Annotated in this window: 55 protein-coding genes (2 of these 55 cut by a window edge); 22 read left to right on the forward strand and 33 right to left on the reverse strand. The window is 59.9% G+C overall.

The window, feature by feature from the left end; all coding sequences use genetic code 11:
* The 9 genes from AEYBE204_RS21725 to purH all read right to left on the reverse strand — a co-directional run.
* A protein-coding gene (locus AEYBE204_RS21725; RefSeq protein ID WP_023460467.1) for an MFS transporter crosses the window boundary here: on the reverse strand, positions 1-1,466 show its 5' portion. Its footprint begins 220 nt before the window's first position; 1,466 of the gene's 1,686 nt are visible here — the first part of the coding sequence; the start codon lies at positions 1,464-1,466; its stop codon lies off the left edge, out of view.
* Between the two features lie 61 nt (positions 1,467-1,527).
* Positions 1,528-3,069: a response regulator gene (locus AEYBE204_RS21730; protein ID WP_023460468.1), complete on the reverse strand. Its 1,542-nt coding sequence runs from the start codon at positions 3,067-3,069 to the stop codon at positions 1,528-1,530.
* A 70-nt stretch (positions 3,070-3,139) separates the two neighbouring features.
* Positions 3,140-4,714, reverse strand: a complete 1,575-nt coding sequence (locus tag AEYBE204_RS21735) for a YifB family Mg chelatase-like AAA ATPase (RefSeq protein WP_023460469.1) — start codon at positions 4,712-4,714, stop codon at positions 3,140-3,142.
* Positions 4,715-4,917: 203 nt separating this feature from the next.
* The gene (gshB, locus tag AEYBE204_RS21740) at positions 4,918-5,874 is read right to left on the reverse strand and encodes a glutathione synthase (RefSeq protein ID WP_023460470.1); all 957 of its coding nucleotides are present in this window, start codon (positions 5,872-5,874) and stop codon (positions 4,918-4,920) included.
* Between the two features lie 63 nt (positions 5,875-5,937).
* Positions 5,938-6,306, reverse strand: a complete 369-nt coding sequence (locus AEYBE204_RS21745) for a YraN family protein (protein WP_023460471.1) — start codon at positions 6,304-6,306, stop codon at positions 5,938-5,940.
* Positions 6,303-7,157, reverse strand: a complete 855-nt coding sequence (gene rsmI, locus AEYBE204_RS21750) for a 16S rRNA (cytidine(1402)-2'-O)-methyltransferase (protein ID WP_023460472.1) — start codon at positions 7,155-7,157, stop codon at positions 6,303-6,305. The genes AEYBE204_RS21745 and rsmI overlap by 4 nt, the downstream gene beginning before the upstream one ends.
* A gap of 30 nt (positions 7,158-7,187) precedes the next feature.
* The gene (locus AEYBE204_RS21755) at positions 7,188-7,790 is read right to left on the reverse strand and encodes a hypothetical protein (RefSeq protein WP_023460473.1); all 603 of its coding nucleotides are present in this window, start codon (positions 7,788-7,790) and stop codon (positions 7,188-7,190) included.
* Between the two features lie 46 nt (positions 7,791-7,836).
* On the reverse strand, positions 7,837-8,964 hold the full coding sequence (gene hemW / locus AEYBE204_RS21760) for a radical SAM family heme chaperone HemW (protein WP_023460474.1): 1,128 nt from the start codon (positions 8,962-8,964) through the stop codon (positions 7,837-7,839).
* 20 nt (positions 8,965-8,984) lie between these two features.
* Complete coding sequence (gene purH / locus AEYBE204_RS21765) at positions 8,985-10,589, reverse strand: bifunctional phosphoribosylaminoimidazolecarboxamide formyltransferase/IMP cyclohydrolase (RefSeq protein ID WP_023460475.1); 1,605 nt, start codon at positions 10,587-10,589, stop codon at positions 8,985-8,987.
* A gap of 177 nt (positions 10,590-10,766) precedes the next feature.
* On the opposite strand from purH, the gene AEYBE204_RS21770 reads away from it, so the two are divergent.
* From AEYBE204_RS21770 to AEYBE204_RS21780, 3 genes are all read left to right on the forward strand, one after another.
* Complete coding sequence (locus tag AEYBE204_RS21770) at positions 10,767-11,441, forward strand: LysE family translocator (RefSeq protein ID WP_023460476.1); 675 nt, start codon at positions 10,767-10,769, stop codon at positions 11,439-11,441.
* A 79-nt stretch (positions 11,442-11,520) separates the two neighbouring features.
* The gene (locus tag AEYBE204_RS21775) at positions 11,521-14,010 is read left to right on the forward strand and encodes a DNA translocase FtsK 4TM domain-containing protein (RefSeq protein ID WP_023460477.1); all 2,490 of its coding nucleotides are present in this window, start codon (positions 11,521-11,523) and stop codon (positions 14,008-14,010) included.
* A 188-nt stretch (positions 14,011-14,198) separates the two neighbouring features.
* Positions 14,199-14,567, forward strand: a complete 369-nt coding sequence (locus AEYBE204_RS21780; RefSeq protein ID WP_023460478.1) for a RidA family protein — start codon at positions 14,199-14,201, stop codon at positions 14,565-14,567.
* Positions 14,568-14,572: 5 nt separating this feature from the next.
* Here AEYBE204_RS21780 and AEYBE204_RS21785 read toward each other — a convergent pair whose 3' ends face one another.
* The 4 genes from AEYBE204_RS21785 to leuS are packed head-to-tail and all read right to left on the reverse strand — an operon-like array spanning position 14,573 to position 19,223.
* Complete coding sequence (locus AEYBE204_RS21785) at positions 14,573-15,076, reverse strand: hypothetical protein (protein WP_023460479.1); 504 nt, start codon at positions 15,074-15,076, stop codon at positions 14,573-14,575.
* Between the two features lie 4 nt (positions 15,077-15,080).
* The gene (holA, locus tag AEYBE204_RS21790; RefSeq protein ID WP_023460480.1) at positions 15,081-16,133 is read right to left on the reverse strand and encodes a DNA polymerase III subunit delta; all 1,053 of its coding nucleotides are present in this window, start codon (positions 16,131-16,133) and stop codon (positions 15,081-15,083) included.
* Positions 16,134-16,646, reverse strand: coding sequence for a hypothetical protein (locus tag AEYBE204_RS21795; protein ID WP_023460481.1), 513 nt, complete (start codon positions 16,644-16,646; stop codon positions 16,134-16,136).
* 6 nt (positions 16,647-16,652) lie between these two features.
* Positions 16,653-19,223, reverse strand: a complete 2,571-nt coding sequence (gene leuS, locus AEYBE204_RS21800) for a leucine--tRNA ligase (protein WP_023460482.1) — start codon at positions 19,221-19,223, stop codon at positions 16,653-16,655.
* Between the two features lie 194 nt (positions 19,224-19,417).
* Here leuS and AEYBE204_RS21805 point away from each other — a divergent pair, with 194 nt between their 5' ends.
* Positions 19,418-19,867 (forward strand): hypothetical protein, encoded by a 450-nt coding sequence (locus AEYBE204_RS21805; RefSeq protein ID WP_023460483.1) that lies wholly within the window; start codon positions 19,418-19,420, stop codon positions 19,865-19,867.
* Positions 19,868-19,931: 64 nt separating this feature from the next.
* On the opposite strand, the gene AEYBE204_RS21810 is transcribed toward AEYBE204_RS21805, so the two are convergent.
* On the reverse strand, positions 19,932-20,423 hold the full coding sequence (locus AEYBE204_RS21810) for a DUF3576 domain-containing protein (RefSeq protein WP_023460484.1): 492 nt from the start codon (positions 20,421-20,423) through the stop codon (positions 19,932-19,934).
* A gap of 495 nt (positions 20,424-20,918) precedes the next feature.
* Between AEYBE204_RS21810 and AEYBE204_RS21815 the strand changes: the two genes are divergently transcribed.
* A complete protein-coding gene (locus tag AEYBE204_RS21815; RefSeq protein WP_023460485.1) occupies positions 20,919-21,299 on the forward strand; it encodes an NtrZ family periplasmic regulatory protein in 381 nt (126 codons plus the stop codon).
* An 18-nt stretch (positions 21,300-21,317) separates the two neighbouring features.
* Here AEYBE204_RS21815 and AEYBE204_RS21820 read toward each other — a convergent pair whose 3' ends face one another.
* On the reverse strand, positions 21,318-21,944 hold the full coding sequence (locus AEYBE204_RS21820; RefSeq protein ID WP_023460486.1) for a thiamine phosphate synthase: 627 nt from the start codon (positions 21,942-21,944) through the stop codon (positions 21,318-21,320).
* Between AEYBE204_RS21820 and AEYBE204_RS0119725 the strand changes: the two genes are divergently transcribed.
* Positions 21,938-22,609: a YggS family pyridoxal phosphate-dependent enzyme gene (locus AEYBE204_RS0119725; RefSeq protein WP_031229529.1), complete on the forward strand. Its 672-nt coding sequence runs from the start codon at positions 21,938-21,940 to the stop codon at positions 22,607-22,609. The two genes, AEYBE204_RS21820 and AEYBE204_RS0119725, sit on opposite strands and share 7 nt — an antisense overlap.
* A 32-nt stretch (positions 22,610-22,641) precedes the next feature.
* Here the strand turns inward: AEYBE204_RS0119725 and AEYBE204_RS0119730 are convergent, their stop codons facing one another.
* Positions 22,642-23,151: a L,D-transpeptidase gene (locus AEYBE204_RS0119730; protein WP_031229531.1), complete on the reverse strand. Its 510-nt coding sequence runs from the start codon at positions 23,149-23,151 to the stop codon at positions 22,642-22,644.
* Positions 23,152-23,255: 104 nt separating this feature from the next.
* Between AEYBE204_RS0119730 and AEYBE204_RS21825 the strand changes: the two genes are divergently transcribed.
* From AEYBE204_RS21825 to AEYBE204_RS21835, 3 genes are all read left to right on the forward strand, one after another.
* Positions 23,256-23,942: a response regulator transcription factor gene (locus tag AEYBE204_RS21825; RefSeq protein ID WP_023460489.1), complete on the forward strand. Its 687-nt coding sequence runs from the start codon at positions 23,256-23,258 to the stop codon at positions 23,940-23,942.
* A 95-nt stretch (positions 23,943-24,037) separates the two neighbouring features.
* The gene (locus AEYBE204_RS21830; protein WP_155908178.1) at positions 24,038-24,328 is read left to right on the forward strand and encodes a hypothetical protein; all 291 of its coding nucleotides are present in this window, start codon (positions 24,038-24,040) and stop codon (positions 24,326-24,328) included.
* Positions 24,325-24,729, forward strand: a complete 405-nt coding sequence (locus AEYBE204_RS21835) for a hypothetical protein (protein ID WP_023460491.1) — start codon at positions 24,325-24,327, stop codon at positions 24,727-24,729. The genes AEYBE204_RS21830 and AEYBE204_RS21835 overlap by 4 nt, the downstream gene beginning before the upstream one ends.
* On the opposite strand, the gene AEYBE204_RS21840 is transcribed toward AEYBE204_RS21835, so the two are convergent.
* The 13 genes from AEYBE204_RS21840 to hemE form a co-directional block, all read right to left on the reverse strand.
* On the reverse strand, positions 24,720-25,187 hold the full coding sequence (locus AEYBE204_RS21840) for a hypothetical protein (protein ID WP_023460492.1): 468 nt from the start codon (positions 25,185-25,187) through the stop codon (positions 24,720-24,722). The genes AEYBE204_RS21835 and AEYBE204_RS21840 overlap by 10 nt on opposite strands.
* A gap of 48 nt (positions 25,188-25,235) precedes the next feature.
* Complete coding sequence (gene xth, locus AEYBE204_RS21845) at positions 25,236-26,039, reverse strand: exodeoxyribonuclease III (RefSeq protein ID WP_023460493.1); 804 nt, start codon at positions 26,037-26,039, stop codon at positions 25,236-25,238.
* A 242-nt stretch (positions 26,040-26,281) separates the two neighbouring features.
* The gene (locus AEYBE204_RS21850; RefSeq protein WP_023460494.1) at positions 26,282-26,944 is read right to left on the reverse strand and encodes an outer-membrane lipoprotein carrier protein LolA; all 663 of its coding nucleotides are present in this window, start codon (positions 26,942-26,944) and stop codon (positions 26,282-26,284) included.
* 130 nt (positions 26,945-27,074) lie between these two features.
* Positions 27,075-27,959, reverse strand: coding sequence for a ParB/RepB/Spo0J family partition protein (locus tag AEYBE204_RS21855; protein WP_023460495.1), 885 nt, complete (start codon positions 27,957-27,959; stop codon positions 27,075-27,077).
* A gap of 152 nt (positions 27,960-28,111) precedes the next feature.
* On the reverse strand, positions 28,112-28,939 hold the full coding sequence (locus tag AEYBE204_RS21860) for a ParA family protein (RefSeq protein WP_023460496.1): 828 nt from the start codon (positions 28,937-28,939) through the stop codon (positions 28,112-28,114).
* Positions 28,929-29,600 (reverse strand): 16S rRNA (guanine(527)-N(7))-methyltransferase RsmG, encoded by a 672-nt coding sequence (gene rsmG / locus AEYBE204_RS21865; RefSeq protein ID WP_235068017.1) that lies wholly within the window; start codon positions 29,598-29,600, stop codon positions 28,929-28,931. Before rsmG ends, AEYBE204_RS21860 begins: the two co-directional genes overlap by 11 nt.
* Positions 29,601-29,602: 2 nt before the next feature.
* On the reverse strand, positions 29,603-31,465 hold the full coding sequence (gene mnmG / locus AEYBE204_RS21870; protein WP_023460498.1) for a tRNA uridine-5-carboxymethylaminomethyl(34) synthesis enzyme MnmG: 1,863 nt from the start codon (positions 31,463-31,465) through the stop codon (positions 29,603-29,605).
* A 122-nt stretch (positions 31,466-31,587) separates the two neighbouring features.
* The gene (gene mnmE, locus AEYBE204_RS21875) at positions 31,588-32,919 is read right to left on the reverse strand and encodes a tRNA uridine-5-carboxymethylaminomethyl(34) synthesis GTPase MnmE (protein WP_035441503.1); all 1,332 of its coding nucleotides are present in this window, start codon (positions 32,917-32,919) and stop codon (positions 31,588-31,590) included.
* Between the two features lie 15 nt (positions 32,920-32,934).
* Complete coding sequence (locus AEYBE204_RS21880) at positions 32,935-33,189, reverse strand: DUF6489 family protein (protein WP_023460500.1); 255 nt, start codon at positions 33,187-33,189, stop codon at positions 32,935-32,937.
* Positions 33,190-33,423: 234 nt separating this feature from the next.
* Positions 33,424-34,791, reverse strand: coding sequence for a transcription termination factor Rho (rho, locus tag AEYBE204_RS21885; protein WP_023460501.1), 1,368 nt, complete (start codon positions 34,789-34,791; stop codon positions 33,424-33,426).
* A 388-nt stretch (positions 34,792-35,179) separates the two neighbouring features.
* Positions 35,180-35,635, reverse strand: a complete 456-nt coding sequence (locus AEYBE204_RS21890; protein ID WP_023460502.1) for a CopD family protein — start codon at positions 35,633-35,635, stop codon at positions 35,180-35,182.
* On the reverse strand, positions 35,635-36,657 hold the full coding sequence (gene hemH / locus AEYBE204_RS21895) for a ferrochelatase (RefSeq protein WP_023460503.1): 1,023 nt from the start codon (positions 36,655-36,657) through the stop codon (positions 35,635-35,637). Before hemH ends, AEYBE204_RS21890 begins: the two co-directional genes overlap by 1 nt.
* The gene (gene hemE, locus AEYBE204_RS21900; RefSeq protein ID WP_031229536.1) at positions 36,658-37,683 is read right to left on the reverse strand and encodes a uroporphyrinogen decarboxylase; all 1,026 of its coding nucleotides are present in this window, start codon (positions 37,681-37,683) and stop codon (positions 36,658-36,660) included.
* A gap of 474 nt (positions 37,684-38,157) precedes the next feature.
* On the opposite strand from hemE, the gene AEYBE204_RS21905 reads away from it, so the two are divergent.
* The 5 genes from AEYBE204_RS21905 (at position 38,158) to dnaQ (ending at position 41,972) form a co-directional block, all read left to right on the forward strand.
* Positions 38,158-39,015 carry a pyruvate, water dikinase regulatory protein gene (locus AEYBE204_RS21905; protein WP_023460505.1) on the forward strand — a complete coding sequence of 286 codons (858 nt, stop codon included), beginning with the start codon at positions 38,158-38,160 and terminating at the stop codon, positions 39,013-39,015.
* Positions 39,016-39,213: 198 nt separating this feature from the next.
* Complete coding sequence (locus tag AEYBE204_RS21910) at positions 39,214-39,813, forward strand: Maf family protein (protein ID WP_031229538.1); 600 nt, start codon at positions 39,214-39,216, stop codon at positions 39,811-39,813.
* A complete protein-coding gene (locus tag AEYBE204_RS21915; protein ID WP_023460507.1) occupies positions 39,810-40,655 on the forward strand; it encodes a shikimate dehydrogenase in 846 nt (281 codons plus the stop codon). The genes AEYBE204_RS21910 and AEYBE204_RS21915 overlap by 4 nt, the downstream gene beginning before the upstream one ends.
* Positions 40,652-41,293, forward strand: coding sequence for a dephospho-CoA kinase (gene coaE / locus AEYBE204_RS21920; protein ID WP_023460508.1), 642 nt, complete (start codon positions 40,652-40,654; stop codon positions 41,291-41,293). Before AEYBE204_RS21915 ends, coaE begins: the two co-directional genes overlap by 4 nt.
* The gene (gene dnaQ / locus AEYBE204_RS21925; RefSeq protein WP_023460509.1) at positions 41,271-41,972 is read left to right on the forward strand and encodes a DNA polymerase III subunit epsilon; all 702 of its coding nucleotides are present in this window, start codon (positions 41,271-41,273) and stop codon (positions 41,970-41,972) included. Before coaE ends, dnaQ begins: the two co-directional genes overlap by 23 nt.
* A 249-nt stretch (positions 41,973-42,221) precedes the next feature.
* On the opposite strand, the gene secB is transcribed toward dnaQ, so the two are convergent.
* A complete protein-coding gene (secB, locus tag AEYBE204_RS21930; protein ID WP_023460510.1) occupies positions 42,222-42,725 on the reverse strand; it encodes a protein-export chaperone SecB in 504 nt (167 codons plus the stop codon).
* A 186-nt stretch (positions 42,726-42,911) separates the two neighbouring features.
* Here secB and AEYBE204_RS21935 point away from each other — a divergent pair, with 186 nt between their 5' ends.
* Both AEYBE204_RS21935 and AEYBE204_RS21940 read left to right on the forward strand, forming a co-directional pair.
* Positions 42,912-43,556, forward strand: coding sequence for a Tim44/TimA family putative adaptor protein (locus AEYBE204_RS21935; RefSeq protein ID WP_023460511.1), 645 nt, complete (start codon positions 42,912-42,914; stop codon positions 43,554-43,556).
* A 15-nt stretch (positions 43,557-43,571) separates the two neighbouring features.
* Complete coding sequence (locus tag AEYBE204_RS21940; protein ID WP_031229541.1) at positions 43,572-44,720, forward strand: MltA domain-containing protein; 1,149 nt, start codon at positions 43,572-43,574, stop codon at positions 44,718-44,720.
* 195 nt (positions 44,721-44,915) lie between these two features.
* Here AEYBE204_RS21940 and AEYBE204_RS21945 read toward each other — a convergent pair whose 3' ends face one another.
* Together AEYBE204_RS21945 and AEYBE204_RS21950 are read right to left on the reverse strand one after the other, a co-directional pair.
* Positions 44,916-45,326 (reverse strand): MAPEG family protein, encoded by a 411-nt coding sequence (locus AEYBE204_RS21945; RefSeq protein ID WP_023460513.1) that lies wholly within the window; start codon positions 45,324-45,326, stop codon positions 44,916-44,918.
* A complete protein-coding gene (locus tag AEYBE204_RS21950) occupies positions 45,323-46,819 on the reverse strand; it encodes a helicase HerA-like domain-containing protein (protein WP_023460514.1) in 1,497 nt (498 codons plus the stop codon). The genes AEYBE204_RS21945 and AEYBE204_RS21950 overlap by 4 nt, the downstream gene beginning before the upstream one ends.
* A gap of 427 nt (positions 46,820-47,246) precedes the next feature.
* Between AEYBE204_RS21950 and AEYBE204_RS21955 the strand changes: the two genes are divergently transcribed.
* The 6 genes from AEYBE204_RS21955 to AEYBE204_RS21985 all read left to right on the forward strand — a co-directional run bounded on the left by AEYBE204_RS21955 (position 47,247) and on the right by AEYBE204_RS21985 (position 55,117).
* Positions 47,247-52,031, forward strand: coding sequence for an NAD-glutamate dehydrogenase (locus AEYBE204_RS21955; RefSeq protein ID WP_023460515.1), 4,785 nt, complete (start codon positions 47,247-47,249; stop codon positions 52,029-52,031).
* A 58-nt stretch (positions 52,032-52,089) separates the two neighbouring features.
* Positions 52,090-52,554, forward strand: a complete 465-nt coding sequence (locus tag AEYBE204_RS21960) for a universal stress protein (protein ID WP_369751789.1) — start codon at positions 52,090-52,092, stop codon at positions 52,552-52,554.
* Between the two features lie 375 nt (positions 52,555-52,929).
* Complete coding sequence (locus AEYBE204_RS21970) at positions 52,930-53,496, forward strand: NifU family protein (protein ID WP_023460518.1); 567 nt, start codon at positions 52,930-52,932, stop codon at positions 53,494-53,496.
* 2 nt (positions 53,497-53,498) lie between these two features.
* Positions 53,499-54,173 carry a tRNA (adenosine(37)-N6)-threonylcarbamoyltransferase complex dimerization subunit type 1 TsaB gene (tsaB, locus tag AEYBE204_RS21975; protein WP_023460519.1) on the forward strand — a complete coding sequence of 225 codons (675 nt, stop codon included), beginning with the start codon at positions 53,499-53,501 and terminating at the stop codon, positions 54,171-54,173.
* 20 nt (positions 54,174-54,193) lie between these two features.
* A complete protein-coding gene (locus AEYBE204_RS21980; RefSeq protein WP_023460520.1) occupies positions 54,194-54,637 on the forward strand; it encodes a GNAT family N-acetyltransferase in 444 nt (147 codons plus the stop codon).
* Positions 54,638-54,703: 66 nt separating this feature from the next.
* Positions 54,704-55,117 (forward strand): Fur family transcriptional regulator, encoded by a 414-nt coding sequence (locus AEYBE204_RS21985; protein ID WP_023460521.1) that lies wholly within the window; start codon positions 54,704-54,706, stop codon positions 55,115-55,117.
* Here AEYBE204_RS21985 and AEYBE204_RS21990 read toward each other — a convergent pair whose 3' ends face one another.
* Positions 55,118-55,892: the 3' portion of a polysaccharide deacetylase family protein gene (locus AEYBE204_RS21990; protein WP_023460522.1), read on the reverse strand. The gene runs 149 nt beyond the window's last position; the window shows 775 of its 924 coding nt (coding positions 150-924); its start codon lies beyond the right edge, outside the window; its stop codon occupies positions 55,118-55,120.

Here is a 55,892-nt window from a genome sequence, read left to right on the forward strand (position 1 = left end):
GCCCCCTTGGCCGCGCTTTCGACGATACGGCCCGACTGCGAGGCCAGAAGCTTGCCCGGCAAGGCATAGAGCGACGACAGAAGCGCGTATTGCGGGGCGGCAAAGCCTTCGGAAATCATCGACGACATATAGGCGATCAACACCGTCCCCGCGAAACCGCCGGAAATATTGTCGATAGCCAGCGTCAACGAGAAGGCCGGGATACTGTCGCCCTGCGTTGCCAGCCAGGCATAGGCGAGGTTTGAGCCCGCGCAGATGACCGCGCCGGTGATCAGGCTAAACTTCATGCCGAAGCGCGTCATGCTCAGACCCCCGGCGGTAACGCCGATAATCGTCATGACGACGCCGAAAATCTTGCGCACCTCGCCGATCACCGCCAGATCGAAGCCGAGATCGACATAGAAAGCACCGTTGATATTCAACAGGAAATCGGCAAGGCGATAGACGCAGATCGTCGCCAGAATGAGTACGGCCAGATTTTCGTAGCGCTTGAAGAAATCGACGATGGGCTCGACGAAGGTTTGCCGCAGATAGGCCCCCGGACGCGTCGGCACGTTCGGCATCGGCACGCAGGCGAGGAACATCAGGCCCAGCCCGACGCTGACGGCAGGCAATTGAACGAAGATGCCGGTTTGTTTCGAGGTCCATACGGATTTGACCGCGTCGAAGGCTTCGGGGCTGGGGAAGGTAAACTGGAACAGATTGATATTACCGGTCAGGCCCGCCCCCATCAGTGAGGCGGCGATGACCATCAGCAGGATGCGCCCGCCCCATTCGAGGCCTTCGGTCACCGGGTGCGGCGGCAGATCGCCGTACTGAATGACGCGGATAGTGTGGACGCCTTCCTTGGCCAGCAGAGTGCCGATCAGGCCGAGTCCCATCAGGGCGGCCATCAGGGCGTAGGCGAAACCCCAACCGAGCGTTTCGGCGAGGATCAACGGCACGATCCCGGCGATGAACGGGGCGACGCGTGCCCCCCAGGCATAGGCGGTGGCCATGACGCCCTGACCGTCCTGATCGGCGCTTTCGATCCGCCACGCATCGACCACGATGTCCTGCGTCGCGCCAACAAAGCCGAGCATGACAGCGATGGCCGCCATAAGGGCCAGATTTTCCTGAGGATTGAGGCCCGAAATCAGCCACAGGCCGAGCATAACGAGGCTTTGCGTCAGCAACATCCAGCCGCGGCGATGGCCAAGCAACCGTGTCAGGATCGGCAGGGGCACGCGGTCGACCAGCGGGGCCCAGACGAATTTCAGGCTATAGGCGAAGGTGGCGAGCGAGAAGAAAGCGATGACTTCCAGCGACAGGCCGACCGTGCGCAACCACACCGACAGGGTGTCGAAAATCAGGGTCAGGGTCAGGCCGCACGAAAAGCCGAGGCAGATCATGGCCAACACCTTGCGCTGAAAGAAGGGGCGCACGGCTTGCCACAGGGTTTTCTTGGCGGGTGGCGTGTCAGTCATGAAAATCCCCGAAGATCGCAGTTCGGGCGATCATCGGGGTAGTTAACTGATTTGGCAAGGTTTAAGCGGCAGCCTGCTGTCCGCACCATTGCGACAGGCGATGGCGCAACGCCGCCAGTTCGATCGGCTTGGTCAGGAAGTCGTTCATCCCGGCGGCCAGACAGGCGCGGCGGTCTTCTTCGTAGGCATTGGCCGTCAGGGCGATAATCGGCGTCAGATGGCCGTCGGCGCGCAACTGTTTCGTCGTGCCGATGCCGTCGAGACCCGGCAGGCCGAGGTCCATGAAGACAACGTCGAAACGACGATCGGCCATGATGTGCAGGGCCTCTTCGCCCGACGCGGCACGCTCGACACGGCAACCTTCGCGTTGCAGGAGTATCTGCGCCAGCAGCGCATTAACCGGATTGTCCTCGACCAGCAAGGCCGTGACGTTCTGACCCGACGCCGTGAGGATACGTTCGTCTTCCGGGGTTGCCGGACGTGCTTCGGCGGCGACGGGTTTCAGCGACAGGGTTTCGATACGCTCTTTCAACGACGACCGGCGCAGAGGCTTGATCAGATACCCCGCCCAACCCTTGTCCCGCCAGGCGCTGATCTCGTCGCGCTCTTCCGGCGCCAGCAGGATCAGGCTGCGGTTGTTTGGTGCCGGTACAGGTTCGGATAGCGCCTGACGATCGGCCAGTACGACGGTGCGGGCGCGCTTGCCGGCTTCCTTGAGCGTGCGGACCGAGCGCATTGTGGCCTGAAAGCTGTCGAGATGACTTTGCGCGCTGTCGGCCAGGATAGGATTGGCGGTGACGATGACCGTATCGGCGGGCGTGGTGACCGCGACGGGTTTGCGCAGGGTATAGGGAATCTGGAATTCGACGGTAAACAGCGACCCTGTGCCGATCTCGGAATCGAGCGTCAGGGTGGCGTTCATCGCCTCGACCAGCTTCTTGACGACGACCAGCCCCAAACCGGCTCCGCCATACTGCCCCGACGCATGCGACGGATCGACCTGACCGAATTCTTCGAAAATACGCGCGCGCGCCTCTTCGGGAATGCCTTCGCCGGTATCGCGAACGCCGAAACGGATGTGACCTTTGTCGGTCAGCGACACATCGATCAGGACGCCACCGGATTGCGTAAATTTGATGGCATTGCCGGCCAGATTAAACAGAATTTGGCGCAGACGACCTTCGTCGATCTGGATCGACTCCAGCTGCGCATCCAGCTTCCACGCGATTTCGATACCCCCGGCATGAGCACGGGGCGACAGGAGTTCTGCGACGCCTTGCAGCAGGGGTTCCAATTCGACGCGGTGGGTTTCCAGACCGATGTGACCGGCTTCGATGCGCGCATAGTCGAGCAGATCATTGACCAGGGTCAAAAGATGTTCACCGGAATCGCGCGCCGTTTGCAGATAGGATTGCTGTTCGCCGCTCAACTGGGTGCGGTTGAGCAGGGACAACATGCCCAGCACGCCATTAAGCGGCGTGCGGATTTCATGGCTCATCAGCTTGAAGAAATCTTCACGCGCTTTCAGCTTGGCCGCTGCGTCACGGGCATCGGCCTCGGTGAGTAAGGCGGGAGGGGAAGATGTCGCTTGGCCGTGACGCATGAAGATATTCTTTTCGCAATTACCTTTTTTCAGGCTGTGATCACTGTAGGCGAAAAACCTTAACGACGGCTCAAAGCGATTCGTTTTGCGGCGAAAATCGCGGCACCTCGGCATCCATCGGCGAGGTCCGGCGGTAGACCAGCGCCTCGGCGATATGGCGGCGCAGGATTGGCGTTTCTTCACCGCTCAAGCTGCCCTCTAAATCCGCGATGGTCCGCGCCAGCCGCACACAGCGCGTCCAGCCACGCGCGGACAGGTTCGAGCGTTGCGCCGCTTGAGTCAATAGCGCTTTGGCGGCGGTGTCGAGCGGTGCGATCTGCTCCAGTCCCGAGCCCGACGCGGTGGCGTTAAGCGCCTGCTCACTGGTCAGGCCCAGCCGCCGGGCGCGTTCTGTCTGGATTTGCCGCGCCGCCAGAACGCGCGCGGCAACCTCGGCGGACCCTTCGGCAGGCGGCGGCAGACCCATATCGGCGGCGGTCACCGCCGGTACGTCGATTTGCAGGTCGATGCGGTCCATCATCGGTCCCGACACCCGGCTCTGATAGTCGCGCAGGCATTTCGGCGCCTTGCCGCACGCACCCTTACCTACACCACCATAGCCACAGCGGCAGGGGTTCATGGCGGCGACCAGTTGTACCCGCGCCGGATAGCGGATGTGGTGATTGGCGCGGGCGACCACGACCTCGCCCGTTTCCAGCGGCGCGCGCAGCGAATCAAGGGCCTGTGCAGAATATTCAGGTAGCTCATCGAGGAATAGCACGCCATTATGCGCCAGAGATACCTCACCCGGCTTGGCACGCAAGCCGCCTCCTGTCAGCGCCGCCATCGACGCCGAATGGTGCGGCGCGCGGAAGGGCCGGTCGCGCGTCAGATTGCCTTTTTCGAGCAACCCCGCCATCGACCAGACCTGAGAGGTTTCCAGCAGTTCCGCCGAGGTCAGCGGCGGCAATATACCGGGCAAACGTTGCGCCATCATCGACTTGCCTGAGCCCGGCGGGCCGACGAAGAGCAGGTTGTGTCCGCCCGCCGCGGCGATTTCCAGCGCCCGTTTGGCGGCCTCCTGCCCCTTGACCTCGCGCAGATCGGGTGTGGCCTGACCGGCCACAACCTCGCCAGGTAAGGGCGGCGACAGAACCGCGTGACCCTTGAAATGATTAATAATGTCGATCAGGGATCGCGGTGCCAGAATCGGCACATCCCCGGCCCACGCGGCTTCGCGGCCGTTTTCTTCCGGACAGATCAGGCCCATGCCGAAACTTGATGCTGCCAATGCGGCGGGAAGCGCCCCGGCCATTGCACCGATACGCCCGTCGAGTTTCAGTTCCCCCGCGCAGACATAGGCGTCGAGCGCATCCTGCGGTAAAACGCCCATCACGACCATCAGCGCCAGGGCGATCGGCAGATCGTAATGCGAGCCTTCCTTTGGCAGGTCGGCGGGGGCCAGATTGACGACGATGCGCTTACCCGGCAGACTTAACCCCATACCGGCAAAAGCCCCGCGTACGCGTTCGCGGCTTTCGGCGACGGCCTTATCCCCCAGCCCAACGACGACGAAAGCGACATTGCCGGAGGTCAGTTGCACCTCGGCTTCGACGCGGTGCGCCTTCGCCCCTTCGAACGCAATCGTCGTGACCCGTGCCGGCATAAACCCCTCCCCAAATCACGACCATCAACCATCGCAGGTACAGTCGAGTTGATTACACCACCTTATATTGATTTCTTATCCACACCCTACGGAATGAAAAAAGACAAATCAAGAACAAAATTGGAACAAAAAGGGTAATTTTTGTTGTGCGGGTTTATAATACCGTTAGCGCGTGCAAAACGTCGGAAAATATCTCAGCGTTTTCAAACCTGACCTGTGGATAACCGGCGATCTACAGCGTCCCATAGGGCGTCTCCGGCGTCGATTCCATCAAACGCTTTTAGTTGCACCGCACCCGTTGGCGACGTGACATTGATCTCGGTCAGGTAGTCACCAATGACATCCAGCCCCACGAACATCAGGCCGCGCGCCTTGAGTTCAGGGCCAACGCGGGCGCAGATTTCCAGATCGCGCGGCGTCAGCGTCGTTTGCACCGCCGTACCGCCGACGCGCAAGTTCGAGCGCACGGCGTCCTTTTCCGGCACGCGATTGATGGCACCAACCACCTCGCCGTCGACAAGGATGATGCGCTTATCGCCTGCCGACACCGCCGGGATAAATTTTTGCAACACTAGGGGTTCACGCCCGATGGCGGCGTGCAGTTCGATCAGGGCGTCGAGATTGCGATCGTCGGCCTTAAGTTTGATGATGCCGCCGCCTGCCGCGCCGTGCAGCGGCTTGAGGATCGTGTCGCCGTGCTTTGCCTGAAACTCACGCAAAGCGACCGGGTCGGCGCTGATCAGGGTCGGCGGTTGCAGACCCTGAAAATGCTGAGCGAACAGCTTTTCGGGGCAGTCGCGGACGCTCTTAGGGTCGTTGACCACCAGCGTTTTCGGGTGGATCATCTCCAGCAGATAGGTCGCGGTGATATAGGCGATGTCGAAGGGTGGGTCCTGACGCATCAGGACGACGTCGACATCGGTACCGAGGTCGAGGGTCTCGTAGTCCCCGGCGGTGACATGGTCACCCTTGATGGGACGCAAGGTAACCTTGCGCGCGCGCGCCTTGACCTGACCATCTTCGAGCGACAGATGCTGCGGCTCATAGACCCACAGTTCGTGGCCCCGGTTTTGCGCCGCCATCATCAGCAGGAAGGTCGTGTCCCCGGCGATATTGATCTTTTCGATGGGGTCCATCTGGACGGCGACGCGCAGGGTCATAGGGTGTCTCTCTGTTGTTAGCTTCTATGTAAACCGACAGTGCGTGAGAGCAAGAGGCCGCGCTTAAATACCTTCGGAAAAAGCGTCGCGGACGTGTTTGATGCCCTGCGGGGTAATCGCATAGAGATCGACGTGCAGGTGGTATTTGCGCAAAGCCGGTTTGCGGTCCTGAAGTTTCAGCCCCGCCTGCCACAGGCGGTGTTGCTGCACCGGTCCGACGGCGGTCAGGGCCTCCAGCAGGGTGCGCCGTTGCTTGACCTCGATAACGCACAGGCGCTTGCCCTTGACCGCCAGAATGTCGATTTCGCTTTCAGGCGTTTTCAGGCGGAAACCGAGGATGCGGTGACCGGTCAGCATCAGGTGGCCGAGCGCGATATATTCGCTCAGATGCCCGCGTCTGTGCGCCTTCTGCCCCCGCTCGACGCGTTTCATTTTTTCAGGTCAAGCGCGCGTTTATAGATGACCTTGCGCGGCAGGTCGAAGCGCTGGGCGAGCGTCGCGGCGGCCTCCGACGGGGCCAAGGTTTTCAGCGCATCGAGGATGGCCGCATCAAGGTCGTCTTCGGAGGTTTCTACGGCCTCCGCAGGGCCGATCAGGACGACGATCTCGCCCTTGGGCTCATGCAGTTCCTCGCGCGTGACGAGGTCGCTGAGACGCCCGCGCACGCAGGTCTCGTACAGCTTGGTCAGTTCGCGGCAGATGGCGGCATCGCGGTCGCCGATGGTGGCCAGCAGGTCGGTCAGGCTATCGTGCAGACGCGGGCCGGTCTCGAAAAACACCACCGTCGAGGCAAGGGTCTTGAAGTCGGCGAAGAAGGTTTTGCGGGCGGCGGATTTGTTCGGCGAAAACCCGGCGAACATGAAACGGTCGGTGGGCAATCCGGCCAGACAGAGCGCGGCCATGACGGCGGACGCGCCGGGGATGGGATGGACGCGCGCGCCGACACCCAGCGCCATATTGACCAGCCGGAAGCCGGGGTCGGAAATCAGCGGCGTTCCGGCGTCCGACACCTGCGCCACGACTTCGCCGGTATGCAGGCGCGCGAGGATTTCGGGGATGACTTGCGGGCCGGAATGATCGTCGTAGCGGATCAGCTTTTTCTTGAGATCGTAGGCCGCCAGCAGCTTCCCCGTCACCCGCGTGTCCTCGCACAGAACCACATCGGCGGCGCGCAGCACATCGAGCGCGCGGAGCGTAATGTCGCGCAGATTGCCGATCGGCGTGGCGATGATATAGAGCCCGCCTTCGACAGGACGGGGCGGCGGCGCAAAGAAATCGGTCATGAGTCCTTATTGGCGCACGACGCTGGGAAGTCAAATAATCCCGACGCAGGTGCGGGCGACCTGACGTTTCTGGGCGTCGGTCAGTTTCACACCCTTGACCTTCCAGCCGAGCAGGCCTTCGCGGGCGACGACCAGCCAGGTATCGCCACTAATATTGTACTGACGGGCGTTGAAGCTGCCATAGCGGATGCGCGGATCGGGCTTCCAGTCGGTCTTGACGGGCGTGGGCTTGAGGTGGCGGATCAGGGTCGCGAAGCCTTCCGGCTCTCCGGCAGCTTGCGCACAGAGATGCAGGTCCGGGCCTTTCAGCGGCGGGGCATCGGGTTCGCGCTTCTTGCGGATGATCAGGGCCGCGCCCTTATCGAAGATGCGGTTCAACAGGCCGCGTTTGCGCTCCGGATCGGCGGGGGCAGCAGCGGGAGCGACTTCGAACGGCTCGATGTCCTTGTACAGGCTGTTGGTAATGGCGATGCCGTCGATCAGGCCCTCCATGCGGTTGAGATCGCTTTTTCCGGCATAGGTCAAGGTCTCGATGGCCACGCTCTGGGCGCGATAGACGTCATAACAGACCACGCCGCCGACCACGGCCAGCAGGATAGCCGAAACGATCAGATACTTACGCCATTTTTGCATGGATTACCCCTTGAGTGCGCGACCCTAACCGGCAATTCGGCAGAAATTATGACAAAAGTTCAAGCAGAAGACGGTCGAGGACCACGCGGCCCTTGTCGGTGGCGCGTAGACGGTCGTTGCGGATGTCGAGGAAACCGTCGGTGATCAGGTCATCGCGTTTGATCAGCAGCAGGTTTTGGATGCGCACCAGCCGTACCCCGTCGATCAAGCGCAGGCCGAGCATCAGGGCCTCTTCGGCGGACCCGTCTGACGACAGACGCTCGCGGTCGATGCCGGTACCGTGCTCGCCGACGCGCGCGATATAGGTGCGCAGATCGCTTTCGGCGACGGTGGCGTGGCGGACACCGTCAAGAGTCAGACGTCCGTGCGCGCCGGGGCCGACACCGATATAGTCGACACCTTCCCAGATGTTTACATTGTGCGCCGACCGGGCAGCAAGACCCTTGGCGTGGTTCGACACCTCATAGGCCTCGAAACCCAGATCGTTGAGGACCGATTGCGTCGTGTAATAAAACGCCTCACCTAGTTCCGGGGCGGGCAGGCTCAGCTTGCCGCGCCGCGCCGCGCGCCCGAACGGCGTATCGGGTTCGAGACTCAGTTGGTAGGGCGAAATATGCTCGACACCCAAAGCCGCCGCACGTTTCAATTCCGCTGCCCAGTCGTCGGGCGTCTGTCCCGGCAAGGCATAGATCAGGTCGAGCGACACACGATCGAACACCGACAGGGCGGTGTCTAAACCCAGCAGGGCTTCGCGCGCCGAATGGTTGCGCCCGAGGAATTTCAGCGCTGCGTCATCGAGCGACTGGATACCGATCGACAGGCGGTTGATACCGGCAGTGCGGAAAGCTTCGTAACGCGAAATCTCGGCGTCAGTGGGATTGGCCTCCAGCGTAATTTCAACAGGGCCGGACGGCGGGAAGAGTTGCCGCGCCTCATCGATCAGCGTCGCGATCCATTCAGGCCGCATCAGGGACGGGGTGCCGCCGCCGAAAAAGACCGAGGCCAGTTCACGCGGCCCCAGCCACGATGCTTGCGTGCGTAGCTCGGTGAGGATCGCCTCGAACAGGGCGGTTTGTGTCGCGATCTGCCCTCTGTCCCGCGTGACGTTGAAGTCGCAATAGGGGCAGATGCGCGCGCAATAGGGCCAGTGGATATAGAGGGCGACCGGGGTCATAGGTGGGTCGCCCTTTATGTTTAGTGACGGAAGACGCGCACGCCGGTGAAGGCCATGGTCAGGCCCGCCTCGTCGGCAGCCGCGATGACGTCGGCATCCTTGATCGAACCGCCCGGCTGGATGACCGCGGTCGCCCCCGCCGCCGCGGCTTCAAGCAGACCGTCGGGGAAGGGGAAGAAGGCTTCCGACGCACAGGCAGAACCCTTGGCCAGAGACTCGCTCAGACCCAGCTTTTCGGCGGCTTCCTGCGCGCGCAGAGCGGCGATGCGGGCCGAGTCGCGACGGTTCATCTGACCGGCGCCGATGCCGGCGGTGCGGCCTTCCTTGGCATAGACGATGGCGTTCGACTTGACGTGTTTGGCGACGGTGAAGGCGAACAGCATGTCCTGAATCTCGGTCGGGGTCGGTTGACGCTTCGTCACGATCTTGAGGTCCGGCGCGAGGATACGTGCAGTGTCGCGCGACTGGATCAGCAGGCCTCCGGCGACCGAACGGAAGACCTGACCGCCGCTCAACGGATCGGGCAGGGAGCCGGTGACCAGCAGGCGCAGGTTCTTCTTGGCTTTGATGACCTCGACTGCGTCGTCGTCCACGGCCGGGGCGACGATGACCTCGGTGAAGACCTCGACGATCTTTTCGGCGGTCGCACGATCAAGCTTGCGGTTCAGCGCCACGATGCCGCCGAAGGCCGACACGTCGTCGCATTCCAGCGCGCGCTTATAGGCCGTCAGCAGGTCCGGACCGACGGCGACGCCGCACGGATTGGCGTGCTTGACGATGACGCAGGCCGGTTCGTCGAATTCGGCGACCAGCTCGATGGCGGCATCGGTGTCGGCGACATTGTTATAACTCAGTTCCTTGCCCTGAAGCTGGGTCGCGGTGGCGACACCCGGGCGGTCTTCGCCGGTCTTATAGAAGGCGGCGGACTGGTGCGGGTTTTCGCCGTAGCGCATGGTTTGCAGGCGCGTCCCGGCGATGGTCTTGCGCTCGGCGTAGGTGTCGCCAAGCTGTTCGGCAAACCACGACGACACGGCGCTGTCATAGGCGGCGGTACGGGCAAAGGCGCGGGCGGCGAGCGATTTACGCAGAGACAGACCGGTCTTTCCCTCGGTGGTGATCGCGGCGATGACCTCGTCGATCCCCGCCTTGTCGACGCAGACGGCGACATAGGGGTGGTTCTTGGCCGACGAACGGATCATGGCTGGACCGCCGATATCGATATTCTCGATAGCCGCTTCGAAGCCACCACCGGAGGCGACGGTCTTCTCAAACGGATAGAGGTCGATCCACACGATGTCGATAGGGGCGATGTCGTGCTCGGTCAGAGCCTTGGCGTGTTCCGGCGCGTCGCGATAGGCGAGCAGGCCGCCGTGCACCTTGGGGTGCAGGGTCTTGACGCGACCATCCATCATTTCAGGGAACTGCGTCAGGTCCGACACGTCCTTGACCGCGATCCCCGCATTGGCGATCGCCGCGCGTGTCCCGCCGGTCGAGACGATTTCGACCCCGGCGGCAGCGAGGGCCTGAGCCACCTCGATCAGGCCGGTCTTGTCCGACAGCGAGATCAGGGCGCGTTTCGGCGTGACGAAATCGGGAGCGGGCGGGAAATCGGGCGCGGCGGGCATGGGCAGTCCATTCGGGAGGTTGGGGAAATATGCGCGCGGTGTACACAACGAAGGCGCAAAAGGGAACCCACAAAGCTTGATACTGGTTACAGCACCCAGATAACGGTTCATGAGGCCTGGGCGACAGACAAGCTGAGCGTCACTCGACAAGTTTCCATTTTTACGAAATAAGACGACATGTTTAGCGCCTTGCCCGTCGACCCGTCCAAATACTCCGCCTTTCTGGCGGCGATGCTGCTCATGGCCATCACGCCGGGACCGGCCAATCTGTTCTGCATCTCGACGGGCCTGAAACGCTCGGTGCCGCGCGTTCTGATGGGCGTGTTCGGTATCAATAGCGCGACCCTGATCTGGTTCGTCATGGCCGCGTTCGGGCTACATATCCTGATCACCACCGTCCCGGTCATTTTCCACCTGATGACCTTCGGCGGCGCGATCTATCTTCTGTGGATCGCCTATAAAACGATCCGCGCGCGCAAGTCGCACAATGCCCATGAACTCGATGTTCCGATAACGGATCAAATGCCGCAAAGCCTCTGGGCGACGTGGAAAGACGGTTTCATGGTGCAGTTCCTGAATCCGAAAGTCACGCTGTTCTTCACCGCCGTCCTGCCGCCCTTTCTCGATCTGAGCCGCCCGATGACGACTCAGATGCCGGTCTTCGCCGCCACGGCCATCGGCATGGATGTCATCGCCATGACCACCTACGGCCTGAGCGGGCTGGCCCTGACGCGTCTGCTCAGCCAAGGCCGCAATCGCGAATATTTCGAGCTGTTCGTGGGGTGTCTGCTGGGCCTGATTGCGCTGCTGATCCTTGGCCACGGCATCGCGGATTTGCTGAAATCGGCTTGATAATTCCAGTCATGGTAAACCGCTCTTAACCCTTTTGGCGGCATAAAGCGGGGTCAACCTTCACAGGCCTGTTTGTCGCATGAGCACCGTTACCGCCCTCGTCTGGAATCATCTCGAAACCAACTTCCTCATGATCTGGCGGTCGGTGCCGATGGCGCGTCTGCGCGGCGCACTGGTCTGCCTGATCGGTCTGGCTTCATTGCTGGCCTTCGCCTCCTACAACGCCGCCGACGCCAGCTGGAACACGGCGACCGATGCCCCGGTGCAGAACCTGCTCGGCGGGTTCGGTGCGATCCTCGCCGACCTCGGTCTGCAATCTCTGGGTCTGGCGGCCTGGCCGATGGCGGCGCTGATGACGTGGTTCGGCCTGACGCGCCTGATGCAGCTCGATCCCGACGAAGGCCGCCGCGCGCTTCGCATCCATAGCCTGTTCGCCGCCCTGTTCGTGCTGATGCTGGCGGCGGCGCTGGCGCCGCTGCATACAGGCGACGCGACTTCGCCGTCGATCGGCGGCTTCTGGGGCACCGGTGTACATGGCATCCTGAACGCCCTGTTCGACTTCATGCGCCTACCCGCCGGTGATGTCATCGCCAGCCTGATCTTCGGCGCCGCCGCCCTGTGGTGCTTCAATCAAGCCCTGCGCCTGAAGGCCGATAGCTATGTCCGCGCCGCTGGGTTCATTCTGGGCGGCTTCAGGGGCGCGATCAACGCCACGGGTATCAGCGAAAAGGTCTCCGACGCCGTTGCGCGCGCCGAGGCCAAGCCGAAGGGCGCCCGTAAAAGCGTCAAGACGCCCAAGCCCTTTATCGACGAAGCGGCCTACGACGCCGAACCGGCTGCCGAGCCACAGGTCAATCTGCGCACGCCGGTCGGCGAAGAGCCCGACTACGACTACGACGCACCGCCGTTCGATATAGACGACCTCGATCCCGACGCGCCGATGCTGAGCCCGGCTCCGAAATCGGCCACACCAGAGCCGAAAATCCGCATGGAAGCGCCGCGCACGCCCAAGCCTTCGGCCCGCGAGCAGGATGAGCGTCAGTCGAGCTTCGAGTTCCTCAAGCCCGGCAATTTCCGCTTGCCGGAACTGTCGATCCTGTCGAAGCCCAAGCCGCGCGCCACCAGCTTCGACGAAGCCGCCCTGCGTCAGAACGCCCGCATGCTGGAAAGCGTGCTGGCCGAATTCGGCGTCAAGGGCGTCATCGATCAGATCCGCCCCGGCCCGGTCGTCACCCTCTACGAACTGGCCCCCGCCGCGGGTGTGAAGGGCGCGCGCGTCGTCGCTCTGGCCGACGATATCGCCCGCAACATGTCGGCGCGCTCGTGCCGCGTCTCGATCGTTCAGGGCCGCAACGCCATCGGCATCGAACTGCCCAACGCCGTGCGCGAAACCGTTTACCTGCGCGACATGCTGGCCTCGGCCGAGTTCGAAAAGGCCGGACACATGCTGCCTATGGTGCTGGGCGAAAACATCGGCGGCGAGCCCTACGTCACCGACCTCGCCAAGATGCCCCACCTGCTGATCGCGGGCACCACCGGCTCGGGTAAGTCGGTCGGCGTCAACGCCATGATCCTTTCGATCCTCTACCGCCTCGATCCGGAACAGTGCAAGTTCATCATGATCGACCCCAAGATGCTGGAACTCAGCGTCTATGACGGCATCCCGCACCTGATCGCCCCCGTCGTCACCGACCCGAAAAAGGCCGTCGTGGCGCTCAAATGGACCGTCAAGGAGATGGAAGACCGCTACCGCCGTATGTCGAAGATCGGCGTGCGCAACGTGGCCTCCTTCAATGAACGCGCCAAGGCGACCGCCGCCGAAGGCAAGAACTTCATCCGCAAGGTCCAGACCGGCTTCGACGAGGTCGGCCAGCCGATCTTCGAGATCGAGGAAATGGTCCCCGAACCCATGCCCTATATCGTCGTCATCATCGACGAGGTCGCCGACCTGATGATGGTCGCGGGCAAGGACATCGAAGGCGCGGTTCAGCGTCTGGCTCAGATGGCCCGTGCCGCCGGTATCCACCTGATCATGGCCACACAGCGCCCGTCGGTCGACGTCATCACCGGCACCATCAAGGCCAATTTCCCGACCCGGATTTCCTTCCAGGTCACCTCGAAAATCGACTCCCGTACCATCCTCGGCGAACAGGGCGCGGAACAGCTGCTGGGCCAGGGCGACATGCTCTATATGGCGGGCGGCGGACGCATCACCCGTCTGCACGGCCCCTTCGTCGCCGACGGTGAGGTCGAGGCCGTGGCCGAATATCTGCGCTCGCAAGGGTCGCCGCAATATCTCGACGACATCACCGCCGGTGGCGACGATGACGGCGGCGACAGCGATGGCGGCGGCATGGGCGAAGGCGGCTCCGGCGACGACCTCTACGACAAGGCCGTCTACTTCGTCACCTTCGACCGCAAGGCCTCGACCTCCTACATCCAGCGCAAGCTTCAGATCGGCTATAACCGGGCGGCAAGCTTGATGGAGAAGATGGAACTGGAAGGCGTCGTCGGCCCGGCTAACCACGTCGGCAAACGCGATATCCTCGCCCCGCCCCCGCCGCATTAAGCGTTAAAAGAGGCTCCGCCGGGCAGGGTCATAGACCCTGCACCCGTTACTTGGAGCATGTGGTGAGGCCTGCTTCCTTATACCTCCCTGCACGCAGCGCGGGGAGGGGGACCGCGCCCGGAGGGCGTGGTGGTGGGGTGCCCTTCTTAAGCTGGACATAAGCTCAAGCTTCCAACCATACTGTCCTTATGACCGAACCCGTTTTCCTCGCCTATCCCTTCGACGCCGCCTTTTCTGAGGCGGTGCAAATTGGCACCACCATCTATCTGTCAGGCCATATCGGCGATGACGACGACGGCAATCTGGCCGATGGGTTCGATGCCGAAGTCCAGCAGATGATGACCAATGTCTCGGCCTCTCTGGCCCGGTTCGAGCGCGACCTGACGGCGCTTGTTTCGGTTAGGGTCATGCTCACCGACATGGCGAATCTTGAGCGCTTCAACGTCCTGTTTGCTGGTTATTTCGCCGACGCGCCCCTGCCCGTCTGTTCGGTGTTTGCCGTGACGCAACTGGCGCTCGATGCGTCCATCGAAATCGAGTGCATCGCTACGCTATAAAGCGCTCAGCGCCCCCGCCGTTTAAGATAGCGCTTGTAGATCCGGTCTCTTTGCCACCCTCGGACAGAGTCCCCATCATCCGGGCCGCCGCCGTCATCGTGGTACTGACCGTCCCAGGATTCGGGCTTCAAACTGTGTTGAAACGGCCATACGCCCCGTCGGGTGCGGCCGCATATCGGGCACCATTTCCGGTGAGGCTGTGTGAAAGGGTTACGGCCTGCCTGAATCATAAACCGGCACCTTGGGCATTTGAAGCCAATGGCAATGCCGAGCAGGATTACCGCCAGAGCCGTCGAACCCGCTATGCTGAGACTGTTGGGATCGCCCATCCCCGCGCATATGGCCGCGCCGCCTATCAGAATGGCTGAGGTCAGCCACAGCGAATTGACGAACAACGACAGGAAAGCCGTCATGAAAACGGCAAAGGCGAGGGTTGAATTCGTGTAAGACGTCAGACTGGTAAGCAGGAAGATAATACCCGGCACAGCAAAGACGGCGGGATAATACATCGCCTCAGAGCCCCAGCCGTTTAGCCCGTCCGGCGATGCTCATATAGAGCCGCTCGGCGATCAGCAAATCCGGCATGCCGGTCGACTTGCACGCCTTATCCGTGTCGATCAGTTCCTTCGACAATGGGTCGATATGGAAATCCGACCAGTTGCGCGCCTGACGCAGGAACTCCGCCTCCTGTTTCCAGAACACCCCGGCGGCACGGGTGGCCTGCTTGGCGTCGATGCCCTTGGCGACCTGCGCCTGAATGAGCCTTAGCTTGATCAGGTGGGCATTGAGCGCCCGCACCGCATCGACCCCGGTTTCACCCTCGGCAAAGGCGCGTCGCAGACCGGCCTGCGCCAGCCCCATCTTCGCGCCAAAGGCCTGCAAGGCCGCATCGAACAGAGAGGCTTCCGGCTCGACCCCGAGAAAATCCTGCAATTCCTTCGCATCAAGCGTCTTTTTCGACCCCGGTCCGATGAACAGGCACAGGCGCTCGATCTCCTGCCGCGCCACACCGCGTTCGCGGGGTAACCGGGCCGCGAAAATATCCATCGCGTCGGGCGTCAGGGCGACTTCGTTTTTCGCCAGCGTCTCCCGCGCCATGCGCACCACATCGCCGGTCTCGTCCTCGTAGCAGGCAATCGACGCCACGGCCTTGTCGGCATCGGCCAGCTTGCGCGTGGCGGAATCACCGCCCAGCCCCCCGGCCTCGATCAGGAAAAAGGCGTCGCGGTTGAACTCCCCCGCCGCGTGGGCCTTGAGCGCCGCCGCGACCTGCTTGTCGAGCGCTGCCTTTTCCGAGAAGAATTTCAGTCGCACCAGCCGCCGGCCACCCATCAGGGACTGCGCCGTCAGTTCGTCCTCAAGCCGCGCCGCGTCAATATCGATGTCGGTATCGGTAAGGATCGAGACGTTGAACGGGTCTTTGATGTCCGGCACGATTTGTCGCGCCAGAGCTTCGCCGCGCTCGATGACCTGACCACGATCCTTGCCGTAGATCAGGCAGGCGATCACGTCGCGCGGCGGCGCTTTGAGAAAGCCCTCGATTTCAGGGCGTTTGACGAGCTTCATTTACTTCGCAAGGGCCGTGGTTTGGCCGTGGAAATAGAGCGTGATGTCGCTGCGCAGCCGGTCGCTGATGCTGGTCGCGGCACGCTGCTGACCGTCCTTTTGCGAAATGACGCTGCCATAGGGGGATTTCGATGTGGCGTCATAGGTCGTAGTATCGACGAAATTGCCCTTGGTCAGGACGGCGCGTGTCTGCACATCGACCAACTCGTAGGTGACCATATTCGAGATTTCCGAACGGATCGCCGTATCGTTGGCGCCGATCCCGACGTCGTACCGGCTTTCGACCAGCTTGACATCCAGACGGTAAGGCTTGGTCGCCGACGACGCGGTGTCGAAGCTGGCCACGAGGTTTTGCCGCACGAAATAACCGGTGCGTGAATCCGTCGTATTGACCTCGATCCCGGCAAGCGTCGCGCCCAGCCCCTTCTGCGCATAGACCGGCGTGAAGCCACACCCGCTCAAAGAGAGGGGCGCAGCCAGAAGGCAGACGGCGAGGAGGGCTTTGCGGATCATGAGCGGTTACCCTACGACGAAGTTAAGGATGCGATTTGGGACAACGATCACCTTGCGCACGGTGACGCCCTCAAGATGTCGTTTAACGCTCTCGTCTGCAAGCGCCATTTCGCGGATTTCGTCCTCCGAAGCACCCAGCTTGACCGAAAGTTCGCCGCGTTTCTTGCCATTGACCTGCACCGGCAGGATATAGACGTCGTCGGTGGCAAGCTGAGGGTCGAATTGCGGCCAGGCCGCATCGGCGATCAGGCCGTCATGACCCAGTCGCGTCCAGCCTTCTTCGGCCAGATGCGGCGTAATCGGCGCGATCAGTCCGGCGAGGATGGTCAGGGCTTCGCGGCGCGCCGCCGTGCCGGTCTTCTGCACGTCCGAAGCGCGCAGGACGTTGACGAACTCGTACAGCTTGGCGATCGCCGCGTTGAAACGGAAGCCCTCGAAGCCTTCGGTGACGGCCTTCGACGCCTTGTGCGCTGCCTTGCGCAGGTCCAGCGCAGCGGCCTCGTCGCCCGCGATCTCTTCATCGGGCAGGCTATCGAACTCGGTCCACACGCGCGAGGTAAAGCGCCACGAGCCTTCGACGCCGCCGGTGGTCCATTGCACATCGCGTTCCGGCGGCGAGTCCGACAGGACGAACAGGCGGGCCGCATCGACACCATAGGTGTCGAAGATATCTTCGGGCGCGACGACGTTCTTCTTCGATTTCGACATCTTTTCGATGTCGCCGATTTTCAGGTGCTCGCCGGTCGACAGGCGCTTGGCCAGACGGCGGCTGTTGTCGAAAATGATATCGACATCCGACGGATCGACCCACTCACCGGCTTCGGTCTTATAGGTTTCATGCGTCAGCATGCCCTGCGTGAACAGGCCCGCAAAGGGCTCTTTCACGTCGAGATAGCCGCAGGTGTTCAGCGCCCGCGTGATGAAGCGCGAATAGAGCAGGTGCAGGATGGCGTGTTCGATGCCGCCGATATACTGATCGACCGGCAGCCAGTAATCGGCATCGGCCTTGCGAATCGCCTCATTGGCGTCCGGCGCGGTGAAGCGGGCGAAGTACCACGACGAATCCACGAAGGTGTCGAGTGTGTCGGTTTCGCGGCGCGCGTCTTTCTGGCAATGCGGGCACTTGACGTGCTTCCACGTCGGGTGACGGTCGAGCGGATTGCCCGGCACATCGAAGGTCACGTCGTCCGGCAACACCACCGGCAATTGCGCATCCGGCACCGGCACGACGCCGCAGTCTTCGCAGTGGATGACCGGGATCGGGCAGCCCCAGTAGCGCTGACGCGACACGCCCCAGTCGCGCAGACGGTAAATGGTTGCGCCTTCGCCGAGACCCATGCCTTCGATTTTCGCGATGGCCTGCTCCTTGGCGGCTTCGATATCGAGCCCGTCGAGGAAGTCCGAATTGAAGATCGTGCCGGGACCGGTATAGGCCTCGGTCCCGACGGTGAACACTTCCGGATCGGCGTCGGCAGGCAACACGACCTCGGTCACCGGCAGATCGTATTTGCGGGCGAAGTCGAGATCGCGCTGATCGTGCGCCGGGCAGCCGAAAATGGCGCCGGTGCCGTAACCCATCAGGACGAAATTGGCGATCCAGACATCGAGCGTCTCACCGTCCTTGAACGGATGCGCCACCTTCACGCCGGTGTTAAAGCCGAGCTTCTCACCCGTGTCGATTTCTTCCTGCGTCGTACCGCCTTTTTTCACCGTGTCGATGAAGGCATCGAGTTCCGGCGACGCAGGCAGAGCCTTGACCAGCGGGTGATCGGCGGCAACCGCGACGAAGCCCGCCCCGAACAGGGTGTCAGGCCGCGTCGTGTAGACCTCAAGCCCGTCGAAACCGGCGGGCGCATTATCCGCAAACTTGAAGCTGAACTTCAGGCCCTTCGAGCGACCAATCCAGTTGGCCTGCATCAGGCGCACCTTGTCCGGCCAGCGGTCGAGCGTCTCCAGACCCTCGATCAGCTCGTCGGCATATTGCGTGATCTTGAGGAACCATTGCGTCAGATTGCGCTTCTCGACCACGGCGCCGGAACGCCAGCCTTTACCGTCGATGACCTGTTCGTTGGCCAGCACGGTATTATCGACCGGGTCCCAGTTGACCTGCGACTCCTTGCGATAGACCAGATCGTGCTTCAGCAGGTCGAGGAACCACTTCTGCTGCTTGCCATAATAGGCGGCATCACAGGTAGCGAATTCGCGCGTCCAGTCGATCGAGAGGCCCAGACGCTGAAGCTGCGTCTTCATGTTGGCGATATTGTCGTAGGTCCAGCCCTTGGGGTGGATGCCACGCTCCATCGCCGCGTTCTCCGCCGGCATACCGAAGGCGTCCCAGCCCATCGGGTGCAGAACGTTGAAGCCGCGCGCCCGCTTGAACCGCGCCACCAGATCGCCCATGGCGTAGTTGCGCACGTGACCCATGTGAATCCGGCCCGACGGATAGGGAAACATTTCAAGCACATAGTACTTGTCTTTGCCCTGGGCCTCAGCCGCGCCTTTCGTCAGGAAGACCTGAGCGTCGTCCCAGCGGGCGCGTTGTTTCGGTTCGGACTCTTTGGGATTGTAGCGTGACATCGGTAAGCCATGAAGGGCGGCATCTCGCCGCGAAAAAATATGGCTCCCCGAATAGACAAAAAGAGCGTTCAGGTCAAAGCATGGTGTCGTTGACACGCGAATTTACACTGTTGTCCCTTTGTACAAAGGATTGACGCTGTACGGGCTCTATATAAAGCTGAATTCCAGCAAGGGTGGATAAGGGGGATATGCCAATGCACAAAGTCAGGATCTATACCTTTTCAGGTGTGCTTCAGGCCATAGCGGGTCTGCTATTGCTCAATTTCGGCATATTGTTTCATGCTTACGATCAATGGAAACAGGTGGCTGGATTTCCGACCTTGCCTCTGGCAATCTTTTTAGCGGCCTTATCATTTTATCTGATCAGCAAAGAGGCTGTCTTTAAAGAGTTTTCTTTAGGCGAAAATCATAAACACAGATCGATGATCCGAACCCTAAACGTCTTAATCGTCGTGTGTATATTTTTATTCATCACAAGCCTGTTTTTGGTTTTTATTATAGATGTGATTTACAAAGATAAGGCGTTTGCTTTTATTTTAAATATTTTCCTAATGTCTATTTTTACATTGAGCACAATAATTAGTCTTTTTCTGGAAATTTGGCGGGGCAAAATGTTTCAATCATCTGAAAAGATGTTTGTTTAATTACAAAGAAAAAAGGCTCCCGATATGTATCGGGAGCCTTTGACGTTATGGCCTGTTAGAGGCCTTACTTGACGTTCGACAGGCGCAACTGACGGGCACGCGTCAGGATGGCGTTTTCGATGTCGATCTGGGTCTGGGCCGAAACCGTGGCGTCCACCCACTGACCGCCGGTATTGGTCTGCTTGTACAGCGACACGTTCAGGGCATCGGCGCGCAGGCGGGTATCGAGGATATAGATGGTCGCCTTGAAACGCTCGTCCGGCTTTTCCGGGTTGGCGTACCAGTCGGTGATGATGATGCCGCCCCACGGATCGGCCGAGGCCAGAGGCATGAACGAAATGGTGTCGAGCGACGCGCGCCACAGATAGGCGTTGACGCCGATGGTCGCGTCGGCGGTTTCCGACGCCGGCTTCTTGCCGCCAAGACCCAGAAAACCCTTGCTTTCGGCGCTGGCGTCGAGGGTGCTTTCTTTCTTGCCGAAACTGGTGCAACCCATCAGGCTCAGGGACATTGCCGCGGCGGCCACGACCAGAACCGCCTTTTTCGTCATCGTCATAGTATCGTCCACTCCGCAAGTGTCTCTTGGCCAAAAGGCTCTATTAACCGCTCTATAGCATAGGCAAGCGGGGGTATGACAAGAGCTTCCTTGTCCGGGCATAGCCCCAAGCCCCCAAAAATGGCCCGTTGCGGCGCAAACTGGCATTCAATTGAGACGCTTATGCGGCAAACGGGAGAACGTCGCGTAATATCGAGCGTGACCATTTCAACACATGTTTTGGGGGAATCTGACTCATCCGTCTAAAAACGATCAATTATATTGATTTCATTCACCATCCCTCTTAATCGGGAAATAACACATATACGCCAAAATAGAGGTGTAGGGTGTGGCTGGGTTAAACCTTATGGGGACTCTGAACGGTTACATAAAACCGTCATCATTCCTATATAAGGCAAAATCCGAAACAGGTTCAGGGTTTGGCGCGCACATATACGCGCCTTTGGTTGACAAAACACGATGACACGGTTGGTCGCAGGTTTGGTATCGTTGACAGTGCTGGCAGTCGCCGCAAGCACTGCGCCGGCCTTCGCGCTCAATCAGCAAACCGTGAAGGGCAAGACGAGCGAGGCCACCGCCCCCGTCAGTCTCACGGGCGTTACCGTCGACGCTTCGTCCAACGCCAAGCAACAATCCAAGGTCTATCAGTGGTCGCTCAAGGGTCGCTGGGGTCTGAAACTGGGTGTCAACGAAGACGAAGCCCGCCCCAGTGGCTGGAACGACGTCGATGCGGGCGCCTTCTACAAGATCACCCCGTCGGTTCGCGTCGGCGGTTCGGTCGGTTTCGGCGAGAAGACCAAGGCGCTGCAACCGCGTGACCCGGCTCTTGAAAAAGACCAGCCGCGCGTCCGTCTGGAAACAACGTTTAAGTTCTAAGCCTGACAGGCTTTTTTCCTACAAATGAAACGCCTCAATCGCTCCAAAGCCCGCAAGGCCGGAGTGCATCAGCGATTCCGCATTATCCGCACCGATCCCGCCCAGGCCCAGAACCGGTACAGGGCTAAGGTCGCAAAAGCGCTGGATGCCCTTGAGGCCAATCGGTGACACGCCCTGAGCCGAGGGACTTGCGCTCGGGAATATCGGCGACACAAACACCCCATCCAGATCCGCTATATCCGATGCGTCCAGCGTCTCGCATCCGTGACAGGCCGCCGTCAGCAACCATTCGGGATGCGCCTTGCGTAGGTCCGCTGCCCGCCACAGGCTCTGTTCGCGCAGATGCACCCCATCGGCGACGATCTCTTCGGCCAGGGCTTCGTCTTCACCGATCAGCAGTTTCAACCCGTTGTCTTCGCTCAGTGTTTTCAATACCCGCGCATGCGCACCCGCATGACGGTCGCCGAAATGGCGATAGATAATCCCTGCACCCTCCGGCAGATGAGCGACAATCTCTTCGGGATGCGGCGTCCGCTTTGGGTCGGTAAAAAAGAACAGGGGCGGCAAAGCACTGGACATATGCGCATGGCGGGCTATGTCTCTGGCGCGGTTCATCAAAAAGGCGAAGCGGGTCTTATATGTCATCCCAGTCCGGTACCTCTGCTGAAAACTACGGTAGCGTCCTGACGTCGCTGAAAAAAGGCTTGCGACGCGCCGGACGCCCTGAGAACGCCGCGATTCTCACGGCGGTATCCAAAACCCAGCCCTGGGGGGTTATACGCCCGGTGCTTGAGGCTGGCCACCGACGTTTTGGTGAAAACCGCGTGCAGGAGGCGATGGAGCGTTGGGGACCGGTGAAAGATCAGTATCCAGATCTGACCCTGTGCCTGATCGGGCCGCTGCAAAGCAACAAGGCGGCCGACGCGGTGGGGTTCTTTGACGTGATCGAAAGCGTCGATCGCGACAAGATCGCCCGCACTATCGCTGACGAGATCCAGAAACAGGGCCGCGCGCCGGACATCCAGATACAGGTCAATATCGGCGAGGAAGTGCAAAAGGCCGGGATTTTGCCGCTGGAGGCCGATGCCTTTATCGCGACGGTGCGGGGTTATGGGCTGAACGTGACCGGCCTGATGTGCATTCCGCCGGTCGAAGGCCCGCGCGGTCCCTATTTTGCCTTGCTGCGTAAGATCGCCGAACGCAACGGCATCGCGTACCTCAGCATGGGCATGAGTGACGATTACGAGACCGCCCTGCGCTTCGGCTCGAACGAAATCCGTGTAGGTACGGCCATTTTCGGCAGTCGATGATCAAGGCCCTCCCCTGAAATCAGGGGAGGGCCTTATCCCACAATCTCCACATAACTCTCCGCATCGGCGCTTTTCAGCAGTTCCAGCAGATGCGCCTGCGAGAGGGCCACACACCCTTCCGTGCCCGAATAATCCTCGCGCGCCAGATGCAGGAAGATCGCCGACCCCAACCCCTTCACCGGCGGGTCGTCATTATGGCCCAGCACGCAGATGATGTCGTAAACACCATCCTCGCGCCACAGCGTTTCATGGCTGCCCTCGAAGGGCAATTTCACAGGTTGATTATAGGACTCCGACCCCACATCATCGCACCAGCCATCGTCCGGCGACAGAGCTTTGACGGGCAGAACCGTTTCCGGCACCGGCAATCTATCCGGCCGATAAAACACGTATTTCAGCGGCCATATCCCCAGTGGCGAGCGTAAATCGCCCTCTCTTTTATCGTTTGCAGGAATAACGCCCCCTTTACCGAGGGCGCAACGCACCTTATCTGAGTTTAAGACTAGAAAACCCTCGGGGTATGCGGTAAAAATTTTGACCATTTGCCGGTTACACTAAAAGCCCGCAGCGAAAAGTGGATACCGGTTTTCGCGAGCAGCGGGCGAGATTTGAGACTTTAAAAACTAAACTCATAAGCTACAGGATTATGGTGCAACAAAAAACCCTGCTGATAGTCGATGACGACGACGAACTGCGCGAAGCTTTGGCGGAGCAGCTTGAGCTGCACGAAGAGTTCAAGGTCACGCAAGCCGCCAACGGCACCGAAGGCATCCGCCTCGGCAAGACGATCAATGCCGACCTGATCCTGCTCGACGTCGACCTGCCCGACATGGACGGTCGCGAAGCCTGCCGTGTCCTGCGCAAGTCCGGCCTGACCACTCCGGTGATCATGCTGACGGGTCAGGCCAGCGACTCCGATCAGATCCTGGGCCTCGACGCCGGCGCCAACGACTACGTCACCAAGCCGTTTCGCTTCGCCGTCCTGCTGGCCCGCATCCGCGCTCAGGTCCGTTCGCACGAAACGTCCGAAGACGCGACCTTCCGCATCGGGCCGTACGAGTTCAAACCGGCGCTCAAGCTGCTCATCGATCAGGTGCAGAAGAAGATTCGCCTGACCGAAAAAGAAACCAATATCCTCAAATACCTCTATCGTGCGGGCGGCAAGCCGATCTCGCGCGAAGAACTTTTGACCGAGGTCTGGGGCTATAATGCGGGCGTCACCACGCACACGCTGGAAACCCACGTCTATCGTCTGCGTCAGAAGATCGAGCCCGATCCAGCCAATGCCCGTCTGCTGATGACCGATGCCGGTGGGTATCGTTTGCAATTCTGATAAAACCGGGGCCTGATGGTGCCGGTTTTCTATTTGGGGGAACGATGCGGATAACCTTAGCACTGACATTGCTCGGCCTTTGTCTGTCGGGTTGCATGGAAGCCAAGACAGACGATTTGACAGGGACATTCGTCTATGAGGATCAGGGTCAAAAAGAAACGCTCATCCTGAAAGCTGATGGGACAGCCACTCTGCAAAACGGCTATAAGACCGAACATTTCAGGTGGGCAACAGGAGAGGCCGAACCGGGATGTTTGAGGGTTAATTTCGAACCCGTTGGAAACGCTGAGGAATGGCATCCCTGCGCTGACAAAGGGCCGGCAGGCGTATTTATCTCTCAGAGAAAAAACGCAGATGCTTTCTACAAAAAGGTCCGGCAAAAGTGACTTTAGGCTATTCCGGCACACCTCTGGCCAAGAAACTCGGCTACAAGCCGGGGATGCGTGCGCTCACCGTCAATGCGCCGGACGATTATGCGACGTGGCTTGAGCCCTTGCCGGAGGGTGTCGAGTTCAGCGCCGACGACCCGCAACTGGTGCATCTGTTCACCATCGACCGTTCAGAACTGGAAGCCCGCTTGAAAGCGTGGCGCGACACCCTGTCGCCCGACGCCATGGTCTGGGTATCCTGGCCCAAAAAAGCGTCGAAAGTCCCCACCGACATCACAGAAGACGTCATCCGTGCGGTCTGTCTGCCGATGGGCTGGGTCGATGTGAAGGTCTGCGCCGTCAGCGAGGTCTGGTCGGGCCTCAAACTGGTCGTGCGGAAAGAACTGCGTCAGGCCTGATCTTCCACAGGCGGCAGCGACTCCCGATGTTCACGATCGCCATCTTCGTCGATCACGTACCAGCAGAACCAGATCGCGTCCTCGATCTTGCCGCCTTTGGCGAGAAAATCTTTGATGGGGTCCGGAAAGGCCAGCTTGATCTGTTCTTCGAAATTGAAGTGGTTTTTCAGGTCTTCCCAATCGGTCAGGGCCATCTCCGACACCATGCGGATACGCACGTCCCACGGCAGATCATCGGGCACCATTGCCGCCGGATCGGTTTCGACCCAATCGCATTCACCGATACAGCCGGGGATGCGAATCTGAAGCTGACCGCCGAGGCTCATCAGATTGACCTCGACCGCGGCCTTGATCACCGCCGGGATGTCGCGGACCTTCCACGCATATTCGCCGTGCTGGAAATTGGCCTTGGCCAGAATTTCGGCGGGCAGACGGGCTTCGATGGGAGTATCAGACATAAGCGCATTCCAAAAAGTGGGCACCGGTTTTTGGAAGCAAATGCGCGACTAAGCAAGAGCTAATTCAACCTGTATGGGGGCGTGGTCGCTGGGGCGTTCCCATTCGCGGACCGTATCGTGGATCACGGCGGCTATAGGCGAGGTCAGGCGCGCCATCAAGCCCGGATTGAGCAGGATGTGATCCAGCCTCAGCCCGCGATTGGACTTGCGGAAATCGGCCGAGCGATACGACCACCAGGTGAACAGTTTTTGCGGATCGGGGCAGGCCGCGCGGAACGGGTCGTGGAAATCGCCCGCGGTCATCAGATTGCCGAAGGTCTCCAGCTCCGCCGGTGTATGGCTGACGACGCGCAGCATCTGACGGTGCGACCACACGTCGTATTCGCCCGGCGCGATATTGAGGTCGCCACAGATCATCAGCGGTTTGTCGGCATCGCGACGTTTCAGGTACTCGGTCAGGCGCTCGTAAAATTCCAGTTTATGGTCGAACTTGTCATTGGCCGCGCGATCCGGCACATCGCCACCGGCGGGAATGTAGAAGTTCCATAGCTCGATCCCGGCGACCTCGATCGCCTGCACGCGCGCCTCGCCCCGGCGGCAGAAGGGCAGGACCTCACGCGTCTCGAACGGGTACTTCGACACCAGCGCCACGCCGTGCCAGCCCTTTTGCCCATTGACCAGAACGTGCGGATACCCCGCCTCGACAAAGGCCTCTGAAGGGAATTCATGCGTCTGGCATTTGATTTCCTGAATGCACAGGATGTCGGGATCGGCCTGTTTCAGAAAGCGCAGCACCTGATCGAGCCTGAGGCGGACCGAATTGACATTCCACGAGACGACCGACAGGCGCATACAAATTCCAGACACTTGATTCAAAACAAAAAAGACCCGGTCAGTTTACCGACCGGGTCAGATTTTGGCACATAACACGAAGAGATAAAGGGAAAAACGCACTCAAGAGATCATAGTCTGGTCGTCGCCGTCCAATCTCACACCGGAGAATTCGTATGAGATGTTGTGTTAATAATGGCACGGTTGTGGAAAAACGCAATGCACATTTCCGTGTTATCGGCGAAAATCGACTATCTCAAGCGTTATTTTGCATCCTTGGGTTTATTCAACACGAACAGATCGGCCTTGACCGGGGCATTTTTGTTAAAGGTCAAGAGCTTGAGCCGCGTCCCCTTGCCTTGCGCATCGGTCACCGTCCATTCGCCGAGCGTCAGGTTGCCGCCCTGCTCGATGAAGGTCATCAGGATCGAACCTTCGACGTCGCGGCGACGGTCGCGCGCCTTGAGGCGGAAGCCGTCGGTGGTCGAAGTGACCTCGGTGACAATGACGCCTTGATCCAGCCGGATCTGCTTCGACAGGAACAGCGACAGCGGCGTGGCGTCGAGCGGATACTGATTGAAGGCCTTCAGGCGCGGGTCCCACATATTGACGCGCTTACCGTCGGCGACGACCAGCAGCGAATAGGGTGCGTCATAGGCAAAACGGATCTTTCCGGGACGTTGCAGCCACCACTCGCCCTGGGTCTTGCGACCCTTGAAGTCGGTCTGCTCGAACCGACCTGCGCCGGAATTGAGGCCCTGCAGATAGGCGACGGCACGATTGATACGGCCCTGATCCTGCGCGCTGAACTTCGGCGCCAGAACGAAGGGTTGGGTATTGGTGCGGCCCTGCGCCAGAGCCGCCACCGGCAGCAGGCCACCGGCCGTCAGGCCGAGCAAAAGCGTGCGTTTTGAAATATCGGTCATGTCATTCTCTTACGGTCATTATTGGCCTTGAGAAAGAGGCTATCCGCATATGATGACGCGAGTACGGCATCAAAACGTCATAAGCCTTGCACAAAGTGGCCGTAACCTAACACCACGGTGAACCACGGTGTTAGGATGCCATCAGGCGACGGCACAGCGCATCGAGTTGCTCCAGATTGGCGTAGGCGATCTTCATCTCGCCCTTCCCGCCCTTGTCGTCGAGCTTGACCGTCAAGCCGAGGATTTCTTCCAGATCCTGCGCCAGCGACAGCACGTCGGCGTCAGGCTGCGCTTTCGGGCGCGCCGATTTGGTTTCAAGCCCCGCCGACGATTGCCGTGCCAAGGCTTCGGCCTGACGCACCGACAGACCCTGCGCGATGATCTTCTCGGCCAGTTCGGCGGCATTGTCGCACGTGGCGATGGCGCGGGCGTGACCGGCGCTCAGGCGACCATGGATGACGTGATCCTGAATCGCTTCCGGCAGGGCCAGAAGGCGCATCATATTGGCGATGTGGCTGCGCGATTTCGACACGACCTGAGCGACCGCGTCCTGTGTGCGACCAAAGCGCTCCATCAGGGTTTTATAGGCGCGGGCCTCTTCGATCGGATTGAGGTCTTCGCGCTGGACGTTTTCGATGATGCCGATTTCCAGCACCTCGAGATCGTCAAGCTCGCGCACCAGTACCGGCACGGTTTTCAGGCCCGCCTTCTGCGCCGCGCGCCAGCGACGTTCGCCGGCGATGATCTGAAACTGACCGGCGGCATTGGGGGCCGGACGGACGAGGATCGGCGACAGGACGCCCTTCTCTTTCACCGAAGCCGCCAGATCGTCGATCTCGGCTTCGGAAAAAAAGCGGCGCGGCTGATCCGGATTGCGCACCAAGAGCTCGATCGGCTTTTCCAGCGTCTGCACCGGCGCGCCATCGGCAGCAACTGGCATGGCAGGCACATTGCCCTGATTATCGCTCAAAAGCGCCGAAAGCCCCCGTCCGAGGCCGCGTTGTTTTTCTGACATCTGATTAATTCCGCAAATAATACTCCCCCACTTGTGGGGGAGGTGGCAGCGAACGTAGTGAAGCTGACGGTGGGGGGCCTTTGTAGAAACCGCAAAGGCCCCCCTCTGTCACTTCGTGACATCTCCCCCACAAGTGGGGGAGTATTAAGAGGTTAGGCCGCTTCCTGCGCGCGGCGCTGCTTTTCGCGCTGCACGACTTCGCGGGCCAGTTTGAGATAGGCCTGAGAGCCCGAACATTTGAGGTCGTAGATCAGCGCCGGCTTGCCGAACGACGGCGCTTCCGACACCCGCACATTGCGCGGGATGACCGTATCATAGACCTTGTCGCCGAAATGGCCGCGCACATCCTTGGCCACGTGCCCCGACAGGGCGTTGCGACGGTCGTACATGGTCAGGACGATGCCCTGCAATTCCAGCCGCTGATTGAGCGAACCGCGCACCAGGTCGATGGTCCGCATCAACTGGCTAAGGCCTTCCAGCGCGAAGAACTCGCATTGCAGCGGCACCAGCACGGCGTCGGACGCGCTCATAGCGTTGATGGTCAGCAGGTTCAGCGACGGCGGGCAGTCGATCAGGACATAGGTGTAACGCACCTCGCCCTCGTTCAGTTGCTGCTCCAGCGCGTCGCGCAAACGATAGGAGCGACGCTCGGCCTGCCCCAGTTCGATCTCGACGCCCGACAAATCAGGATCGGACGGAATGATGAACAGACCCGGCACCGAGGTTTTTACGGCGCATTCGCCGATCGGTTGCTGATCGACGATGACGTCGTAGATGGTCGTCGTACGCGCGGCGCGTGGCACCCCCAGACCGGTCGAGGCATTGCCCTGCGGGTCCATGTCGATCAGCAGCACGGTTTCGCCGACCGCCGCCAGCGCCGTGCCGAGATTGATGGCGGTGGTCGTTTTACCCACGCCGCCCTTCTGGTTCGAGACGGCCAGAACGCGCGGCGGACGCTTGACAGTAGGTTTATTTGGCACGTCGTACGCTCCGGATATGCACCACGCGACCGCGAGGATCGCTGAGGGAAGGAAACTTTTCGGCCTGAAACGACCAGTGTTGGTGCGCCTCGATGATCTCGGCGTCGGTATTTTCGCCCTTGAGCAGCCACCCTTCGGCGCCGCGTTTGAAGAAGCCCTCGGCAAAACCCAACAGCTTCGGCAGCGGTGCCATGGCCCGCGCCGTCACTACATCGACCTTGAGAGATACAGTCTCCGCGCGGTCATTGATAACCGTGGCGGGCAAGCCTAACTCTCGCACGATTTCGCTCAGAAAGCGACAACGCTTGGCCAATGAATCGATGAGATAAACATGTCCGGCTGGGGATGAATCGGGGGATAGTATGGCCGGGTCTGTGGATGAATGCTTCAAAAGTATGGCCAGCACCACACCCGGAAATCCGGCCCCTGCCCCCAGATCGGCCCAGGTTCTGGCGTCCGGCGCATGGTTCAACAATTGCGCTGAATCGAGCACGTGCCGCGACCAATAGTGCGGAATCGTGGCCGGACCGACCAGATTCATCACCTCATTGCGCTCAGACAGTATCTGGCCGAAGCGCGTCAAGTCGTCGATAGCCGCCTGTTTCACGTGAAACACCAGATGCGACGCCATCTCTTCCGGCGTCATGAATTGCTCACTCATGCTCAGGCTACGCTCTTTTTCAGGCTACGCACATGGAACAGTAGGGCCGTCAGGGCCCCCGGCGTCATGCCTTCGATGCGGCTGGCCTGACCGAGCGTCAGGGGCTTCACCCGGTTGAGTTTTTCCTTGGCCTCGTTCGATAGACCGCCCACCGCGAAGTAGTCCAGATCATCCGGCAGCGCCAGATTTTCGTCCTTGCGGAACGCGTCGATCTCAGCGGCCTGACGCCCCAGATAGCCCGAATAGAGCGCGTCGATTTCGACCTGCTCGAAGATCGCATCCGACCACCCATTCAGTTCCGGCCAGATAGTTTTCAGCGTGTCACGGTCGCAGCTATCGTAAGACAGCAATTGCAGCAGGTCGCGCTTCTGACCATCGGCATTGACGCGGATGCCGTGCGCATTGGCCTCGTTCGGCGTCAGCTTCAATTCCGCCGCGCGCGCCCGCGCTTCGGCCAGCGCCGCCTTCTTCTCCAACCAATGCGCCTTGCGACGTTCGCTCAGAATACCCAGTTTCAGCGCCGTATCCGACAGACGCTGATCCGCATTGTCGGCGCGCAGCTTGAGGCGAAACTCGGCGCGACTGGTGAACATGCGGTAGGGTTCAGTAACGCCCTTGGTGACCAGATCGTCGATCATCACCCCGATATAGGCTTCGTCACGACCGAGTACGATGGCGTTCAGACCCCCGGCTTTCGCGGCCGCATTGAGCCCGGCCATCAGGCCCTGCGCCGCCGCCTCTTCGTAGCCTGTCGTGCCATTGATCTGTCCCGCCAGAAACAGCCCCGGCAGCTTCTTCAGCTCCAGCGTCGGATAGAGTTCGCGCGGATCGACATAGTCGTATTCGATGGCATAGGCGTAGCGTTTGACGACCACGTTCTCCAGACCGACGATGGTACGCAGAAAGGCTTCCTGCGTCGCCTCGGAAACGGAGGTTGAAATACCGTTCGGATAGACGGTGTCGTCGTCATAGCCTTCGGGTTCGAGGAAGACCTGATGGCTGTCCTTATCCGAAAAACGCACCACCTTATCTTCGATCGACGGGCAATAACGCGGCCCGCGCCCGGACAGATAACCGCCATAGACCGCCGATTCCATAATGCGGTCGTTGATGATGCGATGGGTCTCGGCGTTGGTATGGGTGATACCGCAGACGATCTGAGGCCGGTCGATGGAGGCCGTCAGGGTCGAGAACGGCGTCGGCACCGCATCGCCTTCCTGCTTTTCCAGAATATCCCAGTTGATCGTCTTGCCATCCAACCGCGCCGGGGTGCCGGTCTTCAGACGCCCCATGTCGAGTTTCAAGTCATAAAGCCGCTGCCCCAGACCATTGGATGGCTCGTCACCGAAACGTCCGGCAGCCATGCGCTTCTCGCCGATATGGATGATACCGCGCAAAAAAGTACCGGTCGTCAGGACCACCGCCTTCGAGCGATATTCGACGCCATTGGCATCGACCGCACCGATTACGGTGTTGCCTTCGAGGATCAGGTCTTCGACCGCCGCCGCAATGATGGTCAGGTTCTCGGTGGCTTTCAGTTCGGCCTGCATGGCTTCGCGATAGAGCTTGCGGTCGATTTGCGCGCGCGGACCGCGCACGGCGGGGCCTTTCGACTTGTTCAGCACCTTGAACTGGATGCCGCCGATATCGGCCATGCGGCCCATGACCCCGTCCAGCGCATCGATTTCACGCACCAGATGCCCCTTGCCCAGACCACCGATGGCCGGGTTGCACGACATCTCGCCCAGGGTCTCGATCTTGTGCGTCAGCAAAAGCGTCTTGGCGCCCATGCGCGCGGAGGCCGTAGCCGCCTCGGCACCGGCGTGACCACCGCCGACGACAATAACATCCCAAAGCTGGGTCATGGACGCGATACCTTATGCGGAAGAGTTGAGCCGCAGCCTATATCAGATCGTCCCGCACGGGTCGAATCGAGAAGTGTTAATTTCGTCGTTTTGTGAGTGTTTCACGTGAAACACCGAGCCAGCTATTTGCCGATGCAGAAGCTGGAGAAGATATGATCCAGCACCTGCTCGACATCCGTGCGCCCGAACAGGGCGTCGAACGCTGATAGCGCCTGACGGATATCTTCGGCCATAAGTTCAGGCGTCCCGAAGCCAATACCCAGCGCCCGGTCGAAACAGGCTTCGGCTTCGCGCAAACGTTCCATATGGCGTTCACGCGTCGCCGCCGGGAAGGTGTTCAGCGAGAGGGCTTTTTCGAGGTGCTGTTCCAAAGCCATTCGAAGCGCTTCCGTACCCGTATCGGTGAGCAGGCTGGTCTCGAACAGATGTGTGTCTGTCGGGATCAACGCTTTCACGGCCTCGATCTTTTCAGCCTTAGCGCGGTCGCTCTTGTTCAGCACAACGTAGTCGCCAGCGCGAATACCGCTCAGATCAGCCGCTTGAGGTTCGGAACTGTCGATCACCCAAAGGCGCAAGTCCGCCGTATCGCCCCTCGCCTTCGCGCGGCGGATACCTTCGGATTCGACCACATCATCCGTCTCACGCAGACCCGCCGTGTCGTAGATCAGGGCCGTATAGTTGCCGATGCGGATATGAGACTCGATGACGTCACGCGTTGTCCCGGCAATCGGCGTGACGATGGCCGTGTCGTTTCCCAGCAGCGCGTTGAACAGGCTCGACTTGCCCGCATTGGGTTTGCCCATGATGGCGATGCGATAGCCTTCGCGAATTTGCCGCCCGCGTTTGGACTCATCAATGGCCGAAGCAATATCCGATTTCAGCGCGATGATATCGGCGACGATTTTGTCGCTGAGACTTTCAGGAATGTCCTCATCTGGAAAATCGACGATGGATTCGATGTGTGCCAGCAGTTTGATCAGGCTGTCGCGCCACTGACCGTAGCGTTCTCTGAATCCGCCGTCGAGTTGCATCAGGGCCTGTTGCCGCTGCGCTTCGGATTCGGCCTCAACCAGATCGGAGATTGCCTCGGCCTGAGTCAGGTCCAGCTTGCCGTTTTCGAACGCCCGGCGTGAGAATTCACCGGCCTCGGCATGACGCAAACCCATGCTGCGAAAAATACTATAGAGCCGATCCAGAACCGCCCGCGATCCGTGGATATGAAACTCGGCGCAGTCCTCGCCGGTAAAGCTGTGCGGCCCTTTGAAGTACAGCACTAGGGCCTGGTCGATGGTTTCACCCTCGTGAACCAACCGCCCCAGGGTCGCAAATCGCGGCTTAGGCAAACGCCCCAAAAGCGCTCGTATGGCCTCAGCCGATTGCGGGCCGGACAAACGTATGACCGATACCCCGGCCCTACCCTGCGCCGAGGCGAGAGCGAAAATGGTCTGTTTCACGTGAAACACTCAGTCCTACTTCGGGGTTTTGAAACCGCCCATGCCTGCGGACGCCGCCGTCTGCATTAGCTTCAGGAACTGATCCTGCGCCTGCACACCGAAGCTCGACCACGTTTTCATGATCTCTTCGGGCTGCATGGAATGGATGTTCTGTTCCATGCGCGATTTCATGGCGTCGATCATGAAGCTATTCAGCGGTTCGACATCGGGGAGCCCCAGAAAAGCGCGGGCTTCCTGAGGGGTGCATTCGACATCGACGGTGACCTTCATGACTGTTCCATTTCTCCTCCCTATCGCCACGCGATGGGGAGGGGGACCGCAAGCAAAGCGCAGCGGTGGAGGGGGATGACTGCGGCGTTGCCGCCCCCTCCGTCTTTTGCCGCTACGCGCCAAAATCCACCTCCCCATTTTCGCAAGCTCAATAGGGAGGAGAAAGAAAGAAGGGCCGGATTGCTCCGGCCCGGATAAGTGACAATGCGCCTGATGTGCCTGATTTGGCAAGGATCAGGTGTTCATGCTCTGGAAGAATTCGGCGTTGTTCTTGGTCTGACGCAGCTTGTCGATCAGGAACTCGATGGCGTCCTGAGCGCCCATCGGGTTGAGGATACGACGCAGGACGTAGGTCTTTTGCAGATCCGCGCGGTCGACCAGCAGGTCTTCCTTACGCGTACCCGATTTGAGGATGTCCATGGCCGGGAAGACGCGCTTGTCGGCGACCTTGCGGTCGAGCACGATTTCCGAGTTACCCGTGCCCTTGAATTCTTCGAAGATGACTTCGTCCATGCGCGAACCGGTATCGATCAGGGCCGTGGCGATGATGGTCAGCGAGCCGCCCTCTTCGATATTCCGCGCGGCGCCGAAGAAGCGCTTCGGACGTTGCAGGGCGTTGGCATCGACACCGCCGGTCAGAACCTTACCGGACGACGGGACGACGGTGTTATAGGCGCGACCCAGACGCGTCACCGAGTCGAGCAGGATGATCACATCGCGCTTGTGTTCGACGAGGCGCTTTGCCTTTTCGATGACCATTTCAGCGACCTGAACGTGACGGGTGGCCGGCTCGTCGAAGGTCGAGGAGATGACTTCGCCGCGCACGGTGCGCTGCATGTCGGTCACTTCTTCGGGGCGTTCGTCGATCAGCAGCACCATCAGGTAGCATTCGGGGTGGTTGGCAGCGATCGACTTGGCGATGTTTTGCAGCATGACCGTCTTACCGACGCGCGGCGGGGCGACGATCAGACAGCGCTGACCCTTACCCAATGGGGCAACGATGTCGATGATGCGGCCTGAACGGTCGCGCAGCGTCGGGTCATCGATTTCCATGGTCAGGCGCTGGTCGGGATAGAGCGGCGTCAGGTTATCGAAATGGACCTTGTGGCGGATGGCTTCAGGGTCTTCGAAATTGATCGTCTTGATCTTGGACAGGGCGAAGTAGCGTTCGCCTTCGCGCGGCGACCGGATCGGGCCTTCGACGGTGTCGCCGGTGCGCAGGGCGTGACGGCGGATCTGAAGCGGCGTGACGTAGATGTCGTCGGGACCCGGCAGATAGTTGGCTTCCGGCGAACGCAGGAAGCCGAAGCCGTCCTGAAGGACTTCGATGACGCCGGAGCCGGTGATTTCGACGCCGTCTTCGGCCAGGGTCTTGAGGACCGCGAACATCAGGTCCTGCATCCGCATCGAAGCGGCGTTCTCGACGCCGATCTGTTCGGCGAAGGCCAGCAGGTCGGCCGGCGACTTGTCCTTCAGTTCCTGAAGCGACAGCTTTTCCTGATTGGGATTTTCGGAGTCTTCATCGCCCTCGTCGCCGCCATTGTCTTCGGTGTTGGCGTCGTCGAGCGTGGTGTCGAATTCGGTTTCGGTATCTTCACTCATTGTGGGGAGTCTCTTTTTGAATATAGAGCTATGCCCGTGGCCTATTCATACATGAATACAGTCACTTAAGGCGAAAGCCCGTCAATGGTCGTACCCTTTTTCAAGGGCCATATGTGTATCATTAGGGAAGGCGTTTAGCCGCGAGAACCGCGGTGCCTGAGAGGGGTGCGCGCATTAAGGCCGATGTCCGGCGCGCGCGTCAGAGTCCGACATACACCCAAACACGAAAATTTCAAGCTTTAATAGGTCCTCCCCTGATTTCAGGGGAGGTGGCAGTCGAACGTAAGTGAGACTGACGGTGGGGTTAAAACAGTGGTAATTAACCCCACCGTCTTTTGTCGTTTCACTCCAAAATCCACCTCCCCTGAAATCAGGGGAGGCACTTGGTTTAAATCGTGAAAAACTCGGTCGTCACCGCAATGACCATGATGATCGCCAGCACGAACGGAATCTCATTGGCCATGCGCCAGAACGTCTCGGTGCCGATATCCTCACCGCGATTGAGCTTCTTGAAGCGCACCGACAGAAAATGATGGTACCCGGTGATGCCGACGATGCCGAGCATCTTCACGACAAACCACGGCTCGTGGAAGAACTTCATGCCGAAGCGGTCGGCGACGTTGACGTAGATCAAGCCTGCCCCGAAGACCCAGGCCGCGATCATGGCCGGGTTCATGATGAAACGCAGCAGACGGCGTTCCATATTGGCGAAGACGGCGGTGACATCCGGCTTGTCGCGGTTCTGGATGTGATAGACGAACAGGCGCGGCAGATAGAGCAGTCCAGCCATCCAGGCGATGACAGCCAGAATATGCAGACCGCGCAGCAGGTCGTAATGGTTCATCAAAAACCCCTTTGTTTGGCGCACTGTTTGTGGCAGGCCTGACAGCTGTAATCGGCCACGATATCTGCATCTGTGTTCAAAGCCTTATGCACTTCATCCGCCAGACCCTTGATGAACGCTGTGTTTACACCCACTACAGGTACCCGGATATAGTCCTTGGCGCCGTGTTTGTCAGCCAGATGTCGGTATTCGATGTCCAGTTCGACCAGAGTCTCGATATGTTCGGAGACGAAAGCCACCGGTACGACGACGGGTGACTTACCGCCTTTGACGGTCACGACAATCGTCTCATCGGTCGAGGGACCGATCCATTTCAGGGGACCGACCCGGCTCTGATAACTGACCACATGGTCGATGGCCAGGTTGAGTTGGGCCATGATTTGGCTGACGCTGGCCTCGATCTGAGCCTGATAGGGATCGCCGCCGCTAATAACCTTTTCCGGCAGCCCATGCGCCGAAAACAGCAACCTGTACGACGACAGGTCGGTGAGCCCTGAGAGGGCGCTGCGTATATTTTCTGCATAAGCCGCTGTAAAACCTGAATTTTCCGGATAGCAGCAGACATAGCTGATAGGAGCCTTGCCTTTGTAAGTGGCTTTGAAAGTGACAAAGGACGACAGGCTGGTGGTCGTCGAATATTGCGGATAGAGCGGCAGGGCCACGATTTCGTCCGCCCCCCAGGCTTCGATATCGGCAATGGCCTCAGAAATGAAGGGGTGCCAGTAACGCATACCGATAAAGGCTTTGAACATGATACCCGGCGTCGTGTTCAGGTGGGCTTCAAGTGCTCGTGCTTGCGCCTCGGTTTCCTTCACTATGGGCGAACCACCGCCCATATAGCGATAGTTTGCCTGCGCCGAGGCTTCGCGGCGGGTCGAGATCAGTTTCGCAATGATCTGACGGAACGGCGTGGGCAGGCCAATGATGAACTTGTCGCTGAACAGATTGTACAGGAACGGCTTGACGTCCGCCTGAACGAGCGGGCCGCCGAGATTAAACAGGAGAACAGCGACTTTTTTCATTTAACTTCTGATGATTTCCAAGGCGCGTTCGACGTGCGCGATGGGCGTATCGGGGAAAATCCCGTGGCCCAGATTGAAGATATACGGCCCCTGCCCCCAGGCGGATTTCAGCGTCCGCACCATATCGTCCAGCGCCTGCCCGCCGGAACGCAGAACGACCGGATCGAGCGCGCCCTGAATCGGTTTCAGCTTCTGAATCTCTTGCCCCAGTTTCAACGGCGTCGCGGTCCCCAGCGCCATGCCCTGAACCTCGACGGCCTGCACGTAATCCATGCAACGCGCCTCGGCCCCGCGCGGGAAACCGATAATCGGCAGGGTCACGCCTAGGTCTCGCACACGCTTGATCAGGCGCTGATGCGGCACGATGACCAGTTGATCGAACAGCGGATCGGGGAAGCCCTCGGCCCAGCTCTCGAAGATCTTGAGCACCTGCGCCCCGGCATCGGCCTGCATTTTCAGATACTGCGCCGAAGCCTCGATGACCACGTCCATGACCTTGGCCACCAGATCGGGCTGTTCGTAAACAAAAGAGCGGATCAGCGACCGGTCGTGCGCCTTACGCCCGTTGAGCATATAGGTCATCACCGTCCACGGCCCGCCGCAGAAACCCAGAAGCGTGACCTCTTTCGGCAATTGGGAGCGCAGAATCTTCAGGGTCTGGCCGACATTCGACAGATACGCCCCTGCCGAGCCCGCGAGATCAGCCATACGCTCGATGGCCGGTAATTCGCCTAAGACAGGCCCCTCACCCGCTTCGAAACGCACATCCTGACCCAGGGCCATCGGGATGACTAAGATATCGGAAAACAGGATCGCCCCATCCATGCCGTAACGCCGGACCGGTTGCAGCGTCGCTTCGGCGGCTTTTTCCGGATTCAGACAAAAGCTGAGGAAATCCGGCGTCGTGGCGCGCAGCTCACGATATTCCGGCAGGTGCCGGCCGGCCTGACGCATGAACCACACAGGCGGCGTGGTTTGCGTATGGCCCTGAAGGACCGAGACTATGGATGGCGTAAAGTCTGTCATGGGTCAACCCATAGGCCGGGGGCGGTTTCCCCTCAATCCTAAACTGTTCCTCTATAAAGAATTTTAGAAAAATAGAAGAGGTAGTAAGGGCCGGGAGAGTGCGGAAAAATGCCGCAGGCGGAGGAAATGAGGTCCTTTATCACGGCTTTTTCACAAGGCAGGGTTAACGAATAATTAAGGATTCACAGCCTGTGAAAAAGCGGGATAATTAACCAAATCTTAGGAATGATTAAAACTTTCTTAATTGAAACGGACCCCGGTCATACACGGTTAATTTTTCATTAAGATTTGCACACAAATCCGTCACAAACGATTCACGCTACCCGTGACTGGGGAAAAATGACCGCGAAAAGGCACCGGTTTTCCGCTGTTTCCCCATCGTGCGGCATGGTATGGCCTTTACGGGAAACTTATCCGGAAAGGCGACGGAGTCATCCCTCGGTTTTCCCCAGAAAGCGTACACAGATTAATTTCATGACGACATCGACGGCAAAGATTGGTATCCACTTCCACGTCCATCTGGTCTCGGATTCGACCGGTGAAACCCTTAACGCCCTGGCCAAGGCCGCCGCGGCACGTTTCGAAGGGATTTACCCCATCGAGCACATCTATGTGCTGATCCGCTCCGAAAAGCAGATGGAACGCGCCCTCACCGAGATCGAGGCCTATCCCGGCATCGTCCTGCATACTCTGGTCGACGCCGAACTGCGCCTGAGGCTGGAAAGTTTCTGCCGCGAACGCGATATCCCCTCGATCGGCGTCCTCGATTCCGTCGTCGTCGCCTATTCCCGCTATCTCGGGGCCGCCGAATTTTCCAAGCGCACCGGTGCCCAGCACAATCTCGACAACGAATATTTCGAACGTATCGAAGCCCTCAACTACGCCATTGCCCATGACGACGGAGCCTATGCCGACCGCCTGCGTCAGGCCGAAATCATCCTCATCGGCGTCTCGCGCACGTCAAAAACCCCGACCTGCATCTATCTGGCCCACCGCGGATTCAAGGCCGCCAATATCCCGCTGGTCCCCGGCCGTGAACTGCCGCCGGAACTGGACGACCTTCAGGAACCCCTTATCGTCGGCCTCCTCGCCTCGCCCGACCGCCTGGTTCAGATCCGCAAGGCACGCATCATGAGCCTTGCCGCTGACGACCGCCCGACCACCTACACAGATTCCGAATCCGTGCGCGAGGAAATCATCGCCGCCCGCCGCCTCTTCGAGCGCAAGGGCTGGCCCGTCATCGACGTCACCCGCCGCAGCGTCGAGGAAACCTCAGCGGCGATCATCAGTTTGCTGAATGAGAAGCGGACGGGAAGACTGGGCGGGATTTAAAAGGGTTTGAAGGTTTAAGACGCAGGGGTCGCGGACCCCTGCACCCCGATTGTAGTCGAGTCTCCCTCCTCCCTATCGAAGATGGTGAGGTGGCATTTGAGCGATAGCGAAACGAAGTTCGGCGCAGCCAAAATGACGGAGGGGGCAGCGAAGCCGCTTGGGCTTGACAATCGCGCGCCATCGGCAAAAGAAAAGCGCATGACAACACCTGCCATTATCCTCGCCTCTGGTTCGAAAATCCGTGCCACCCTGCTCACCAATTGCGGTTTGAGCTTCACCAAGATTCCCGCCGATATCGACGAGGACGTGGTCAAGGACGAATGCCTGCTGAAAGGCTTCACCCCCAAGGCCGTCGCGCTGCGTCTGGCGCAGGAAAAGGCCCTGCATGTGTCGCGCACACATCCCGGCCTCGTTATCGGCGCCGATTCGGTTCTCGAACTGGAACGCGACCTGATTTCCAAGCAAAAATCACTGGCCGATGCCGCCAATCTCCTGCGCCGCTTTTCCGGCCTGACCCACTATCTGCATTCCGCCGTCGCCGTGGCGCAGGACGGGCAGCTTCTGTGGTCGCACGTCGACACCGCCGACATGTCCGTCCGCCGCCTGAGCGACGACTTCATTGCCCACTATATAGAGACCGCGGGCGAAGAAATCCTGTCCAGCGTCGGCTGCTATATGCTCGAAGCCTACGGCGTCCACCTGTTCGACTCGATCAAAGGCGACTATTTCACCGTGCTGGGCCTGCCGCTTCTGCCGTTGCTCGGTCAGCTTCGCCATTATGAGGTGCTCCCCGCATGAAAAACCTTCCCACAGGCGCGGCCCTGGTCGCCGGCGTCGTCGGTCAGCCGATCCGTCAATCCCTGTCGCCCTTTCTGCACACCGCCTGGCTGAGACATATGGGTTTGAACGGTGTCTATGCCCCGTTTGCGCCGGTCGACGATCATGCCTTCGAGCGGCTGGTTTTGTCGTGCCGGACCAATGGCATCAAGGGGTTGAACGTCACCGCACCGTTCAAGGAACTGGCCCTGAAACTGGCCGACTCTTACTCCGATCTCGCCCATACCTCGGGTTCGGCCAACCTCCTGACCTTCGATGACGACGGCCGCGTCCATGCCGATTCGACCGACGGTCACGGGCTCATTCAGGCTTTCAAGCTTCAGGCCCCCGATTGCGATCTGACGGCAGGCGGTGTGACGATCATGGGTGCTGGTGGCGCGTCGCGGGCGGTGGTCGCGGCACTTCTGGCCAAGGGTTGCACCGATATCCACATCGTCAACCGCACCTTGGCACGGGCTGAAGAACTGGTGTTTGCGTTCAAAGATGGCGTTACCGCTTATGCTCTAACTGACGTCGACCGCGCCTTTGCCGGGTCGGTCGCCGTGATCAATGCGGCCTCGGGCGGTCCCCTGCCCCTGTTCGACGCCTTGGATAAGTCGGCCACCATCATGGACATGACCTATCGGCCGTTGAAAACCAACTGGCTTCAGGCCGCCGAAAGCGCCGGTCTGACCACAGTGGATGGCCTGATGATGCTGATCGAACAGGCCCGCCCCTCGTTCGAAGCCTTTTATGGTGTCGTGCCGGACATGGCGTTCGATGTGCGCGGTCTGGCACTCGCCTATCTGGGTGAAGCCGGATGATCCGCCTCGGTCTCACCGGTTCCATCGGCATGGGCAAGTCGACCATCGCAAAGATGTTCGCCGACGAAGGCGTGCCCGTCTGGGACGCCGATGAGACCGTTCATCGGCTTTATGCGACCTTCGAACCGTTGAAAGCGGCCCTGACCGAGGCCTTTGGCGATGTCCTGACCGAAGGTGCGGTCGATCGCACGAAGCTGTCGGCCATTTTGCGCACCGACCCCGAAAAATACAAAACACTCAATGCTCTGGTTCATCCGGCTACGGTCGATGATCGTCATGACTGGTTGGCGCAACAATCCGCAGCGGGCGCGAAGCTGGCCTTGTCGGATATCCCGCTGCTGTTCGAAACCGGGGCCGACAAGGCGTTCGACAAAGTCATCGTGGTCACCGCTCCGGCAGAGGTTCAGGCCGCGCGCGTTCTCGCCCGTCCCGGCATGACCGAGGTGAAGTTCCATGAAATCCTTTCGCGGCAAACGCCGGATGCCGAAAAACGCACTCGCGCTGATTTCGTCATCGATACCTCGCTTAACCTTGAGGCCAGCCGTCAACAGGTGCGCGCGATTATCGACAGCCTCACGTCTGGACAAAAACCGCAAAGCGACTCACAAAGAGACCATGACGCGCCAGATCGTTCTTGATACCGAAACCACCGGCATCGACCCCAAAAAAGGTCATCGCCTGATCGAAATCGGCTGCATCGAGATCGAGGACCTGCTGCCGACCGGGCGCACCTTTCACCACTATTTCAATCCGGAACGGCTGATCGAGCCCGACGCCATTCGCGTCCACGGCATCACCGACGAGATGGTCGCCGACAAGCCGAAATTCGCTGCTTTGGCGCAAGAACTGGTCGATTTCATCGGCGACGCCAAGATCATCGCTCACAATGCGTCGTTCGACCGCGGCTTCGTCAATATGGAGCTGGACCGGCTGCGCCTGCCCCAGACCGATCCGGACCAGTGGATCGATACGCTGGAAATGGCGCGCTATAAGTTTCCGGGCATGGCCAATTCACTCGATGCCCTGTGCAAGCGCTATAATATTTCGCTGGTCGAACGCGACAAGCACGGCGCCTTGCTCGATGCGCGGCTGCTGGCCGGGGTCTATCTGGAACTGTCGGGCGGCAAGGAGCGCGGTCTCGACCTGACTATGCACGGAGCGGTGTCGGCGACGGGCGAACTGATCCGTGTGATGGATCACGGCAAACGCCCGCGCCCGCTACCGTCGCATATCCATCCCGAAGAGGCCGAAGCGCACATGGCCTTTTGTCTTAAATATCTGAAAGACAAGAATATGTGGGGCTATACCCCACAATAAATACTCCCCCAGTTTACTGGGGGAGGTGGATTTTTAGCGAAGCTAAAAAGGCGGTGGGGGGCTCGCGTAGATATCGTGCCTAAATCTGCTGGCCCATTGAGCGCTATATGCTAACGGCGCAGGCCCCCACCACCACATCCGCATCGGCGGTCCGATCACCACTTCGTGGTTCGTGCGGTCCCATCGCTTGGCGAAAGCTATACTTTCGCCTGCGCTATACCCCAGCAAGCTGGGGAGGTATTAAAGGTGTTATGCCTGACCGACGGTTTCGCCGATCTGGCCCTTTTGCTGCATATACAGCGTGCCAAAATCGATCGGCTCGACGAAGAACGGCGGGAAGAAGCCACCGTCGGCGGTCGCGTCGGCGATGATGCGGCGGGCGAACGGGAACAGATAGCGCGGGCATTCGACCAGAAGCGTCGGCTCGATCATCGGCTGCGGCACGCCGGCCAGCTGGAACAGACCGCCATAGACCAGTTCGATGGCGAACATTGGGCCTTCGGGGTTCGACGCGGTGACCGACAGTTTCAGGTCGACTTCGAACAGGCCATCGGGGCGGCCCTTGGCGTTCATTTCCACGCCCATATCGATTTCCGGCCGCTGATCCATGCGCAGCGAATTCGGGGCGCGCGGGTTCTCGAACGAGAAGTCGCGAACGAACTGCGCCATGACCTGCATGTTGGCGGGCAGGGGCACGGTGTTCGTTTCCGGAGCGGCTTCCGGCGTTTCGTTAGGGGTGACGCTGTCGTTCATGAACTCTCTCCTGTGGGCGCTGCAACGGTTTCGCGCGCGACCGAAATTTGGCTGTGAAACGCCCCTAACACGCACAAAAACGAATGGCAATCTGGTGTTAAGGCAAACGAAGTGTTCCGTTTCGCCAAACTTGTTCTATATAGGGAAGATTACGCCTGTTTGTTTATGCGCCGGAGAAGCGATTTCATGTCCTGGGACTTGTTGATACTGGCCTTGATTGCCGTGGTGGTTCTGTTCCAGCTCTATAATGTGCTGGGCCGTCGCGTCGGTTTCAAGGCCGAGGACAAGGCTGAAAACAAACTCGGCGCCCCCAAAGGCGACGAGGGCGAAGGCCCGATTGGACGCCCGGCTCAGGACAGGGTCGTCGATCGTCTGCGTCTGCCGAACCTCGACGCCCTGAAAGCGAAAGACAGCAATTTCAACGAGGTGAATTTCGTCGAAAAGTCGCGCGAAGCCTATGAGCAGATCGTGCTGGCCTTCAATCGTGGCGAAATCGACAATCTGAAAGAGCGCCTGTCGGAAAGCGTTTTCGACGTGTTCAGCAAGGCGGTTGCCGCGCGTGGCGAACAAAAGGCGGTCGCCGTCTCGTTCGTCGATGCGCCCAAGGCCGATATGGACCTGATCGATCTCAAGGACGACCGCGCTCAGGTGCGGATGCGTTTCCTGTCGGAACTGGTCTATGAAACGCGCACCGCGTCGTCCGAGGTGGGTGTGCCGGACGAGGTCCATAAACAGCACCGCCGCACCGCCGAATACTGGACCTTCCAGAAAAACCTGAAATCCGCCGCCAATCCGTGGATTCTGGTCCGCGTCGAAGCGGCAAAGGCATAGGGAACGGGGGCAGACATGGGGGCCAACAGGTTAAGGCTTGCCGTATCGGCATCGCTGTTGCTTATGCTGGCGGCGTGTGTGCAGACGCCGAAGCCGCCGGTCGGGCCGACGCCCGTGCCGCCAATAGATCAGCCGGAACCCGAACCGCAACCGATCCCGAAATCCGACCGCCTGAGCGCCTTGCCGGGGTGGGAAACGTCGGATGCGTTTATAGCGCTTGAGGCCGTGCGCGGCACCTGCGCCTATAAGAAAGGGCGACAATATTCGAAAGCCTGCGACGATCTGAAAACCAAGTCCTTCGAGTCGCCGGAAGAAATCAAGGCGTGGTTGCTGGCGCGGTTCAAAATCGAGCGGCTGGAGGGCGAGGGGCTGCTGACGGCCTATTTCGTGCCGGAATACCCCGCCACCACTGTCGCTTCGGCGGAATTTTCTCAGCCCGTGCGCGAACGGCCCGACGATTTGGTGCTGGTCGATGCGACGCAACTGAGCCCGCCGTCGGCGGCGGGGAAAAAGGTCGCCGCACGCAAGGTCGGTGATCTTTACGTACCCTACTATACCCGCGCCGAAATCGAGACCCAGCCTGCGCCATACGCGCGCTATTTCATGCGCCCAGAAGACTATTTCTTCATGCAGCTTCAGGGTTCTGGTTATCTGACGCTGGAAGATGGCACCCGCATCATGGCGGCCTATGCTGCCGATAACGGACAGCCCTTCGTCGGCATCGCTAAGACCCTGACCGACCGCGGCATTCTGGCGAAAAATCAGTCGTCGGGCGACAATATCCGCAAATGGCTGGCCGAAAACCGTGGTCCTGTGGCGCAGGAGGTGATGAACCAGAACCCGCGCTACGCCTTCTTCGTCATCGATACGACGCGGATGGAACCGTTGGGGGCTGCCGCCGTGCCGCTGCCCGCCGGTTCGGCCATCGCCGTTGATCCCCTGCATCATCAGTATGGTGATCTCTATTGGCTCGATGCCGATGCCGGGACGTTAAAGGATTCCTTCCCCGTCTATCAGCGCATGGTCTCGGCGCTCGACACGGGCGGGGCGATCAAGGGCAAGATCCGCGCCGACCTCTATATCGGCCACGGCGACCGTGCCGGTCAGGAAGCGGGCCGCGTCAAGCACACTTTGCGCATGTGGCGGATCGTCCCGGTGGAGTGATCTACGGTTTCCGGGATCTTTTTGCTTATGCGCCCGGTACATATCGCGCCAGTTATCGAAACTTATGCCGATCAGAATCGCTACAAACGGTGCGGCGAGAACCACATAGATGTTATGAATGAGGGTACCTGTGATGCTCAAACCAAAGAACGCGAGATAAGAGTAAAATATGCGACCGCGCTTCATGCAATCCTCTTAAAAATTGAAAACCAACCTTACCGCACGCAATGTCATAACCGCCAGCACCAGCGTCCCCGCCGCAAAGACGAAAAACCGCAGCATGACGCGATTGCCGAAGGCCTGCACCCCCGTGTGGGCGATGCGCAGCCACACATAGATCCAGCCCAGCACGACAAAGAACTGATCGGTCTGACCGCTGATCTGGATGCTCAGGCATAGGGCATAGAACAGCACCGGCTGTTCCAGCAGATTCCCATAATTGTCCGCAATCGCGCGCACATCGGCGGGCAGCTTGGCCAGGTTGCGCTTGTCGGCAAAGACCTGCGGGTCCAGCCCCAGACGGAGCATAGCCGGGATGCGCCGGGCATAAACCCAGACAAGCACCACGAAGGTCCAGCCGATCAGCGCGAGGAGGGGGTGGATCATTTTCGCCGCGTGGTCGACTTCTTCATCGAACCCATCAGACCGCGCACCAGTTCACGGCCCAGAGTGACGCCGATGGTGCGGATGACCGACACGGCGACTGAGGTCACGGCCTTTTCGGTTTGCGACGGTTTGCGCACCACTTCTTTTTCGACCTTGACGGTCCTGGTCACCTTGGTGGCTTCGATCTCTTCCGCTTCGTCTTTCGCGGCTTCGGCGGCGCGGGCGGTCAGAAGCTCGAACGCCGATTCACGGTCGCGCAGGGCGTCGTACATACCTGCAACGGGGGATTTGGCCAGAATCTGCTGACGTTCGGCGTCGGTGGCCGGACCCATACGCGAGGCGGGCGGGCGGATTTTCGCCTGTGCCGTCACGGTGGGCGACGCCTTTTCGTCGAGCAGCGAGATCAGGGCTTCACCGACGCCCAGGGCCTGAATGGCTTCGACTGTATTGAAGGCCGGGTTCGGGCGGAAGGATTCGGCAGCGGCCTTGAGGCCCTTCTGCTCTGACGGCGTATAGGCGCGCAAGGCGTGCTGAACGCGATTGCCCAACTGCGCCAGCACCGAATCCGGCACGTCGGCGGGGTTCTGCGTCACGAAATAGATGCCGACGCCTTTCGAGCGGATCAGGCGGACGACCTGCTCGATCTTTTCCAGCAGAGGCTTGGGTGCTTCGTTGAACAGCAAATGCGCTTCGTCGAAGAAGAAGACCATGCGCGGCTTTTCCGGGTCGCCGACTTCGGGCATGACCTCGAACAGCTCCGACAACAGCCACAGCAGGAAGGTCGAATAGAGGCGCGGGCTGCCGATCAATTTGTCGGCCGCCAGCAGGTTGACGTAGCCCTTGCCGGAAATGTCGGTGCGCATCAGGTCTTCGAGGCGAAGCGCCGGTTCACCAAAAAACTGTTCGCCGCCTTGGGATTCGAGCGTCAGGATCTGGCGCTGGATGGCCCCGATCGAAGTGGCCGAGACCTGACCGTACTGGGCGCTGATCGCCTTGGCATTATCGGCGACGTGGGTCAGCATGGCGCGCAGGTCTTTCAGGTCGAGCAGCAACAGCCCTTCCTTGTCGGCGACGTGGAAGACAATGTTCAGCACGCCTTCCTGCACTTCGTTCAACTGGAACAAACGCGCCAGCAGCAGCGGCCCCATGTCGGAAATGGTGGTGCGGATCGGGTGACCCTTCTGCCCGAACAGGTCCCAGAACACCACCGGCGCGGCGGACGGTTGCAAGTCGATGCCCATGTCCTTGGCGCGCGCCAGCAGCTTTTCGTTCGGCGTACCCGCAAGTGCGATCCCGGACAGGTCGCCCTTCACGTCCGCGGCGAAGACGGGGACGCCTGCGTCGGAAAAGGCCTGTGCCATGATCTGGAGCGTGATCGTCTTACCGGTACCGGTCGCGCCCGCCACGATGCCGTGCCGGTTGGCGCGTTGCAGAAGCAGGTTCTGTGCCCCTTCGCTGGAATAACCGATCAGTACGCCCTTGGAATCCGCCATAATCCTGTCCTCAAATTAGTTCCTCTTCATAAGATGTTCCGCGCGGATTTGGCAAAGGCTTTTGAACCAGACACAGACGAACACAGTTCTCTCACACACATGTGATTCCGGCGCGATCAGGCCTGATTAGGGAGATACGCCAAAAGGGGTATTATGTTCGAACCGCTCTGTCTCTCTCGGAGCTTTTATCGGCCCGCGCGAAGGTTCCCCCCATAGCCGGCGCGAGACCGCATTGAGCCGCTCTTTCCCCCCATAGAGAGCGCTCAACCGAGGCCGTCTGCCTGAACAAGGCGGACGGCCTTTTCGTTCCACAAGAAACAATATTTTTCGTCCAGCCGTTGTTTTCAGGGTGCTTTCCAAGGCATAGGAATGAGCCTACATAATGATCCGCGCCTGCACATACGCGGACAAGCTCGGACGGAACGTCATGGATGATTTCACCCTCGCCTCATCGGTCGATGACAACGCCAACACACAAAAGGCGCTGATTGCCGAAGCCTTTATGAAGGTATTGGGGGAGGGGATTACGCGCGAAGCCTCGACCTTCCTCGACCAGTGCCTTGAGGATTACGAACCGGAGGAACTGCCCGACCTGAGCGCCGAAGAGATCGCCGCGGCCTTTGCCGGGGTCTGGCAACGCGCCGCCTCGCGTCCGGGCGCTGCGGCGCATAAGGCGATCACCGCCCTTAAAGCTTACGATCTCATTGAAATCACCCAGCCGGACGCACCGTTCATCGTCGAAAGCGTCATGGGCGAACTGCTCGATCAGGGGCTGGCCATCCGTTCGATGTTCCACCCGGTCCTCACCGTTCAGCGCGATCGCGACGGCAAGCGCATAGCAAGCGGCGACGATATCGCGGAATCGATGATGCTGGTTTTCATCACGCGTCAGTCGCCGGAAAAGCACCCGGCGATCATCGACGGCGTCGAAGCGACGTTGAACGACCTGCGCGCGGCGGTGGTTGATTTCCCGCGCATGCAGAAATTGCTGACGCAGGAGATAGCGACGCTGGAAGGCCTGAGCCTGCATCCGGTGGTGCAGGTCGATCCCGCCGTCCTTGGCGAAGACGTCGCCTTCCTGCGCTGGGTCGGGGAAAACCACTTCGTCTTCCTCGGGGCCCGCACCTATATCTATCCGCGCAACGACACCGGCGGCTACGTCCCCGAAGAGCCGTTGAGCCTGATGCAGGAAGAATACGGCATCCTGCGCGATAAACGCGCCATCCTGCGCCGGGGCTCCGAGCCCGCCATCCTCAGCCCGCAACTGCTGCATCATCTGGAAAATTCCGAGCCGGTCACGGTCGCCAAAGGCAATCTCAAATCGCGTGTCCACCGCCGCGTCTATATGGACTATATCTCGATCAAGCATTACGGCGCCGACGGCAAGCCGTCGGGCGAGACGCGCTTTGTCGGCCTGTTCACCTCCGACGCCTACGACCGCCCGGCCTTCGAGGTGCCGCTGATCCGCAGGAAATGCGAACACGTGCTGAGTGAAGCTAAACGCATCGGCTTCAACAATGGCGGCTATTCGGAAAAGCGGCTCAAAAATATCCTTGAGACCTATCCGCGCGATGAACTGTTCCAGATGACCGACGCGGACCTGCTGCGCATCACGCGCGGCATTCTGCACATTTCCGATCGTCCGCGCGTCAAGCTGTTCGTGCGGCAAGATCCGTTCGACCGGTTCATTTCAGTCCTGCTCTATATGCCACGCGAATCCTACCATGTCTCGGTGCAGGACCGCGCTGGGGCGATCCTCGCCGAAGGTTACGGCGGCCGGGTCAGCGCGCTCTATCCTTATGTGACCGGCAGTCTGCTGTCGTGCGTCCACTATATTATCGGCGTCACGCCGGGCAACCATCCGCAGCCGAACTTGTCAGACCTCGAAGACCGCATCACCGATCTGACGCTCAACTGGGCGCAGCGCGTCGAAGATGAGGCGCTGGATAGTGGCGCGTCCGATATCGGTTATCTCAACTGGGCCCGCGCCCTCCCGGCAGGCTATCAGGAACGCTATAGCCTCGGCGAAGCCGTCACCGATATCGCGCGTCTGTCGGCCCTGACCGACGAAGCGACTCTGGCCGTCCGCGCCTATCAGACCGAGGGCACCACCGACCGCTTCAGCCTGAAGATCTACGACCGCGCCGAAACCGCGATTCCCTTGTCGGACATCTTGCCGGTGCTGGACCGTATGGGTCTGAAAACGCTGGAAGAGTACGGCTATAAGGTCGAGTCGGCAGGCTGGCCGCGTCACTGGGTGCACGAATTCATCCTGCAACTGCCCGCCGGACACACGACGCCGTTCGAGACCTTCAAGACCCCGTTCGAAGACGCCCTGATGGCTGTCTGGAAAGGCGCGACGGAGGTCGACGGTTTCAATGCGCTGGTCCTGCAAGGCATTCCGTGGCGCGAGGTCGCCCTGTTGCGGAGCTTAAGCCGGTACCGCGCGCAATCGGGTCTGGACCCCAGCGGTATCGTCCAGCAACAGGCTTTGCGCACCTACCCCGAGGTGACGCGCGCCCTGCTTGATCTGTTCAGTTTGAAATTCAAGCTCGGTGATGCTGCCGATACGCGCAAAACCGATGCCGCGGCGGCTGAAACCCATATCCTCGACCTGCTGCAAGGCGTGTCGTCGCTGGAGCACGACCGCGTCCTGCGCCGTCTGTCGGCCCTGATCGGCGCGCTGCTGCGCACCAACTACTACCAGAATAAATCCTACATCTCGTTCAAGATCGCCTCGCGCGAACTGGCCGATTTGCCGGAACCCAAGCCGTATCGCGAAATCTTCGTCTGGTCACCGGTGGTCGAAGGCGTCCATCTGCGCTTCGGCCCCGTCGCGCGCGGCGGCTTGCGCTGGTCCGACCGCAAGGAAGATTTCCGCACCGAGGTGCTGGGCCTCGTCAAGGCGCAGCAGGTCAAGAACGCGGTCATCGTGCCGGTCGGTTCCAAAGGCGGTTTCTATCCGAAACAACTGCCCGCCGGGGGTGCCCCGGACGCTATCCGTGCCGAGGCCGTGCGTGCCTATAAGATGTATCTGTCGGGCCTGCTCGACATCACCGACAATCTCGACGCCAATGGTGGTATCATCGCGCCGAAAGACGTTGTGGCTTGGGACGCGCCGGACCCCTATCTGGTCGTCGCTGCCGATAAAGGGACCGCGACCTTCTCCGACATCGCCAACGGCGTGGCGCGCGACTACGGCTTCTGGCTCGACGACGCCTTCGCCTCGGGCGGCAGCGTCGGCTACGACCACAAGGCCATGGGCATCACGGCACGCGGCGCATGGGAAGCGGTCAAGCGCCACTTCCGCGAACGCGGCAAGGATATCCAGACGGAAACCTTCACCACGGTCGGCGTCGGCGACATGTCCGGCGATGTCTTCGGCAACGGCATGTTGTTGTCGAAACAGACGAAACTGCTCGCCGCCTTCGACCACCGCGACATATTCATCGATCCGAACCCCGATCCGGCGTCATCATTCGCCGAACGCGAGCGCCTGTTCGCCCTGCCGCGTTCGTCATGGCAGGACTACGACAAGGCGAAACTCTCGGCGGGCGGCGGGATTTTCTCGCGCGGTCTGAAATCGATCGAGCTTTCGCCGGAAATCAAGGCGGCGTTGGACATCACCGCCGACGCCCTGTCGCCGTTCGAGCTGATGCAGGCCATCCTCAAGGCCCCCGCCGAACTGCTCTATTTCGGCGGCATCGGCACCTATATCAAGGCGCCCAGCCAGTCGCACCTCGATGTCGGTGACAAGGCCAATGACGCCATTCGCGTCGACGCCGGCGATATCCGCGCGGCGGTGGTAGGCGAGGGGGCCAATCTCGGTATCACCCAGGCCGGGCGCATCGCCCTGTCGGCCAATGGCGTAAAGCTCAACACCGACGCCATCGACAATTCGGCGGGCGTCGACTGTTCCGACCACGAGGTCAATATCAAGATCCTGCTCGGCCGCCTCGTGCAATCGGGCCGCATGACGGTTGAGGCCCGCGATACCCTGCTGGCGTCGATGACCGATGACGTCGGCGATCTGGTCCTGATGGACAACTACGCCCAGAGCCTGACGCTGTCCCTGCTCGAATCGACGGCGGCGGAAGACAATGCATCCATGCAGGCCTTCATGTCGGGGCTGGAAAAACGCGGCAAACTCGACCGCAAGGTCGAAGGCCTGCCGTCGAACGCCCAGCTTGAGGCACGCAAGGCTCAGAACGCCGGATTGTACCGTCCCGAACTGGCCGTGGTCATGGCCTACGGCAAGATCGTCCTGTTCGACGACCTGATCGAGACCCAAGCCATCGACGACCCGATCTTTGAACAGGCCTTGGTCGATTATTTCCCCAAGCCCCTGCACGGCATGATCGACGATATCCGTCAGCACCGCCTGCACCGCGAAATCGTCGCCACCGTTCTGTGCAACGAGATGATCAATATCCTAGGCCCCAGCTTTCCGGCGCGTCTGCAAAAGGCCGCCGCGGTCGATACGGGCGGGCTGGTCCTGTCGTTCGAAGGCGCGCGCCGTTTGTTCGGCACCGAAGCCCTGTGGGCCGAGGTCTCGGCGCTCGACAATCAGATCCCGGCGGCGGCGCAAACCGCGCTTTACAACGCCATCGCCCTGTTCCTGCGCCGTCAGGTCTATTTCCTCGCGCGGCGTTTCGTCGGGCAACCGCAGACCTTGACCGAGGTGATCGCCGCCTATCAGGCGGGGGTCGCGACCTTGCTCGATACACCCGACCTGCTCAGTCCGAACGAGGCGGCGCGCGTCGCCAAACGGTGCGAGAAGCTGGTGGCCGCCGGGGCACCGGTTGATCTGGCGAAACGCGTGGCGGTGCTGCTGGCCTGGACCAGCGCGGTGGATGTCATAGATTTGGCAAACGGTGGCGACGTGGCGCAAACGGCAAAACTCTACTTCCTGACGGGTGAGCGCTTCGGCTTCGACCGTTTGCGCGCCGGAGCCGGGGAGTTGTACTCGACCGATCCGTGGGACCGCATGGCCATCCGCCGCCTGATCGAAGACGTCTATGCCGAACAGAAATCGGTGACAGCGGCGGTGGTCAAATCCGGCGACCTTGACGGCTGGGCGCAATCGCAATCGGCTCTCATCGCCCCGGTAGATCAGATCATGGCTGATATCGAAGGTGGCGGCGCAGGGTGGAGCTTCGCCAAGCTGTCCATCGTCAATGCCGTCCTGCGTGAATGGGTATCAAGATTATGATAGATTATCGCATTTCCGGGCGAAAAACCGGTTCCCACTTTTTCTGGAAATGCTCGTTGTGAGAAAGTTCCTCGTCATCGCCGACGATACGCCGGAGTTTCGCTCGGCCCTGTCCTATGCGGCGGCGCGGGCGCGGGTGACCGGCGGCATGGTCTCGCTGCTGCGAGTCTTGCCGCCGACGGACTTCAGTCAATGGGCCGGTGTGCGCGACGAAATCGAACGCGAACAGCGCGAAGAGGCTGAAACCCTGCTGTCGGGCCTGTCCGACGCGGCGGCGGTTAAGTCCGGTCGTCCGGCGGAAATCATCATTCGCACGGGCCATATCAAGGATGCCCTGCGAGACGTGCTGGCCGCCGATCCGGAGATCAAGATAATCGTCATCGGTGCGTCGGGCAGCCATCCGGGGCCTCTGGTCAATCTGCTGGTCCGCGAAGGCGTTGGTACGCTGGGCGGCACGCGTCCGGTTCCGGTCACCGTGGTGCCGGGGGATTTGTCCGACGAGGCGATCGAGGAGTTGATGTAACTAACCCTCGCCCCATGGGAAGAGGGTGGCGCAAAGCGCCGGGTGAGGGGGGAAAATGGATTGGTCCCAAAGTGAAATCGCAGCCTTAATAGGCACAAGTCTAATATTTGGCTTCGGTTTGTTAAAGCTCCGATATCCCGATCATTTCAACAGCATCGTCATGAGGAATGCGCCAAGAGGCCTCCGACTATTCTTCTTCTGGTTCTATGCGATTTTTGCGGGCGCAATCTGGTCTGTGTTCGTTTTTAATCTGGTAGTTATGCGTGTCTGGTTTCATTTTTTGAAATAGTTGAAACCAAGAGAAGCTTTCATCTAACCCTTGCCTTTCCGACCTTTTACCCCCATTTGGGCTTTAGATTTACCGGAAAGCCCGCCATGTTTATCCAGACCGAAGCCACGCCCAATCCCGACGTTCTGAAATTCCTCCCCGGCCGCGATGTACTCGGCAAGGGCTCGCTGGAATTCCGTACCGAGGATGAGGCGGAAAAATCGCCGCTGGCCCACGCCCTGTTTCAGATCGACGGCGTGTCGGGCGTCTATTTCGGCTCGGACTTCCTGACCGTCAAACGCGACCCGGAAGCGGCGCTCATCTGGGCACAGATCAAGGCCCCGATCCTGGCCGCGATCATGGACTTCTACGCCTCGTCGCGCCCGATCCTGAGCGAGGGCAGCGAAGTGGTCGAGCGCGTCTATGAGGGCGAAGTCGCTCAGATCGTCGCCGAGATCAAAGACCTGCTCGACACCCGCGTCCGTCCGGCGGTGGCGCAGGATGGTGGCGACATCGAATTTGACCATTTCGATATTGACAGCGGTACCCTGTACCTACACATGCGCGGCGCCTGTTCCGGTTGTCCGTCATCCTCGGCCACCTTGCGTCAGGGTGTTGAATCCCTGATGAAGCACTATGTCCCCGAAGTGCAGACCATCGAGCAGGTTTTGTAAGTTTGCGCTACGCTCTGGTCATCGATACGGCGCTTAATGCCTGTCAGGTAGGGCTGTTTTCGCACGACGGTACCACCGTAACGCCGCTCTTTGTCCGCAGTGAGGAAATGTCGCGCGGGCATCAGGAATTCATTGGTCCGGCGGTCACCGAAAGCTTCGAAAGAAGTGGAATTATTCCCAAAGCGCTTAACGTTATCGGTGTAACGTTAGGGCCGGGGTCATTCACCGGTTTACGCGTCGGTCTGTCCTTCGCCAAGGGTATGGCCAGCGGTTTGAACCTGCCTTTACGCGGTTTTTCCACGCTCGAACTGATGGGGCGCCGCGCGGCGTTCGATGGCCGCACACGGATGGTGGCGCACGACGCCGGGCGCGGTCAGCTATATCTGCAAACCCTCGATACCGACAATCGAGTCTATGATGCCAAATCCTTTGATATCAACGATCTGAGAGAGGTCGAAGCCCTGACCGCGCCCGATCTTATCGTCGGTTCCGGAGCCGGGTATCTGGCAAATATATTCCCATTGGCGGAGGTCATACCGACGGCTCTACCGGACCTCACGGCCATGGCGGCGCTGTGTTTCGCCGATACGGACGCCTATTCAGACCTGACACCGCTTTACATGCGCGACGCTGACGCTAAGGTATCGAACAAGGCCGTTATCAGCTTCGATTTTTGACCTGAACAGTTCTGAAAAATATGAAGCATATTCACCAAATACGCGAATTTGACCCCCGGTTGGTTGAAATTCACGCCAAAAGCTTCGATTTTGGCTGGAAAGATTCCGAATTTTTGGAATATTTGAATAAACCCCACCATGTTTTGTGGGGTCTATATACCGAAAACAGTCTTCAAAGCTTTGTTTTATCATCGGAAATTGCCGATGAAGCCGAAATTCTGACCATTGCGACCGATCCCGCCGAACGCCGCCAAGGCCACGCACAAGCATTGTTGACCCACCTTTTGGCACACCTGAAAACCAAGGGCACGCGCAGCCTTTTCCTTGAAGTGGCGCTCGACAATCCTGCCGCTATTGCCTTTTACGAAGGTCTTGATTTTCAAACGGTCGGCAAACGTAAATCCTATTACAGCCGTCGCAATGGTCCGCCGGTCGATGCGCGTATCTTGAGCCTTGCGATTTAATTCAACTCCCCTTAATTGAATTTGTGCGACGCGCTGTCGCAGTCAGCCAAAAAACGGGAGGGCCGCATGGACCGGATTGAACAGCAGTGCATCGAAAAAGGCATGCGCATGACCGATCAGCGTCGCGTCGTGGCCCGCGTCCTGTCGCAGGCGACCGATCACCCGGATGTCGAGGAACTGTACCGCCGCGCCGCCGCCGTCGATCCGCATATTTCGCTGGCCACCGTCTACCGCACCGTGCGCCTGTTCGAAGAGGCGGGTGTTGTCGAGCGCCACGATTTCGGCGATGGCCGTTCGCGCTATGAGCAGGCCGGCGACGACCACCACGATCACCTGATCAATATCAAGACCGGTCAGGTCATCGAATTCTTCGACGAAGAGATCGAGACCCTGAAAACCGCCCTGGCGCAGAAGCTCGGCTTCAAGCTGGTTGGCCACAAGCTGGAACTCTACGGCGTCCCGCTCGACGACGACAAATAGCTATTTACATAGTTCTTTCACATTCGCCGTCGGCGCGGGTTTGATCACCTCGTCGATAGCGATGCCCTTGCGCTTCGCCGCGCGCTCCATCATCGGACCATTGCCGCGCAAAGGATCAGCCTCTAGGTAGGCGACATCCGACTGCGCCTGAGACAAGGTCACGTATCGCGCGCCCGCCGCGTCCAGTTTCTGCATGACCGTCGGCAGGGTGTGTGCGCTCCAACCGCCGAGATGGGTGAGCAAAACCTGCGGGATCATCCGGCCATAGACCTTTTGCGACAAGGTCTTCATCCGCACGATACCGTCATCGACCTGTTTAAAGTACTGGACCTCCATCGCCTTTATCGTCGCCGTATCGCCCTTGGCCAGACAGCGGGCATAGGCGTCGGTATAGGCGAAGTCGTCGAAGCTCACCGTCACCTCGGCGATCGCATAGCCATGATCGGCCAGCCACGTCATGGCACCCGCGCGCCGCGCCGGGTCTTCGGCGGTAGCGTTGAGGAAGGGAAAACGCAGAACCTTCCACGTCCAGCCCGTCATGCGTTTCGCGACTTCGGGTTCACCGGCTTCCAGATCGGCCAGCCACGCTTCCAGCGAAGGCGCTTTAGCCAGACCCATATGGGTAAAGGTGTGGTTGCCCAGCGGATAATCGGCCTTGCGCCACAGGTCGAGCACGATGGCGCTGCCGGGTTCGCTGGTCGTCTTGGCCGGGTTGGCAAAACCGTAGGCTTCGGGCACCTTGTGTGTTTTCAGGGTCGCCAGATAGGATGCGGCG

The organism is Asticcacaulis sp. YBE204, from assembly GCF_000495855.1.
Classification (GTDB): Bacteria; Pseudomonadota; Alphaproteobacteria; order Caulobacterales; family Caulobacteraceae; genus Asticcacaulis.

What these genes read in the sequence shown, in the direction of transcription:
- AEYBE204_RS21730 (WP_023460468.1), bottom strand. Translation starts at nt 3,069, where the DNA reads ATGCGTCACGGCCAAGCGACATCTTCCCCTCCCGCCTTACTCACCGAG.
- AEYBE204_RS21755 (WP_023460473.1), bottom strand. Translation starts at nt 7,790, where the DNA reads ATGCAAAAATGGCGTAAGTATCTGATCGTTTCGGCTATCCTGCTGGCC.
- AEYBE204_RS21840 (WP_023460492.1), bottom strand. Translation starts at nt 25,187, where the DNA reads ATGTCTGATACTCCCATCGAAGCCCGTCTGCCCGCCGAAATTCTGGCC.
- AEYBE204_RS21945 (WP_023460513.1), bottom strand. Translation starts at nt 45,326, where the DNA reads ATGATCCACCCCCTCCTCGCGCTGATCGGCTGGACCTTCGTGGTGCTT.
- holA (WP_023460480.1), bottom strand. Translation starts at nt 16,133, where the DNA reads ATGAAGCTCGTCAAACGCCCTGAAATCGAGGGCTTTCTCAAAGCGCCG.
- AEYBE204_RS21745 (WP_023460471.1), bottom strand. Translation starts at nt 6,306, where the DNA reads ATGAAACGCGTCGAGCGGGGGCAGAAGGCGCACAGACGCGGGCATCTG.
- AEYBE204_RS21880 (WP_023460500.1), bottom strand. Translation starts at nt 33,189, where the DNA reads ATGAAGGTCACCGTCGATGTCGAATGCACCCCTCAGGAAGCCCGCGCT.
- AEYBE204_RS21855 (WP_023460495.1), bottom strand. Translation starts at nt 27,959, where the DNA reads ATGTCAGAAAAACAACGCGGCCTCGGACGGGGGCTTTCGGCGCTTTTG.
- AEYBE204_RS21905 (WP_023460505.1), top strand. Translation starts at nt 38,158, where the DNA reads ATGACGACATCGACGGCAAAGATTGGTATCCACTTCCACGTCCATCTG.
- AEYBE204_RS21910 (WP_031229538.1), top strand. Translation starts at nt 39,214, where the DNA reads ATGACAACACCTGCCATTATCCTCGCCTCTGGTTCGAAAATCCGTGCC.
- AEYBE204_RS21955 (WP_023460515.1), top strand. Translation starts at nt 47,247, where the DNA reads ATGGATGATTTCACCCTCGCCTCATCGGTCGATGACAACGCCAACACA.
- purH (WP_023460475.1), bottom strand. Translation starts at nt 10,589, where the DNA reads ATGCCCGCCGCGCCCGATTTCCCGCCCGCTCCCGATTTCGTCACGCCG.
- AEYBE204_RS21805 (WP_023460483.1), top strand. Translation starts at nt 19,418, where the DNA reads ATGCACAAAGTCAGGATCTATACCTTTTCAGGTGTGCTTCAGGCCATA.
- rsmG (WP_235068017.1), bottom strand. Translation starts at nt 29,600, where the DNA reads ATGAGTGAGCAATTCATGACGCCGGAAGAGATGGCGTCGCATCTGGTG.
- AEYBE204_RS21915 (WP_023460507.1), top strand. Translation starts at nt 39,810, where the DNA reads ATGAAAAACCTTCCCACAGGCGCGGCCCTGGTCGCCGGCGTCGTCGGT.
- AEYBE204_RS21940 (WP_031229541.1), top strand. Translation starts at nt 43,572, where the DNA reads ATGGGGGCCAACAGGTTAAGGCTTGCCGTATCGGCATCGCTGTTGCTT.
- AEYBE204_RS21770 (WP_023460476.1), top strand. Translation starts at nt 10,767, where the DNA reads ATGTTTAGCGCCTTGCCCGTCGACCCGTCCAAATACTCCGCCTTTCTG.
- AEYBE204_RS21850 (WP_023460494.1), bottom strand. Translation starts at nt 26,944, where the DNA reads ATGACCGATATTTCAAAACGCACGCTTTTGCTCGGCCTGACGGCCGGT.
- AEYBE204_RS21890 (WP_023460502.1), bottom strand. Translation starts at nt 35,635, where the DNA reads ATGAACCATTACGACCTGCTGCGCGGTCTGCATATTCTGGCTGTCATC.
- coaE (WP_023460508.1), top strand. Translation starts at nt 40,652, where the DNA reads ATGATCCGCCTCGGTCTCACCGGTTCCATCGGCATGGGCAAGTCGACC.
- AEYBE204_RS21785 (WP_023460479.1), bottom strand. Translation starts at nt 15,076, where the DNA reads ATGTATTATCCCGCCGTCTTTGCTGTGCCGGGTATTATCTTCCTGCTT.
- AEYBE204_RS21825 (WP_023460489.1), top strand. Translation starts at nt 23,256, where the DNA reads ATGGTGCAACAAAAAACCCTGCTGATAGTCGATGACGACGACGAACTG.
- gshB (WP_023460470.1), bottom strand. Translation starts at nt 5,874, where the DNA reads ATGACCCTGCGCGTCGCCGTCCAGATGGACCCCATCGAAAAGATCAAT.
- leuS (WP_023460482.1), bottom strand. Translation starts at nt 19,223, where the DNA reads ATGTCACGCTACAATCCCAAAGAGTCCGAACCGAAACAACGCGCCCGC.
- AEYBE204_RS21795 (WP_023460481.1), bottom strand. Translation starts at nt 16,646, where the DNA reads ATGATCCGCAAAGCCCTCCTCGCCGTCTGCCTTCTGGCTGCGCCCCTC.
- hemW (WP_023460474.1), bottom strand. Translation starts at nt 8,964, where the DNA reads ATGACCCCGGTCGCCCTCTATATCCACTGGCCCTATTGCGCGCGCATC.
- xth (WP_023460493.1), bottom strand. Translation starts at nt 26,039, where the DNA reads ATGCGCCTGTCGGTCGTCTCGTGGAATGTCAATTCGGTCCGCCTCAGG.
- AEYBE204_RS21735 (WP_023460469.1), bottom strand. Translation starts at nt 4,714, where the DNA reads ATGCCGGCACGGGTCACGACGATTGCGTTCGAAGGGGCGAAGGCGCAC.
- AEYBE204_RS21935 (WP_023460511.1), top strand. Translation starts at nt 42,912, where the DNA reads ATGTCCTGGGACTTGTTGATACTGGCCTTGATTGCCGTGGTGGTTCTG.
- hemE (WP_031229536.1), bottom strand. Translation starts at nt 37,683, where the DNA reads ATGACAGACTTTACGCCATCCATAGTCTCGGTCCTTCAGGGCCATACG.
- AEYBE204_RS0119725 (WP_031229529.1), top strand. Translation starts at nt 21,938, where the DNA reads ATGTCATCCCAGTCCGGTACCTCTGCTGAAAACTACGGTAGCGTCCTG.
- AEYBE204_RS21985 (WP_023460521.1), top strand. Translation starts at nt 54,704, where the DNA reads ATGGACCGGATTGAACAGCAGTGCATCGAAAAAGGCATGCGCATGACC.
- AEYBE204_RS21980 (WP_023460520.1), top strand. Translation starts at nt 54,194, where the DNA reads ATGAAGCATATTCACCAAATACGCGAATTTGACCCCCGGTTGGTTGAA.
- AEYBE204_RS21820 (WP_023460486.1), bottom strand. Translation starts at nt 21,944, where the DNA reads ATGACATATAAGACCCGCTTCGCCTTTTTGATGAACCGCGCCAGAGAC.
- AEYBE204_RS21970 (WP_023460518.1), top strand. Translation starts at nt 52,930, where the DNA reads ATGTTTATCCAGACCGAAGCCACGCCCAATCCCGACGTTCTGAAATTC.
- AEYBE204_RS21780 (WP_023460478.1), top strand. Translation starts at nt 14,199, where the DNA reads ATGACCGAACCCGTTTTCCTCGCCTATCCCTTCGACGCCGCCTTTTCT.
- AEYBE204_RS0119730 (WP_031229531.1), bottom strand. Translation starts at nt 23,151, where the DNA reads ATGGTCAAAATTTTTACCGCATACCCCGAGGGTTTTCTAGTCTTAAAC.
- hemH (WP_023460503.1), bottom strand. Translation starts at nt 36,657, where the DNA reads ATGAAAAAAGTCGCTGTTCTCCTGTTTAATCTCGGCGGCCCGCTCGTT.
- dnaQ (WP_023460509.1), top strand. Translation starts at nt 41,271, where the DNA reads ATGACGCGCCAGATCGTTCTTGATACCGAAACCACCGGCATCGACCCC.
- secB (WP_023460510.1), bottom strand. Translation starts at nt 42,725, where the DNA reads ATGAACGACAGCGTCACCCCTAACGAAACGCCGGAAGCCGCTCCGGAA.
- rho (WP_023460501.1), bottom strand. Translation starts at nt 34,791, where the DNA reads ATGAGTGAAGATACCGAAACCGAATTCGACACCACGCTCGACGACGCC.
- AEYBE204_RS21950 (WP_023460514.1), bottom strand. Translation starts at nt 46,819, where the DNA reads ATGGCGGATTCCAAGGGCGTACTGATCGGTTATTCCAGCGAAGGGGCA.
- AEYBE204_RS21810 (WP_023460484.1), bottom strand. Translation starts at nt 20,423, where the DNA reads ATGACGATGACGAAAAAGGCGGTTCTGGTCGTGGCCGCCGCGGCAATG.
- AEYBE204_RS21830 (WP_155908178.1), top strand. Translation starts at nt 24,038, where the DNA reads ATGGAAGCCAAGACAGACGATTTGACAGGGACATTCGTCTATGAGGAT.
- rsmI (WP_023460472.1), bottom strand. Translation starts at nt 7,157, where the DNA reads ATGACCGATTTCTTTGCGCCGCCGCCCCGTCCTGTCGAAGGCGGGCTC.
- mnmG (WP_023460498.1), bottom strand. Translation starts at nt 31,465, where the DNA reads ATGACCCAGCTTTGGGATGTTATTGTCGTCGGCGGTGGTCACGCCGGT.
- AEYBE204_RS21775 (WP_023460477.1), top strand. Translation starts at nt 11,521, where the DNA reads ATGAGCACCGTTACCGCCCTCGTCTGGAATCATCTCGAAACCAACTTC.